The sequence below is a fragment of the Clostridium sp. genome (assembly GCF_050717515.1).
In the GTDB taxonomy this organism is placed as follows: domain Bacteria; phylum Bacillota; class Clostridia; order Clostridiales; family Clostridiaceae; genus Clostridium_AD.
Window position 1 is genome coordinate 1 of record NZ_JBOITL010000003.1, and the last position, 48456, is coordinate 48456.

Annotated in this window: 48 protein-coding genes, 9 tRNA genes and 2 other annotated features; of the genes, 43 read left to right on the plus strand and 14 right to left on the minus strand. The window is 31.0% G+C overall.

Features of this window, described 5'->3' with window-relative positions:
- Nucleotides 1-450: 450 nt before the first annotated feature.
- From gyrA to dnaA, 7 genes are all read right to left on the minus strand, one after another.
- On the minus strand, nucleotides 451-3003 hold the full coding sequence (gene gyrA / locus ACREV6_RS00465) for a DNA gyrase subunit A (protein ID WP_431576084.1): 2553 nt from the start codon (nucleotides 3001-3003) through the stop codon (nucleotides 451-453).
- Nucleotides 3004-3092: 89 nt separating this feature from the next.
- On the minus strand, nucleotides 3093-4997 hold the full coding sequence (gyrB, locus tag ACREV6_RS00470; RefSeq protein WP_431576085.1) for a DNA topoisomerase (ATP-hydrolyzing) subunit B: 1905 nt from the start codon (nucleotides 4995-4997) through the stop codon (nucleotides 3093-3095).
- A 20-nt stretch (nucleotides 4998-5017) separates the two neighbouring features.
- The gene (gene remB, locus ACREV6_RS00475) at nucleotides 5018-5281 is read right to left on the minus strand and encodes an extracellular matrix regulator RemB (protein ID WP_164957322.1); all 264 of its coding nucleotides are present in this window, start codon (nucleotides 5279-5281) and stop codon (nucleotides 5018-5020) included.
- Between the two features lie 40 nt (nucleotides 5282-5321).
- On the minus strand, nucleotides 5322-6413 hold the full coding sequence (recF, locus tag ACREV6_RS00480; protein ID WP_431576086.1) for a DNA replication/repair protein RecF: 1092 nt from the start codon (nucleotides 6411-6413) through the stop codon (nucleotides 5322-5324).
- A 135-nt stretch (nucleotides 6414-6548) separates the two neighbouring features.
- Complete coding sequence (locus tag ACREV6_RS00485) at nucleotides 6549-6755, minus strand: RNA-binding S4 domain-containing protein (protein ID WP_431576087.1); 207 nt, start codon at nucleotides 6753-6755, stop codon at nucleotides 6549-6551.
- 38 nt (nucleotides 6756-6793) lie between these two features.
- Entirely contained in the window at nucleotides 6794-7903 is a 1110-nt protein-coding gene (dnaN, locus tag ACREV6_RS00490; RefSeq protein ID WP_431576088.1) for a DNA polymerase III subunit beta, read from the minus strand.
- 270 nt (nucleotides 7904-8173) lie between these two features.
- Nucleotides 8174-9526 carry a chromosomal replication initiator protein DnaA gene (gene dnaA, locus ACREV6_RS00495; RefSeq protein WP_431576089.1) on the minus strand — a complete coding sequence of 451 codons (1353 nt, stop codon included), beginning with the start codon at nucleotides 9524-9526 and terminating at the stop codon, nucleotides 8174-8176.
- Nucleotides 9527-10070: 544 nt separating this feature from the next.
- Here dnaA and rpmH point away from each other — a divergent pair.
- The 13 genes from rpmH (at nucleotide 10071) to ACREV6_RS00560 (ending at nucleotide 20018) form a co-directional block, all read left to right on the plus strand.
- Nucleotides 10071-10205 carry a 50S ribosomal protein L34 gene (rpmH, locus tag ACREV6_RS00500; RefSeq protein ID WP_216299086.1) on the plus strand — a complete coding sequence of 45 codons (135 nt, stop codon included), beginning with the start codon at nucleotides 10071-10073 and terminating at the stop codon, nucleotides 10203-10205.
- A 52-nt stretch (nucleotides 10206-10257) separates the two neighbouring features.
- Nucleotides 10258-10638 (plus strand): ribonuclease P protein component, encoded by a 381-nt coding sequence (rnpA, locus tag ACREV6_RS00505; RefSeq protein WP_431576090.1) that lies wholly within the window; start codon nucleotides 10258-10260, stop codon nucleotides 10636-10638.
- Nucleotides 10601-10810 carry a membrane protein insertion efficiency factor YidD gene (gene yidD, locus ACREV6_RS00510; RefSeq protein ID WP_431576091.1) on the plus strand — a complete coding sequence of 70 codons (210 nt, stop codon included), beginning with the start codon at nucleotides 10601-10603 and terminating at the stop codon, nucleotides 10808-10810. The genes rnpA and yidD overlap by 38 nt, the downstream gene beginning before the upstream one ends.
- A gap of 20 nt (nucleotides 10811-10830) precedes the next feature.
- On the plus strand, nucleotides 10831-11508 hold the full coding sequence (yidC, locus tag ACREV6_RS00515) for a membrane protein insertase YidC (protein WP_431576092.1): 678 nt from the start codon (nucleotides 10831-10833) through the stop codon (nucleotides 11506-11508).
- 46 nt (nucleotides 11509-11554) lie between these two features.
- Nucleotides 11555-12181, plus strand: a complete 627-nt coding sequence (gene jag / locus ACREV6_RS00520) for an RNA-binding cell elongation regulator Jag/EloR (protein WP_431576093.1) — start codon at nucleotides 11555-11557, stop codon at nucleotides 12179-12181.
- A gap of 264 nt (nucleotides 12182-12445) precedes the next feature.
- On the plus strand, nucleotides 12446-13822 hold the full coding sequence (mnmE, locus tag ACREV6_RS00525; protein WP_431576094.1) for a tRNA uridine-5-carboxymethylaminomethyl(34) synthesis GTPase MnmE: 1377 nt from the start codon (nucleotides 12446-12448) through the stop codon (nucleotides 13820-13822).
- Between the two features lie 8 nt (nucleotides 13823-13830).
- Nucleotides 13831-15720, plus strand: coding sequence for a tRNA uridine-5-carboxymethylaminomethyl(34) synthesis enzyme MnmG (gene mnmG / locus ACREV6_RS00530; RefSeq protein ID WP_431576095.1), 1890 nt, complete (start codon nucleotides 13831-13833; stop codon nucleotides 15718-15720).
- A gap of 14 nt (nucleotides 15721-15734) precedes the next feature.
- Complete coding sequence (gene rsmG / locus ACREV6_RS00535) at nucleotides 15735-16454, plus strand: 16S rRNA (guanine(527)-N(7))-methyltransferase RsmG (RefSeq protein ID WP_431576096.1); 720 nt, start codon at nucleotides 15735-15737, stop codon at nucleotides 16452-16454.
- Between the two features lie 104 nt (nucleotides 16455-16558).
- A complete protein-coding gene (gene noc, locus ACREV6_RS00540; protein ID WP_431576097.1) occupies nucleotides 16559-17338 on the plus strand; it encodes a nucleoid occlusion protein in 780 nt (259 codons plus the stop codon).
- Nucleotides 17339-17507: 169 nt separating this feature from the next.
- Nucleotides 17508-18275 carry a ParA family protein gene (locus tag ACREV6_RS00545; RefSeq protein ID WP_431576098.1) on the plus strand — a complete coding sequence of 256 codons (768 nt, stop codon included), beginning with the start codon at nucleotides 17508-17510 and terminating at the stop codon, nucleotides 18273-18275.
- Nucleotides 18276-18281: 6 nt separating this feature from the next.
- On the plus strand, nucleotides 18282-19136 hold the full coding sequence (locus ACREV6_RS00550; RefSeq protein WP_431576099.1) for a ParB/RepB/Spo0J family partition protein: 855 nt from the start codon (nucleotides 18282-18284) through the stop codon (nucleotides 19134-19136).
- A gap of 39 nt (nucleotides 19137-19175) precedes the next feature.
- On the plus strand, nucleotides 19176-19679 hold the full coding sequence (locus tag ACREV6_RS00555; RefSeq protein WP_431576100.1) for a DUF4446 family protein: 504 nt from the start codon (nucleotides 19176-19178) through the stop codon (nucleotides 19677-19679).
- 81 nt (nucleotides 19680-19760) lie between these two features.
- Complete coding sequence (locus ACREV6_RS00560; protein WP_431576101.1) at nucleotides 19761-20018, plus strand: YkuS family protein; 258 nt, start codon at nucleotides 19761-19763, stop codon at nucleotides 20016-20018.
- 281 nt (nucleotides 20019-20299) lie between these two features.
- Here ACREV6_RS00560 and yyaC read toward each other — a convergent pair whose 3' ends face one another.
- The 3 genes from yyaC to ACREV6_RS00575 are packed head-to-tail and all read right to left on the minus strand — an operon-like array spanning nucleotide 20300 to nucleotide 23166.
- Nucleotides 20300-20902, minus strand: coding sequence for a spore protease YyaC (yyaC, locus tag ACREV6_RS00565; RefSeq protein WP_431576102.1), 603 nt, complete (start codon nucleotides 20900-20902; stop codon nucleotides 20300-20302).
- A 47-nt stretch (nucleotides 20903-20949) separates the two neighbouring features.
- Nucleotides 20950-22002, minus strand: a complete 1053-nt coding sequence (gene ytvI, locus ACREV6_RS00570; RefSeq protein WP_431576103.1) for a sporulation integral membrane protein YtvI — start codon at nucleotides 22000-22002, stop codon at nucleotides 20950-20952.
- A gap of 9 nt (nucleotides 22003-22011) precedes the next feature.
- Nucleotides 22012-23166 (minus strand): aminotransferase class V-fold PLP-dependent enzyme, encoded by a 1155-nt coding sequence (locus ACREV6_RS00575; RefSeq protein ID WP_431576104.1) that lies wholly within the window; start codon nucleotides 23164-23166, stop codon nucleotides 22012-22014.
- Nucleotides 23167-23575: 409 nt separating this feature from the next.
- Here ACREV6_RS00575 and yedF point away from each other — a divergent pair, with 409 nt between their 5' ends.
- The 21 genes from yedF to ACREV6_RS00680 all read left to right on the plus strand — a co-directional run bounded on the left by yedF (nucleotide 23576) and on the right by ACREV6_RS00680 (nucleotide 40925).
- On the plus strand, nucleotides 23576-24160 hold the full coding sequence (gene yedF / locus ACREV6_RS00580) for a sulfurtransferase-like selenium metabolism protein YedF (RefSeq protein WP_431576105.1): 585 nt from the start codon (nucleotides 23576-23578) through the stop codon (nucleotides 24158-24160).
- Between the two features lie 18 nt (nucleotides 24161-24178).
- Nucleotides 24179-24430, plus strand: coding sequence for a putative Se/S carrier protein (locus ACREV6_RS00585; protein ID WP_431576106.1), 252 nt, complete (start codon nucleotides 24179-24181; stop codon nucleotides 24428-24430).
- A 12-nt stretch (nucleotides 24431-24442) separates the two neighbouring features.
- A complete protein-coding gene (locus tag ACREV6_RS00590; protein ID WP_431576124.1) occupies nucleotides 24443-24664 on the plus strand; it encodes a DUF951 domain-containing protein in 222 nt (73 codons plus the stop codon).
- Between the two features lie 96 nt (nucleotides 24665-24760).
- A complete protein-coding gene (gene rpsF, locus ACREV6_RS00595) occupies nucleotides 24761-25048 on the plus strand; it encodes a 30S ribosomal protein S6 (RefSeq protein ID WP_124998809.1) in 288 nt (95 codons plus the stop codon).
- Between the two features lie 11 nt (nucleotides 25049-25059).
- On the plus strand, nucleotides 25060-25500 hold the full coding sequence (locus tag ACREV6_RS00600) for a single-stranded DNA-binding protein (RefSeq protein ID WP_431576107.1): 441 nt from the start codon (nucleotides 25060-25062) through the stop codon (nucleotides 25498-25500).
- A gap of 30 nt (nucleotides 25501-25530) precedes the next feature.
- Nucleotides 25531-25794 (plus strand): 30S ribosomal protein S18, encoded by a 264-nt coding sequence (gene rpsR / locus ACREV6_RS00605; protein WP_372481131.1) that lies wholly within the window; start codon nucleotides 25531-25533, stop codon nucleotides 25792-25794.
- A gap of 311 nt (nucleotides 25795-26105) precedes the next feature.
- Nucleotides 26106-26420 carry a MazG-like family protein gene (locus ACREV6_RS00610; RefSeq protein WP_164957296.1) on the plus strand — a complete coding sequence of 105 codons (315 nt, stop codon included), beginning with the start codon at nucleotides 26106-26108 and terminating at the stop codon, nucleotides 26418-26420.
- A gap of 15 nt (nucleotides 26421-26435) precedes the next feature.
- Nucleotides 26436-27443: a DUF2232 domain-containing protein gene (locus ACREV6_RS00615; RefSeq protein WP_431576108.1), complete on the plus strand. Its 1008-nt coding sequence runs from the start codon at nucleotides 26436-26438 to the stop codon at nucleotides 27441-27443.
- Between the two features lie 13 nt (nucleotides 27444-27456).
- Nucleotides 27457-29448, plus strand: a complete 1992-nt coding sequence (locus ACREV6_RS00620; RefSeq protein ID WP_431576109.1) for a DHH family phosphoesterase — start codon at nucleotides 27457-27459, stop codon at nucleotides 29446-29448.
- A complete protein-coding gene (gene rplI, locus ACREV6_RS00625) occupies nucleotides 29448-29891 on the plus strand; it encodes a 50S ribosomal protein L9 (RefSeq protein ID WP_431576110.1) in 444 nt (147 codons plus the stop codon). The genes ACREV6_RS00620 and rplI overlap by 1 nt, the downstream gene beginning before the upstream one ends.
- 95 nt (nucleotides 29892-29986) lie before the next feature.
- Nucleotides 29987-31861, plus strand: a complete 1875-nt coding sequence (gene lonC / locus ACREV6_RS00630) for a Lon family ATP-dependent protease (protein ID WP_431576125.1) — start codon at nucleotides 29987-29989, stop codon at nucleotides 31859-31861.
- A 115-nt stretch (nucleotides 31862-31976) separates the two neighbouring features.
- Nucleotides 31977-33308 carry a replicative DNA helicase gene (locus ACREV6_RS00635; RefSeq protein ID WP_431576111.1) on the plus strand — a complete coding sequence of 444 codons (1332 nt, stop codon included), beginning with the start codon at nucleotides 31977-31979 and terminating at the stop codon, nucleotides 33306-33308.
- A gap of 316 nt (nucleotides 33309-33624) precedes the next feature.
- Nucleotides 33625-33951, plus strand: coding sequence for a TM2 domain-containing protein (locus tag ACREV6_RS00640; RefSeq protein WP_431576112.1), 327 nt, complete (start codon nucleotides 33625-33627; stop codon nucleotides 33949-33951).
- A gap of 25 nt (nucleotides 33952-33976) precedes the next feature.
- A tRNA-Thr gene (locus ACREV6_RS00645) sits at nucleotides 33977-34052 on the plus strand.
- A 196-nt stretch (nucleotides 34053-34248) separates the two neighbouring features.
- On the plus strand, nucleotides 34249-34920 hold the full coding sequence (locus ACREV6_RS00650) for a phosphatase PAP2 family protein (RefSeq protein ID WP_431576113.1): 672 nt from the start codon (nucleotides 34249-34251) through the stop codon (nucleotides 34918-34920).
- A gap of 180 nt (nucleotides 34921-35100) precedes the next feature.
- A complete protein-coding gene (locus ACREV6_RS00655; RefSeq protein ID WP_431576114.1) occupies nucleotides 35101-36063 on the plus strand; it encodes a 3'-5' exoribonuclease YhaM family protein in 963 nt (320 codons plus the stop codon).
- 26 nt (nucleotides 36064-36089) lie between these two features.
- Entirely contained in the window at nucleotides 36090-36302 is a 213-nt protein-coding gene (locus ACREV6_RS00660; protein ID WP_431576115.1) for a DUF3006 domain-containing protein, read from the plus strand.
- A 204-nt stretch (nucleotides 36303-36506) separates the two neighbouring features.
- Complete coding sequence (locus ACREV6_RS00665; RefSeq protein WP_431576116.1) at nucleotides 36507-37919, plus strand: NAD(P)/FAD-dependent oxidoreductase; 1413 nt, start codon at nucleotides 36507-36509, stop codon at nucleotides 37917-37919.
- A 142-nt stretch (nucleotides 37920-38061) separates the two neighbouring features.
- On the plus strand, nucleotides 38062-39348 hold the full coding sequence (locus ACREV6_RS00670; RefSeq protein WP_431576117.1) for an adenylosuccinate synthase: 1287 nt from the start codon (nucleotides 38062-38064) through the stop codon (nucleotides 39346-39348).
- A gap of 258 nt (nucleotides 39349-39606) precedes the next feature.
- A complete protein-coding gene (locus tag ACREV6_RS00675) occupies nucleotides 39607-39789 on the plus strand; it encodes a DUF1858 domain-containing protein (RefSeq protein WP_124998866.1) in 183 nt (60 codons plus the stop codon).
- A 230-nt stretch (nucleotides 39790-40019) separates the two neighbouring features.
- Nucleotides 40020-40925, plus strand: coding sequence for a pentapeptide repeat-containing protein (locus ACREV6_RS00680; RefSeq protein WP_431576118.1), 906 nt, complete (start codon nucleotides 40020-40022; stop codon nucleotides 40923-40925).
- 91 nt (nucleotides 40926-41016) lie between these two features.
- Here the strand turns inward: ACREV6_RS00680 and ACREV6_RS00685 are convergent, their stop codons facing one another.
- A complete protein-coding gene (locus ACREV6_RS00685) occupies nucleotides 41017-41604 on the minus strand; it encodes an ECF transporter S component (protein WP_431576119.1) in 588 nt (195 codons plus the stop codon).
- Nucleotides 41605-41920: 316 nt separating this feature from the next.
- On the opposite strand from ACREV6_RS00685, the gene ACREV6_RS00690 reads away from it, so the two are divergent.
- On the plus strand, nucleotides 41921-42670 hold the full coding sequence (locus ACREV6_RS00690) for an acyl-[acyl-carrier-protein] thioesterase (RefSeq protein WP_431576120.1): 750 nt from the start codon (nucleotides 41921-41923) through the stop codon (nucleotides 42668-42670).
- Between the two features lie 377 nt (nucleotides 42671-43047).
- On the opposite strand, the gene ACREV6_RS00695 is transcribed toward ACREV6_RS00690, so the two are convergent.
- The 3 genes from ACREV6_RS00695 to ACREV6_RS00705 form a co-directional block, all read right to left on the minus strand.
- A complete protein-coding gene (locus ACREV6_RS00695) occupies nucleotides 43048-43581 on the minus strand; it encodes a 2'-5' RNA ligase family protein (RefSeq protein WP_431576121.1) in 534 nt (177 codons plus the stop codon).
- A 39-nt stretch (nucleotides 43582-43620) separates the two neighbouring features.
- A complete protein-coding gene (thrS, locus tag ACREV6_RS00700; RefSeq protein ID WP_431576122.1) occupies nucleotides 43621-45534 on the minus strand; it encodes a threonine--tRNA ligase in 1914 nt (637 codons plus the stop codon).
- Nucleotides 45535-45591: 57 nt separating this feature from the next.
- Nucleotides 45592-45819 (minus strand) — a binding site (T-box leader).
- A gap of 37 nt (nucleotides 45820-45856) precedes the next feature.
- Nucleotides 45857-46087: a binding site (T-box leader), on the minus strand.
- A 110-nt stretch (nucleotides 46088-46197) separates the two neighbouring features.
- Complete coding sequence (locus ACREV6_RS00705; protein WP_431576123.1) at nucleotides 46198-47427, minus strand: BaiN/RdsA family NAD(P)/FAD-dependent oxidoreductase; 1230 nt, start codon at nucleotides 47425-47427, stop codon at nucleotides 46198-46200.
- A gap of 341 nt (nucleotides 47428-47768) precedes the next feature.
- Between ACREV6_RS00705 and ACREV6_RS00710 the strand changes: the two genes are divergently transcribed.
- The 8 genes from ACREV6_RS00710 (at nucleotide 47769) to ACREV6_RS00745 (ending at nucleotide 48437) form a co-directional block, all read left to right on the plus strand.
- Nucleotides 47769-47843 (plus strand) — tRNA-Glu (locus ACREV6_RS00710).
- 12 nt (nucleotides 47844-47855) lie between these two features.
- Nucleotides 47856-47931 (plus strand) — tRNA-Val (locus ACREV6_RS00715).
- Nucleotides 47932-47936: 5 nt separating this feature from the next.
- Nucleotides 47937-48013, plus strand: a tRNA-Asp gene (locus ACREV6_RS00720).
- Between the two features lie 7 nt (nucleotides 48014-48020).
- Nucleotides 48021-48095 (plus strand) — tRNA-Thr (locus tag ACREV6_RS00725).
- Between the two features lie 14 nt (nucleotides 48096-48109).
- A tRNA-Glu gene (locus tag ACREV6_RS00730) sits at nucleotides 48110-48184 on the plus strand.
- A gap of 13 nt (nucleotides 48185-48197) precedes the next feature.
- Nucleotides 48198-48273: transfer RNA gene (locus tag ACREV6_RS00735), tRNA-Val, on the plus strand.
- Between the two features lie 5 nt (nucleotides 48274-48278).
- Nucleotides 48279-48355: transfer RNA gene (locus ACREV6_RS00740), tRNA-Asp, on the plus strand.
- A gap of 7 nt (nucleotides 48356-48362) precedes the next feature.
- Nucleotides 48363-48437 (plus strand) — tRNA-Thr (locus ACREV6_RS00745).
- Nucleotides 48438-48456: the final 19 nt, after the last annotated feature.

Here is a 48456-nt window from a genome sequence, read left to right on the forward strand (position 1 = left end):
CGACTAAAATTACTTTTTTATCTAAAGTAATTAACTGGTCAAGCGAAATGTTATTTCGCTATTTTACCTATTTCTCTGTTTAATTTTCAAAGACCAACTTACTTTGTCATCATGTGACGACTTCTACAATTCTACTATTTAATTCACAAATTGTCAATATATTTTTCTATTTTTAAAATATTATTTTAATCTTAGAAAATCACTTAACTTTTGAAATTAAACTGATATTACTTATCGTTTGTGACGACAAGGAGTATTGTATCAAATCTATTCCATTGTGTATTTTAAGTAGCTCTATTTCACCCTATATTATCATGATTTCTCTATATATATCTTTATTTTTCTCTAATTTACTGCTTGAGATACACTAGGTTCGTTATATTATAAATTGAAAAAAGTACTTATCCCAAATAATTTGGAATAAGTACTTTAATTTCTTAATATTATGTTTTAATCTTCTGTTTCAGAATTTGTATCATGAGCTATACCATCATTTGTTTCATCATTTATATCTATGTCTTCTTCTGCCTTAAAAGGTGTTTCTTCAATTTCTTCTAGTGAAGGATTCTCCTCTGAATTAATTTCATCACTACAATTTATTTTAGCTATAGCAACGATATTATCTCCTTCGCCATTCTTCATTAAAGTAACTCCCATAGTATTTCTACTTGTAGTTGATATTCCAGATACATTTAATCTTATAACAATACCATTACTATTTATAAGTATCATTTCATCTCCGTCTTTTACTATTCTAGCACCTACAAGTTTTCCTGTTTTCTCTGATACCTTATAAGTTATTACGCCTTTACCACCTCTGTGTTGAAGTGTGTATTGTGAAACTACGGTTCTTTTTCCAAAGCCCTTTTCACTTATAACTAAAAGTTCTTCTTCTGGCTTAACAATATTCATAGCCACTACGATGTCATCCTGTCTTAAAGTTAATGCTTTAACTCCAGTTGCAGTTCTTCCCATACCTCTTACATCTTTTTCACTAAATCTTATAGAATAACCATTTTTTGTAGCAAATAGCATTTCACTATCTCCAGTGGTTATTGCAGCCCCGATTAATTCATCATCTTCTCTTAAATTTATTGCATTTAAGCCATTCTTCCTTATAGAAGAATATTTATCAAGTGATGTTTTCTTAATTAAACCATGCTTTGTTCCCATTATAAGGTAATTATCCTCAGTAAATTCTCTAAGAGATATAACCGCTTGTATCTTATCGTCATTCGCAAGAGGTATAATATTTACCAAGTTTGTTCCCTTAGCTGTTCTTCCACCTTCAGGAATTTCATATGCCTTTAATCTAAATGCTTTCCCTTTGTTTGTGAATAACAAAAGATTATTATGAGTTGAGGTTATAAAAATATGTTCTACAAAGTCATCTTCTTTTGTAGTAACACCTTGTATTCCTCTACCCCCTCTTTTTTGAGCACTATAAGTATCAGCCGGAAGTCTCTTTATATAACCTGCATGAGTTAAAGTTATTACAACATCTGTCTCTTGAATTAAATCTTCCTCATCTATGCTATATGGATTTTTTTCTATTGCTGTTCTTCTAGTATCACCATATTTATTTCTAATCTCTATAAGTTCATCTTTTATTATGTTAAGTAATACCATTTCATCTGCTAATATTCCATTTAAATAATTAATGGTTTTCATTAATTCGTTATACTCATCTTCAATTTTATCTCTTTCAAGCCCTGTAAGTCTTCCAAGTCTCATTTCAACAATTGCAGTGGCTTGTTTTTCTGATAGTTCAAACGCATTTATTAAACTTTCTTTAGCTTCACTAATGCTTTTAGATGCTCTTATTAAACGAATTACTTCATCAATATGGTCTAATGCAATTTTCATACCTTCTAAGATATGAGCTTTAGCTAAGGCTTTATCTAGATCAAATTGAGTTCTTCTTCTTACTACCTCTTTTTGATGGTCTAAATAATAAACTAAACACTGTTTTAAATTTAATGTTTGTGGTTCTCCATTTACAAGAGCTATCATTATAACTCCAAAAGTATCTTGCATCCTAGTATGTTTAAATAGCCTATTTAATACTATATTAGGATTTGCATCTCTTTTTAGTTCTATAACAATTCTCATGCCTTCTCTATCTGATTCATCTCGAAGGTCTGATATTCCATCTATTTTCTTGTCTTTTACTAAATCTGCAATACCTTCTATAAGTCTTGCTTTATTAACTTGATAAGGTAATTCTGTTACTATTATTGTATTTCTACCTTTATGCTCTTCAATGTCTGTTTTAGCCCTTACCAAGATTCTTCCTCTTCCTGTTTCATAAGCACTTTTTATTCCCGCTCTTCCTAAAATAATTCCTGCTGTAGGAAAATCTGGACCTTTTATTTTTGTCATTAAATCACTTATTTCAACTTCTGAATCATCAATAAGCATTAACACTCCATCTATAACCTCTATTAAGTTATGTGGAGGTATATTGGTTGCCATACCAACTGCAATACCTGTTGAACCATTAACTAAAAGATTAGGAAATCTTGAAGGTAACACTGATGGCTCTTTTTCTTCTCCATCAAAGTTAGGAATAAAATCTACTGTCTCTTTATTAATATCGCGAAGCATCTGTGTTGTAATTTTACTCATTTTAGCTTCTGTATATCTCATTGCTGCTGCTCCGTCACCATCTACAGAACCAAAATTTCCATGACCATCAACCAAAATACATCTTTGAGAAAAGTCTTGAGCCATCCTAACTAAAGCGCCATATACTGCAGTATCACCATGTGGGTGATACTTACCTAAAACATCTCCAACAATTCTTGCACACTTTCTATATCCCTTTTCTGGAGTTAACCCTAATTCATGCATAGAGAATAATATTCTTCTATGAACAGGTTTAAGACCATCCCGTACATCTGGAAGCGCACGACTTACTATAACGCTCATAGCGTAATCTATATAGGATTTTTTCATTTCGTACCTTATATCAATAGGTTTAATTTTTCCCTGATTATTCATCTGTTACACCTCTTCAAACAAAATATTTTAACAACACACAGAAAATGATACCGTTATTCTCCATGTGTTACGGTAATTATACTAATCTACTATATATCTAAATTAAGTACTTTCTTAGCATTTTCTTGTATAAACTCACGACGTGGTTCTACTTTATCCCCCATAAGAATAGTAAATATTTCGTCGGCTGCCATTGCATCCTCTACATGGACCTGAAGGAGAGTTCTCTCTTCGGGATTCATTGTTGTATCCCAAAGCTGGTCCGGATTCATTTCCCCAAGACCTTTGTATCTTTGGATATCAGTATTATTGTCTTTTCCCCCTACTTCCAAAAGTACCTTTTCAAGCTCTTTCTCAGTATATACATAGTGCTCTTTCTTACCTTTAGTAACCTTAAATAATGGAGGTTGAGCTACATATACGTGTCCTTCTTCTACTAGCTCTTTCATATATCTATAAAAGAAGGTTAATAATAGTGTTCTAATATGTGCTCCATCTACATCCGCATCTGTCATAATAATAATACGATCGTATCTTATTTTTTTCACATCAAAATCTTTTCCTATACCAGCACCAAATGCTGTTATCATAGCCCTAATTTCGAGTGATGCTAGCATCTTGTCAATTCTTTGCTTTTCAACATTCATTATTTTTCCTTTAAGTGGAAGTATAGCTTGGAATTTTCTGTCTCTCCCTTGCTTCGCAGATCCTCCAGCCGAGTCACCTTCGACCAAGTATATTTCGCATTCCATAGGATCTTTTGAAGCACAATCGGATAATTTACCAGGAAGAGTAGTACTTTCAAGGATTGATTTTCTTCTTGTAAGTTCTCTTGCTTTTTTTGCTGCATCTCGAGCTCTAGCTGCGTTTAATGATTTATCTATTATTTTTTTACCAAGCTCTGGATTTTCCTCTAGAACATTGCTGATAGCCTCACCAACTATTCCATCAACTATGCCTCTTACTTCACTATTTCCAAGTTTAGTTTTTGTTTGACCCTCAAATTGAGGATCCGTAAGCTTTATAGATATTACTGCAGTAAGACCTTCTCGTACGTCCTCGCCAGATAGATTTTTATCATTTTCTTTTAGGAAACCAAATTTTTTAGCATAATCATTTACTATTCTTGTTAAAGCATTCTTAAAACCAACTAGATGTGTTCCGCCCTCTACTGTATCTATATTATTAGCAAAAGAAAATAAATTTTCAGTGTAGGTATCATTGTATTGCAATGCTATTTCAACGATATACTCATCCTTACGTCCTTCAATGTATATAGTATCGTGGATTTTACCTTTATTTCTATTTAGATAATCTACAAAGGATTTTATTCCACCTTCGTATAAAAATTCTTGTTTTTTATCTTCTCTCTCGTCTGTAAGGGTTATTCTTATACCCTTATTTAAAAAAGCGAGTTCGCGAAGTCTTTGAGATACTGTTTCATAATCAAAATCAATTTCCTCAAAAATTTCTGCATCAGGCATAAAGAAAATTTTTGTTCCATGTTCCTCTGTTTTTCCTATATTTACTAGTGTACTAGTAGTTTTTCCCTTTGAGAATGTTTGTTTCCATATGTCCCCATCAACTTTGACTTCAACTTCACAAATTTCAGACAATGCATTAACTACAGATGCTCCAACGCCATGAAGACCACCTGACACTTTGTAGGCCCCACCACCAAATTTTCCACCTGCATGAAGTACAGTCATTATAACTTCTACAGTAGGTATTTTCATTTTATGGTGCATTCCTACAGGCATACCACGACCATCATCTATAACAGTTATAGAATTATCTGGATGTATAAATACATCAATATTTTTACAAAAACCTGCCATTGCCTCATCTATACTATTGTCTACAATTTCATAAACTAGATGATGAAGTCCACGAATACTGGTACTTCCTATGTACATACCAGGTCTTTTTCTTACTGCTTCTAATCCTTCAAGTACTTGTATTTGACTTTCGTCATAAATATTATTAATTTCCATGTATATCCTCCTAATCTAATCTATAGCGCATAATATACAGTCTCTGTTCTTTTGCATAGTGTTTGAGATGATATTGGTGATAGATATATTTTACTTTTTTTATCTACCTCAGCAATAACAAAAGACTTAGCGATGTTCTTTGTTATCCTCTCTACAAAACCATCTTCTTCAGCCATTCTTAAAAATTGAATAGTGTCTGAGCTATACATAGTAGTTTCCATGTCAAATATACCTATAATGTCCTTTATAGGTACTACTACATTTTCTCCTAAATGTAAAAACATATAATATCCTCCTTAATAATCCATTGTTTCTTTTTTTAATCTATGTAATTTCTTTTAATTTACCTGACATAACCTCAAAAATCTTATTTTCAGGCTTTAAATATTTTCTTATATCGTTAATTCCAGTGCAGGTAATTAGTGTTTGAACTTCTTTTATAGAATTTAATATATATTCTTGCCTTTTTATATCTAATTCAGACAAAACATCATCAAGTAATAATACTGGATATTCTCCAGTTAGTTCTTTTATTATTGCTAATGCTCCGAATTTAATAGTTAAAACCGCAGTTCTCTGCTGTCCTTGCGATCCAAATGTTTTAGCATCCATACCGTTAATATCTATGGAAAAATCATCTCTATGTGGTCCAATTGATGTAGTCTTAGTTTCTATATCTCTTTTTCTATTTTTACATAGGAGCATATACAAGTTTTCTTGTATATTATTTACGTCCTTAATAGGTGTTAGATATTTAATTTCAATTACTTCACTTTTAGATGTTATATCACTATGTATTATTTTTCCTTTTTGGTTTAATTTATCTAGATAGTTGATTCTATCTTTTATTATAATTGCACCAAATTCACTAAGTTGTTTATCATATACATCTATAATATCACTGTTTGTGTTCCATTTTTTTATAGTCAAGTTTCTCTCATTTAAAACTTTCTTATACTGGGTTAAGCTATGGTAGTAACGACGGCTTAACTTACATAGCTCTATATCTAAAAATTTTCGCCTATATGATGGCGAATCTTTAACAATATTTAAATCTTCAGGAGAAAACATAATCACATTAAAGCTTCCTATCAGCTCTGACATCTTTTGAACTTTTATAGAGTTTATATTAACGCCTTTTCTACCTTCTTTAAAAATTTTTATTTCTATCTTTTTATCGAGTCTGGTTTTGCATACATAAAGCTTTATATATGCTTCTGTGCCATTCCAGTTTATTAATTCTTTATCTCTATTTGTTCTGTGAGACTTAGCTAAACTACAATAATAAATTGCTTCTAAAATATTTGTTTTCCCTTGGGCATTATCTCCCACAAATACATTAGTTCCTTTATTTAATTCTATAATTAATCCATCAAAATTTCTAAAATTTAGAAGTTGTAAATATTTTATATGCATACAATCACCTAATACAATTATAACATATATATATATAATTATATTATTTAATATGTATAAATATATTTACATAATTTTTTATATTATAGACATAAATTGTGCACCGGATAATTTTTCCGGTGCATTTAAATAATTTTAAACTATTTTATAAAATTCATTATTAAACTCTATTATATCTCCTTTAGTTAACTTTTTACCCCTCTGTGTTTCTATTTCTCCATTTACTTTAATATCTTGGTTTTTGATATAATATTTTGCCTCTGTTCCTAAACAAGCTATTCCAGCCCATTTTAGAAAAGAATCTAATTTTATTATTTCTGTTTCAATTTTTATTTCATTCATTTTAAAACCTTCTTTTCTTAAATATTATTATATATATCTTAATTATTTGTCGCTCTTATTCTTACTGGTAACACCATATAGGTACAATTATTTTTTTCTTTGTTTTTTACTACACAAGGATTAACACCACTAGAAAACTCCATAAGTATTTCGTCCTCTTCCATTATTTTAAGTAGCTCAATTAGATATTTTGAGTTAAATGCAATTTGAAGAGGCTCTCCTTGCAAAATTATATTAATTTCTTCTCTAGACTTTCCCAATTGAGAATTAGAAGTAATTATCATGTTATCTTCTTCTATATTAAATTTAACTAAATTAGTATTTCCCTCTTTTGCCATAAGAGAAGCTCTTTCTATGCAGTTTAATAATTCAGATCTTTTAGCTGTTATTTTTAAATTATATTCTTCTGGTATTATTGAATTGTATTTTATAAATTCACCCTCTAGTAATCTTGATATAACCTTTGTTTTTCCAATATTAAATAGTATATGGTTTGGTGTGAAAGTTATATTAACCAGTTCATCTGTTTCTTCTAATATTTTTGATACTTCACTTAATGTTTTACCTGGAATTACAGCAGTTATATTAGAATCGTTATCTACGCTTTCACTTCTAAATGCAACTCTATAGCCGTCCAGTGCTACAAGATTGAGCTTTTTATCTTTTATTTCAAATAAGACTCCTGTAAGTATTGGTCTAGTTTCATCTTGGGCGACTGCAAAAATAGTACCTCTCATCATATTTTTCAGCACTTTTTGAGAAATTGAAAAAATCATATTTTCGAGTATATTAGGTAAACTAGGATAGTCATCTCCGTTCATATGTATTATGGTTGCATAGGATTTTTCACAAACTATCTTAATAGCATTATTATCTTCTGATGTTATCTCAATAGCGCTATTTGGTAATTTTCTTATGATTTCACCAAATAGTTTTGAATCTAAAACTACACTTCCGTCTTCTATAACATCTGCAGTAATCTTAGCTTCAATGCTTAAGTCAATGTCAGATCCTATAAGTGTTACTTCTTTATTCTTAGCAATTATTAATATACCTTGAAGTATCGGCATAGTTGATTTTCCAGTAATAGCTTTTTGAACATTTGAAATTGCTTCTTGTAATATATTTTTTTCGCATATAAATTTCATAAAAAAAAGACCTCCTTATCCACATGGGAAATTTATTAAAGATAGGTAAGATAATAATCTAAAAATAGTAGTAATAGTAGTAGGGGCTGTTGATATGTTAGAAACATACCTTAGGCGTTACACAGCAACAAAGCTATGTAAAACTAATTGTGGATAAGTATGCAAAAAAAAATCAAAGTTATCCACAGTATCAACAGCTAAGCTTTATGTATTATTTTATACACAACATTATATATAAATAGTATCAACACCTGTTGGTAAAGTAGTATACTATTTTTGACTTATCTTTTTAGTTAGTTCAGCTACGTTATCTTGCAGGTTTTCATCTTCTTTAAGTCCTTTAGATATTTTCTCACAGGCATGGATTACAGTTGTATGATCGCGACCTCCAAATTCCTCACCTATTTTAGGCAGCGACATATCTGTAAGCTTTCTACATAAATACATTGCAATTTGTCTTGGAAAGGTTATATTTCTAGTTCGTCTTGAAGATTTAAAATCCTCAACTTTTAAATTAAAATAGCTAGAAACTATATCTTGTATTAGCTCAATAGTTACTTGCTTTGAATTTCTACTAGAAATAATATCTTTAAGAGCTTCCGACGCCAAATCGATTCCAATCTCTTTATTAGTTAGAGAAGAAAAAGCTACGATTCTAATAAGAGCGCCTTCTAGTTCTCGTATATTAGATTTTATTTTAGTAGCAATATACACCAATACATCATTTGGAATGTTTAAATTCTCTACATCTGCTTTCTTCTTTAAAATGGCAATTCTAGTTTCAAAATCTGGTGGTTGTATATCAGCTATAAGCCCCCATTCAAATCTAGAACGCAGTCTATCTTCTAGAGTTGGTATTTCTTTCGGAGGTCTATCACTAGATAAAATAATTTGTTTATTTGCTTCATGAAGATCGTTAAATGTATGGAAAAATTCTTCTTGTGTACGTTCTTTACCTGCAATGAATTGAATATCATCAATTAGAAGTACATCTACATTCCGGTACTTATTTCTAAATTCTACGTTTTTATCATCTTTAATAGAATTTATAAGTTCATTTGTAAATTTTTCTGAAGAAACGTAAACAACCTTAGATTTTGGGTTGTTTGATAATATATAATGACCAATAGCGTGCATTAAATGCGTTTTTCCAAGACCAACTCCTCCATAAATAAATAGTGGGTTATAAGCCTTAGCAGGAGATTCAGCTACAGCCAGAGATGCAGCATGAGCAAATCTATTACTATTTCCAATTACAAAAGAATCAAATGTATACTTTGGGTTTAGGGTTGCAGACATTTCATCATTAACTATTAGGTTATTTCTTTCGGCTTCTCTTTTCGCTTTCGGTGTTTCAATTTCTGCTACTTCTTCAGATAATATAAAGAATTCTATTTTATATGTTTTAGAAGTAAGTAATTTAACGGCATTCATTATTAAATCCTTATATCTATTTTCAAGAATGTCTTTGGTAAAATTATTAGGAACACCTAATTTAAAAGTATTATTATCTAAGGCCATAGGTTCTATACTTTTAATCCAAGTATTAAAACTAACTTCTGTAAGTTCGCCTTTTATTATATTTAAGGTTTTTTCCCATATATCTTTAATTTGGGTGTTCATGTTCTACCCTCCAGTTCAAATAAAAAAAATATTTTATGTAAAAACAAACAATGTATAAACAGAGTTATAAACAATAAATAAATACATTATGTGTTGTTGATAAATAGCATTAAAAATATTCACATGTTAATAACTATGTTAACATTTTTAATAGCAATTAAGTTATAAACAATTATAAAAAAAAAGTATTAACAGATTAAATAAGGAATAAATCTATTTATATAGCCAAAAATAGTTAAGTAAAAACAAGTTTAGTACAATATTATAGTAGTTATTCACAATTTTGTCCACAAGTTGTGAATAACTTTATTAATATATAGGTTATTCACAGTTCTTTCTTATATAATATCAAAAAATAACAAGGTGTTCAAGAAGTTATCCACAAAAAATCATATAAATATAAAAAATATCAACAATATTAATTAAAATGGTTATCTTGACAATATGAAGTTGTGAATATATAATCTAATAGTAAAACCATAAATATGCGATTGAAATATGATTGTTATAATTTAAAGGTTATAGAGAAGGGGGTGTAGTAGATATGTTCATGACTTACCAACCTAAAAAAAGACAAAGAAAGAAAGAGCACGGATTTAGAAAGAGAATGAAAACCGCTTCTGGTAGAAACGTTCTTCAAAGAAGAAGACAAAAAGGTAGAAAAAGATTGACAGCATAAGGGCCGCTAATGTGGCCTTTTTCTGCAATTTGCGGAAACGAGGGCGGCTAATATGAATTTTAATGTTAAGAAGTACAGAATTAGAAAGAATACTGAATTTAGAACAGTATATAGAAGAGGAAAATCTTTTTCTAACCTACTATTAGTATTATATATATATAGGAATGGCAAAGATATTAATAGATGTGGAATATCTGTAAGCAAAAAGGTAGGAAAAAGTGTAACTAGAAGTAGAGTTAAAAGACTTATAGGAGAAAGCTATAGGCTTAATAATGAAGGATTAAAGACAGGATATGATTTAGTGTTTATTGCGAGGAATCCTTCTAATGGTAAAAATTATAAAGAAATAGAGAGTGCTTTGAAGAATTTGCTTAAGAAAGCAGGTTTGATTAATAATGAAAAAAATACTTATACTGGGTATCAAAAGTTATAGAAAATATATATCACCTCTTAAGAGGCCTTGTTGTATATTTTACCCTACATGTTCTCAGTATACTTTAGAAGCTATTGAAAAGTATGGAGCAGTAAAAGGCTCTATTATGGGAGTAAAGAGAATACTTAGATGTCATCCTTATAATAAGGGCGGCTTTGATCCAGTTAAATAACCACTTGGGAGGTTTTATATTTGAATTTAGATTTTTTAACTCTTCCACTTGAAAAGTTCTTTTACTTTTTACATAGTGGCGTTCATACAGTTATACCAAATAATAATGTATCATTTGGACTCGCAATAATTCTTTTTACAGTTATAATAAGAATATTATTGTTGCCTTTAAGTATTAAACAGACTAAATCAACGGCTAAAATGGGTGCAATTGGTCCAGAAGTGAAGAAAGTTCAAGAAAAATATAAAAAGGATCCACAAAAGTCCCAGCAAGAAGTAATGAAGCTTTATAAAGAAAATGGAGTAAATCCAATGGGTGGATGTTTACCAATGCTTATACAAATGCCTATTCTATTTGCTTTGTTTGCTGTGTTTCAAAAGCTAAATATGCAAGGTGCTGGATTTTTATGGATGTCAGATTTAACAAAGCCCGACCCTAGATGGATATTACCAATATTATCTGCTGTTACAACATACTTTTCATCAAAGCTTATGCAACCACCAGCTGGCGGCGCTCAGTCTAAACAAACTTCAACAATGAATACCGGAATGGCTATAATGATGGGAGTTATGGGTATTAAAATGAAAGGTGCATTAGTATTATATTGGGTAATAAATAACGTATTACAAGTAATCCAAACTTTAGTTATAAATAAAATAGAGCTTGGAAAAACAGATATTGTAAAAAAACAGATTTAACACAATTGCCTAATTTTGATAGTGAGAAAGGCGGGTGTAGTGTGGTATGAAGATTATAGAAATGATGGGGAAGAATGTAGAGGATGCAATTAATAATGCATTGAATGAATTAAAGGTTACGAGAGATAAAGTTAAAGTGGAAACATTAGACGAAGGTAGCAAAGGGTTTTTAAATATTATAGGGGTAAAACCTGCTAAAATTAGAGTTACAGTTAAAAGAGATAGTCTATATGAAGCTAAAAAGTTCCTAACGGAAGTATTGCAATCTATGAGTATGAAAGCAGAAATAGAACTTAAAGATGAAAATAATGAAATTAGAATTGACTTAATTGGACCTAATATGGGACTATTAATAGGATATAGAGGTGAAACACTAGATTCTCTTCAATATCTTGTAAGTTTAGTTGTAAACAAAAGTCATGATGAAGAGTATAAAAGGGTAATATTAGATACTGAGAATTATAGAGCAAAAAGAGAAGAAACACTAAAGAGACTTGCATCAAAAATTGCCTATAAGGTAAGGGTTAGTGGGAGAGTACTAAAACTTGAACCTATGAATCCTTATGAGAGAAGAATAATACACTCTACGCTTCAAAATGATCCATATGTTTATACCTTTAGTGAAGGTGAAGAACCCTATAGAAGAGTTGTAGTTGATTTAAAGAAAGCCTAAGGGCTTTCTTTTTAAATTCACAAAACTAAGTGTAAAATTAATTATATTCTTAAGTTTCAAAGTTGTATTTTAAATATATTTTTGAAGATTAGCATTCTTAATTCCTAAATATTGCACCAGTAGGTGATGATTTAGCATTGAATTTTACGAATATTATTAAAAACACTTATAATAAGGTAATAAAAACCACAGGAGTTGCTTTGATATAATATATTTAAAAAGGATATAATAATAAATATTCATAAAATTAGGAGGTCATATTTAATGAAAGAATTTGATACTATAGCTGCAATAGCAACTAGTATAGGTGAAGGTGGTATATCTATAATTAGAGTATCTGGTGATAAGTCTATAGATATAGTGGACAGTATATTTACAGGTAAAAATAATAGAAAGCTTCATGATTTTAAATCTTATACTATGAGATATGGCCATGTTATTGATAAAAACGGTAGTAGACTTGATGAAGTTATTATTTCCTATATGAAAGGTCCTAAAAGTTTTACCGCAGAAGATACTATAGAGATAAATTGTCATGGTGGAGTGGTTGGAACTAATAGAATTTTACAAGAAATTATTAGAGCGGGAGCAAGAATGGCAGAACCTGGAGAATTTACTAAAAGAGCATTTTTGAATGGTAGAATAGATTTAAGTCAAGCGGAGGCAGTTATAGACATAATAAGAGCCAAAACAGAGCTTAGTATGAAGTCAGCACTTATGCAATCCGAAGGTTCAATTTCCAGGGAAATAAAAACAATAAGAAATAAATTACTTAGTGTAATTGCGAATATAGAGGTAACTGTTGATTATCCAGAAGAGGATATTGAAGAGGTAACCGCAGGAATGGTTACTGGAGAAGTTGCTTTAGTAATAAGCGAGATAGATATATTACTCAGTACGGCCGATGAAGGGAAAATTCTAAGAGAGGGCCTTAGCACTGTAATAGTTGGAAAACCTAATGTAGGTAAATCATCACTTCTTAATGCTCTACTTAAAGAAAAAAGAGCTATTGTTACAGACGTACCAGGCACTACTAGGGATGCAATAGAAGAATATATAAGTATCGAAGGTATACCAGTTAAGATAGTAGATACAGCAGGTATAAGGGAAACAGAAGATATAGTTGAAAAAATAGGAGTACAAACATCAAAAGAAAAAATAGATGAGGCGGATTTAGTTATCTTAATATTAGATTCTAGTATGAAGCTTAGTCATGAAGATAGAGAAATCATTGAATATATTAAAGAAAAAAAATATATTGTACTATTAAATAAAAGTGATTTAGGTGGTAAAATAGATAAGAGTGAATTACAAAGTCTTAAATCAAAATATATAACTAATATTTCAGCAAAAACAGGTGAAGGGTTAAGTCAGGTTAAAGAACATATAAAAGATTTATTCTTTAATGGTGAAATTAAAACTGAAGGAGTTTTTGTTACAAATAATAGACATAAGCAGTCATTAATAAGAGCAAAGGAAAACTTAGAATCATCACTAAATGCATTAGAATATACCTCAGCTATAGATTTGGCATCCATTGATATAAGGAATGCATGGATGAATTTAGGTGAGATTACAGGAGAGGCTTTAGAAGAAGATATTATACATAAGATATTCTCAGAATTTTGTTTAGGAAAGTAGGGATAAATATGAAATATGTTGCAGGAGATTTCGATGTTGTAGTTATTGGAGCGGGTCACGCAGGTTGTGAGGCAGCGCTAGCAGCTGCGAGAATAGGAAGCAAGACTTTAATTTGTGCTATAAACTTAGATAGTGTGGCATTAATGCCATGCAACCCCAATATTGGTGGTACAGCTAAAGGACATTTGGTAAGGGAAATAGATGCTCTTGGGGGAGAAATGGGATTAAATATTGATAATACATATATACAATCAAGAATGTTAAACACATCTAAGGGTCCGGCTGTGTTTTCACTCAGAGCTCAAGCGGATAAAAAAGCATATGGACAAAGAATGAAAAGTGTATTAGAAAAACAAGAAAATTTACAATTAAGACAATTAGAAGTAGTATCTATAGATGTTGAAAATGAAAAAGTTGTGGGTGTTCTTACTAAAAATGGCGCATATTTTAGGGCAAAGGCTGTAATTATAGCTTCTGGAACATATTTAAAATCAAAAGTTATAATTGGAGATTGTACCTATGATGAAGGTCCTAGTGGATTACTGCCAGCTAATGAACTTTCTAAATCTTTAGAGGAAATAGGAATAGTACTCAGAAGATTTAAAACGGGAACACCAGCTAGAATAAATAAAAGGTCCGTGGACTTTTCTAAAATGGAAGAGCAAGCTGGAGATATAGACGTAGTTCCATTTTCATTTATTAGTGGAGATATTAATCGAAACCAGATATGCTGCTATCTAACTTATACAAATGAGAACACTCATAATGTAATTAGAAAAAACATTCATAGATCTCCACTGTATAATGGTTCTATTGTGAGTACAGGTCCTAGATATTGTCCGTCAATTGAGGATAAAGTTATGAGATTTGCAGACAAGGAAAGGCATCAAATATTTATTGAACCTGAGGGAGAGAATACGCAGGAAATGTATGTTCAAGGTATGTCTAGCTCACTTCCAGAGGATGTTCAGGTTGAAGTGTTAAAAACAGTACCGGGACTTGAAAATGTAGAAATTATGAGAACGGCTTATGCAATAGAATATGATTGTATAGATTCTACGGATTTAAAACTTTCATTAGAATTTAAAAATACTCATGGGTTATTTTCAGCAGGACAAATAAATGGTAGCTCTGGATATGAGGAAGCTGCAGCTCAGGGTATTATGGCGGGAATTAATGCAGCTCTTTACATTCAAAAAAAAGATCCGTTAATATTAAAAAGATCTGATGGATATATAGGAGTTTTAATAGATGATTTGGTTACTAAAGGTACTAATGAACCATATAGGATGATGACTTCAAGAGCAGAGTATAGATTGCTACTAAGGCAAGATAACGCGGATTTAAGGTTAACTGAAATAGGATACGCAGTTGGCCTGGTTAACGTCTTTAGATATGAAACATTCAAAAAAAAGAAAATGCAATTAGACGCAGAACTCTACAGAATAAAACATCTGCAAATTACAAATAAAAAAGAAATTGAGGAATTTTTAATTTCTTGTAATTCAACACCACTTAAAAAGCCTATTAGTCTATACGAGCTTATAAAAAGACCGGAGCTTGATTATTATATAGTTGAGAAACTAGATGCAGAGCGTCCGCAGTTAAATAAGTATATACAACAGCAAGTTAATATTGTGTCAAAATATGAGGGTTATATCCAAAAACAATTAGACCAAATTCACCAATTTAAGAAGTTTGAAAACAAAATTATATCAAAAGATATAATTTATGACAATATAAAAGGATTAAGGATAGAGGCTATGCAAAAATTAGGTAAAATTAGACCTGAAAGTATAGGGCAAGCTTCCAGAATATCAGGGGTATCACCTGCAGATATGTCTGTTTTAATGATATATCTTGAACAACAGAATAGAATTAAGAATAAACAAGAATAATTCGGGGGTGAAGAATGAAATACTTTGATATAATGAATCAATCTAGTAATAATGAAGGACTTGAATTTAATGAAAAAAAGTATGAGCAATTTATGAAATATAAAGACCTCATACAAGAGTGGAATGAAAAAGTAAATTTAACTGCTATAAAAGAAGATGAAGAAATAGTAAAAAAACATTTTATTGATTCTATAAAAGTTTTTAAGTTTAAAGAGCTAAAAAGTGCAAAAAACGTCATAGATATAGGAACTGGAGGAGGATTTCCAGGTATACCTATGAAAATAATAAAACCAGAAATAAATATAGTTTTATTAGATTCACTAAACAAGAGAATTAATTTTTTAAATGAGGTGATTAAGGAACTTCAATTAAAAAATATTAAAGCTATTCACGGCAGAGCAGAAGATTTTGCACAAGAAAAGCAGTATAGAGAAAAATTTGATGTAGCAGTTTCAAGAGCTGTTGCTAATTTAACAGTACTTAGTGAATTTTGTATACCTTATGTAAAGGTGGGGGGATACTTTGTTGCAATGAAGGGACCTGCAGTTGAAGAGGAAATTAAGTGCTCCAAAAATGCAATTAGAATGCTAGGTGGACATATAGAACATATAGAAAAGGTGCAAATTGAAGATAGTGATTTCAACCACAATTTAGTAATAATACGTAAAATTGCAGAAACTCATAAGAAGTATCCTAGAAAAGCTGGTATGGTTACTAAAAATCCACTGTTATAGTGTTATAAATTGTCGTACGAAAAATCAAAAAAAAAGAAGGAAATAAAGAAAAAATAGAGAATTGTTAATAAAAGGAAAACGGAAAAACTTAAGGATGGTATATTATGCAAAATGATGTAAAATATGTATCTATAGAATTAATCTCTCCAAATGTCTATCAACCGCGAAAGCATTTTAATGAAGAAACTATTGGGGAACTTTCTCAGTCAATAAAAGCTTACGGAATAATCCAACCTTTAACAGTTAGAAAAAGTGGGGATAGCCGATATGAACTAGTAGCAGGGGAAAGAAGGCTAAGAGCAGCAAAAAAAATAGGGCTTCAGCAAGTTCCGGTAATTATTATAGATATTACAGATAAAGATTCTGCTGCAATTGCGCTACTGGAAAATTTACAAAGAGAAGATTTGAATTTTTTAGAAGAAGCATCGGCTTACTTTAATCTTATTCAAGATCATTCTTATACACAAGAGCAATTAGCACAGATAATAGGAAAGAAACAGTCAACAATAGCTAATAAATTAAGGTTATTAAAGTTGGATAAGGAAATAGCAAATAGTTTGATAGAAAATAAGCTTACTGAGAGACATGCTAGAGCCTTGTTAAAATTAGCTGATATAAATATTCAAAAGAAAGTACTTAAAATAGTTGTTGATAAATCACTTAATGTTAAAAATACAGAGGCACTTATTGAAAAAGAATTATTAAAGCTATGTAGAGATGAAGTAGCTACTGATGGAAAGAAAAAAATCAAGGGTATATTTGCACCTAGAGTTTATATAAATACAATTAAACAAGTTTTTGATAAGTATGGCATAAATGCAGAGTATAAATCTAGAGAATTAGAAGATAGTATAGAAGTAACAATAAGAATACCTAAAAAATAGATTGTAAAAAACAGAATGTTTCACGTGAAACATTCTGTTTTTTTTTATTTTTTTTAAAATATTTAAAATAATACTATTAATATACTTAACATAAATATATAATAAATTATATAGTAAAATTAACCTAGGCATATGCAAGTAAATAATATTATGAAGGGCAGGTGTAGTCATGGAAACCATATGTATTTTCAATCAAAAGGGGGGAGTAGGTAAAACTACTACTAATATAAATTTATGTTCTTATTTGGCCCTGCAAGGGAAAAAGATTTTAACAATAGATATCGATCCTCAGGGAAATACCACAAGCGGACTCGGATTTGACAAGAAAAAAATAAATTTATCAATGTATGATTTGTTAACATCAGATATTTCCATAAGAGATACGATAAAAGAATGTGAGCTAATAAATAATTTATACTTAGTACCATCAAAAATGGAACTTGCAGGTGCAGAAGTAGAATTGATAAATAGAAGTAATCGTGAAAATATATTAAAAGAAAAACTTAAAGAAATAGAAGGCGAATTTGATTATATTTTTATAGACTGTCCACCGTCACTGGGAATTTTAACTATAAATGCACTTACAGCTGCTACTAGCGTTCTCACACCTATTCAATGTGAATTTTATGCTTTAGAGGGTGTTGGACAATTAGTAAATACAATCCAATTAGTTAAAAAATCTCTAAATAAGAAACTGGAAATTCAAGGTGTAATCCTAAGCATGTATGATAATAGAACCAAACTATGTAATGAAGTTGTATCCGAAGTGAAGAAATATTTTAATGGTAAAGTTTATAAAACCACAATACCTAGAAATATAAGACTCGCTGAAGCACCAAGTTTTGGACTTCCAATTATGTTGTATGATGATAAATGCAAGGGGGCAGAAGCTTACGAACAATTAGCAAATGAATTTTTAGAAAGGCAAAGGAGATGATATATATTGAACAAAAAATTTGGATTAGGTAAGGGACTGGGGGCTTTGATACCAGAAGAAGAAATTATAGAAGATGGTTCCACAGTGCTTAAAATATCTATGAATTTAATTAAAGCTAATAAAGATCAACCGAGAAAAAGCTTTGACCCTGAAAAAATATCAGAACTCGCACAATCCATAAAAGAACATGGAGTTATACAGCCTATTATATTAAATAGAGAAGATGATACATATACAGTTATAGCAGGTGAAAGAAGGTTCAGAGCTGCTAAAAGCATTGGACTTGTGGAAATACCTGCAATTATTATGAACATAGAAAATAGAGAAGTGTTAGAAATATCATTAATAGAAAATATTCAAAGAGAGGATCTAAATCCTATAGAAGAAGCCCTAGCTTATAAAAGACTATTGGTGGATTTTAGTCTTACTCAAGAAGAAATAAGTAAAAAGGTATGTAAATCAAGAACAGCTATAACAAACTGTATGAGATTATTAAATTTAGATGAAAGAGTTCAAGATTACATAATAGATGGAGTTATTTCTGAAGGACATGGAAGAGCAATACTGGGGCTCGCTGATAAGGAAATTCAATATGGAATTGCTCAAATGGTTATAGACGATAGTCTTTCAGTTAGAGAAACAGAACGGTTAGTAAAAAATTATGAAAATGAAAATGAAAAAAAAGAAAAAGTAGTAAGAAATGAGAATAATATTTATTATAAAGACATAATGAATAAATTAGAGAATAGATTTGGTACTAAAGTTTTTATAAATTCTAAAAACAAGAACAAGGGTAAAATAGAAATTGAATATTACTCGGAAGAGGATTTTGAAAGAATTTTAGAAGTTTTTAATATATAATGTTTCACGTGAAACATAACGGAGAGGATGTAATTCATAATGCAAAGTATATTCAATTTTATAAATAGTGCACATATATATATAACATTAGTACTTATGATTTTTGTACTTATATTAATCATAATAATTATAACAACCTATGTATCTTTAAATAAATTAGAAAATAAATATAGGAAATTAATGCGGGGTGTAAATAATAAAAATTTAGAAGATATGATTATATCATATTTGGATAAAATTGATGGGGTTAAAGAAGAAAATGTGGTTATGAAACAAATGTATGAAGAAATAAGTGGAGAATTAAAAACTTGTGTTCAAAAGACCTCAACAATAAGATATAGAGCTTTTGATGATGTTGGGAGTGATTTAAGTTTCTCTATAGCACTCCTAGATGGAAACAATAATGGTGTTATATTGACAAGTATTTATGGTAGGAATGAGAGTACAACTTATGCTAAGCCTATAGATAAAGGAATATCTAGGTATGATTTATCTGAGGAAGAAAATAAGGTATTAAAAGATGCTATTAGTTCAAAAAAATAAATAAAAAAATATAGTGTTTTTATTTAAGATTTAATAATAAAAAATGTTTTTTGTGGAATACTAAAAACAAAGGGGTTTTTTATGGTAGTATGCATTTCACAAGAACTTGAATATTTACAGGATGAACTAATTAAAAGGGGATATACTGTGATAAATAATAGAGATAATAATACCTGTTGTGATGCAATAATATGCAAGCTTAAAGATGGGGGACTTATAAATCTAAATATGCAAAATAATATACGAAGAGAAGGAACTTTAATTATAGATAGTGGAAGTAAAACTATTGATGAAATAGAATATATATTGTGTAATAGAGTATATAGTTCAATATTTTAAAAAAACCACTCTTTAATATATTTTTAGCTTGTATAAAAATATGTACAAACCTTATTAAAAATCATTTTTAGGCAATGAAAATACACTGTAATGTTGAATTTTTATTTAATTTTATGTGAAATAAATAAAAAACAAATATAATATCTTAAGATGTTGTGAAAACATGTTTTAGATTTTATATTTGTTTTTTTATTTAAAAAATAAAGTAGCTACAATAATAAATGTAAGGCATACAATAACAGAAGTGCATCTTTGTCCTTCAGTATTTATTTATGCATAAATTAACCTTCAACATCTTTTATGCTGAAATCATCATATATGGAATTGAATTTTCTTCCTCCCACAGTTTTGAGTATTGAATGATATAAACCATTTGCAATAGCATCAGCAAGCATCATTACTGTATATAATCTTGTGTTTTGAAGAACCATAAATTCAAAGGCACCAGATATATTTACAACACCAGTTATGCTTAAATCGCCGACTTTGGGTAAATCTTTATTCATAGCGGCACCAGGGCACAATGGTTTTTCCTCAACAATTATTTTTCCTACATTTTGTAAACTTCCAAGGCAGGCATCAATTGCGATAATGTAAGGGTTAGTATAGGTATAGCTAATTTCATCAATTGTTTGACATAAATTTTTTGCGTGCACCGGGCACTCAAGACTGCCGTAAATGTGAATTTTATTTCTAACTAAAAATTTAAGTTTGTTTCCAACCAGCGGTCCTAAACTATCGCCAGTAGATCTGTCGGTTCCAATACATAAAACAACAATAGGACGTGAGCATTTTGCTATAGGAAAAATATATTGACTTATAATATCTCTTAGCTTAAAGGTACAATCTCTGGACATAGAATCTAATATAACTTTATCTACCATAAAAAAACCTCCTATTTGGATTTTATCCATGTAGGAGGTTTTTTATTCTATAAAACTTCAACTTTTTTCAATATATTGTAAAACACTACTAAAAACATACAGAAGAACATGCCAATAAGACCATTCGCCCTTAATCCTATAAATATAGCAGCAAGAACTGCAACAGGATTGATACCTAGTGATGATGACACTATTTTAGGTTCTATAATTTGTCTTACTATGGTGATGATTATATAAGATATTAGAAGACCTAAACCAGCTACATAATTACCAGATATAAAAAATATTATTATTAAAGGAATATATATAGCTCCTATACCGAAAATGGGAAGCAAATCAAAAATTCCACATAATATACTTAGAGTTACGGCATAATTAACTTTAAAAACTAAAAAAACAACTAATGTTTCTAAAAATGTTATGGTGATTATAAGTAAATAAGATAGTAAATAGTTTTTAAACATTTTTTTTGATTCATCAAATATATAATGTGCTCTATCTCCATTTTTACTAGGAATTAAATCAAATATTTTTTTGCTGGAAGATGACAAATCCTTTGTGAAAAAATAGGTGGTAAGTAAAGTAAATAATAAAACCATTAAAGTATAAGGGATAGTAGACATAAAACCTAGGGTTAAGGAAATTATTTTTGTTGACGCATCCATACTAATATTTATAGTTTTGGTTATGTAGTTAGAAATATTTGACTCAATATTACTAAGGATGCTGGGGTCTAAATTTTTATAATAATTTTGTAAATTACTAAAAAAATTTAGTATATCATTCTTGTTATTAGAGAAATAAGATTGGAGGTTTTTGCCAAGTTGTATTGTTTCTGAAGTTATAGTGGTTACAATTAAAGATAATAATATAACAATTATTGTGAAAAATATAGTAGTAGTAAATAGCGAAGCTATAGTGTTTTTAATTTTAAATTTTCTCATCAAAAATTTTGTTGGTATCTTAAGTAGTGATGCTAAAATAAGAGCTAATACAAAAGGGAGTGTATATCCTATAGTTCCAAAAAAAATAACAAAAACAAAGGTATATAAAACAAAGAACACAGTTAACTTATCAATTTTTTTTAGAATATTATCCATGTAGATGAATCACACCTTTCTAATAATAGAATTGAGGGAGTTAAGGGTATAATTAATGTCTTTTATATCGTTAAAAGGGCCAATGCCAAATCTTAGGGTGCCAGTTGGATATGTGCCAATGGTTTCATGAGCGAGCGGGGCACAATGAAGGCCAGTTCTTGTTGTAATTCCATATTCAGTATCTAGGATAAATCCTAATTCTGAATTGTCGATTTTTGTAGAATTTATAGAGATTGCAGCTGTTCTCTTAGAAATATCAGTGCAACCATAAATTTCAATGGAATTTATATTTAATAACCCATTTATAAAATTTTCACATAAATATTCTTCATGCTGACGAATGGAGTCTAAGCCACGGGTATTAATAAAATTAATACCTTCTAAAAGGCCAGCTACACCGGGGCCATTTAAGGTACCGCTTTCAAATTTATCAGGTAAAAAATCTGGCTGAATAATACTAGATGAAAGACTGCCAGTGCCACCTTCTATAAATGTAGTACACTGCTTATTTAAATTATCGTCAATTAAGAAGCCACCTATACCTTGAGGCCCTAATAAACTTTTATGGCCTGTAAAGGCTAGAGCATTACAATTTAATTTATAGAAATCTAAGGGTAACACTCCGGCAGTTTGAGCTGCATCTATAACAAAAAAAATACCTTTATCCTTGCATATTTTACCTATAGCTTCTAGTGGCTGAATTGTTCCAATAATGTTAGACGAATGAGAGAGAACTACTAGTTTTGTATTAGGTTTAAGTGAATTTATAAAATCCTCTATATTTAAGAGACCTTCTTTTGAACAAGGAATAATGTCGAGTTCTATAATGCCTTTTTGACAAAGCGCGTTTAGCGGTCTTAATGTTGCATTATGATCCATTGAGGAGGTTATTACATGCCAGCCTTGCTTGACAACGGATTTTATAAGAGTATTCAAGGAAGTCGTAATATTTGGTGTAAAAATTACATTTTCAACCTTATCAAAATGAAAAAAGTCCATTAATGCATATCTGCAATTTAAAATGACTTTATTTCCTACAAGGGAAGCGGTAGATGCACCTCTTCCTGGGTTTGTGCCTATGTTTGTTATATAATTCATCATTGAAGTATAAACTTCCGGTGGTTTAGGGAATGTAGTGGCTGCGTTATCTAAATATATTTTCATGGTTTCCTCCAATTTTACAAAATAAATTAATAGTATTACTACATTCTATAGAAGCTGTAGTATCTATTAATATTATCAATAGCAAGTTAAATTTTGTTTTGATATAATTAAAAGTATAAATAGTTTATACTAGTATTAGCTTAAGAACAAAATATAAACATTTTATAATATAAAAACTAGTGATTATTACATTAGAAGTACTTATTTGAAAATTAACATATAATACAATATTATAATCCAAAGTTCTGTAAATGTATATGGAATCAATAGTTTTAACGACATTTCTGAAGTAGTTAATATTTTAGCATCACAGGTGATGAAGAGATTCGAAAATAATGAGTTAAAAAAGAAAGGGGTGTGACAGTTATAGGTTAGTTTTCTAAGGGAATCAACTTATAACGGAAATAATATGAATAATATAATAGATTGTAAGGGGTTAAAATGTCCAATTCCAGTGGTTAAGACAAAAAAATATTTTGATTCAATTGAAAGTGGAGAAAGTACAATCATTGTAGATAATTTAGTTGCTAAAAACAATATAGTAAAACTAGCGGGCGGTAGTGGGTATAAGAGTACTGTAGAAGAAAAAGAAGAATTATATTTTATAAAAATAACTAAAGACAAATGTGAAGTAGTAAATGTGAAAGCAAATGAAAATAAGAAATTCACATTGTTAGTATCTACTGATAAATTAGGCCTAGGGGATGATGAACTGGGAGCTATACTAATGAAAAGCTACATATTTGCATTATCAGAGGCGGATGTAATACCTAATGATTTAATTTTTGTTAATGCAGGGGTAAAACTTACCGTAGAGGATTCTCCTATATTAGATAGCTTAAACAAATTAATTAACAGGGGAACCAATATATTAGTTTGTGGAGTTTGTCTTGATTTTTATAATATAAAGGATAAGCTTTCTGTAGGAGAAATATCTAACATGTACACTATTGTACAATTAATGAATAATGCAGACAATACTATCAAACTTTAAAGAATAGGGTGAAAAACATTGAATAAATATTATATAGTAACATTTCAAAATACACATGAAGCTATGAAAGCAGAAAGAGAAACTATAAATAGAAAAATAAAGGTAGTGGTTATTCCTACGCCTACCTATATAACCAAAAGTTGTGGGATTAGTTTAAAAATAGAAGAAGAAAACATTCAAAGTATAATTAAACTTATAAATTCAGAGAATATAAAAGTAAAAGAAATTTTTGCTCGGGATGGCGAAAGTGTAAAAGTTATGACAATGTAGAAGGTGGGATGCATAGTGAAGGTATTTAATTTAGGGGATATTGTTGAAATGAAAAAAACACACCCTTGTGGCAGCAAAAATTGGGAAATTGTAAGGTTAGGTGCAGATATAAAAATAAAATGTTTAGGTTGTGGGAGGCTAGTGATGCTTCCAAGAATTAAATTTGATTCTGGAGTAAAGAAAATTATAAAAGAAAATCTAATAGATAAAGAAAATGTAAATGAAAAAAAATAATTACTTGATATTTGTATAATTAAGTGATATAATTTATTCTTGTAATCCCTGCTGTGCAATGCGCAGCCGTTAGTCCGAGGGGAGGAGGTGAAATTAATGAGAAAGTATGAAACTATATTCATATTACATCCATCATTAGACGAAGAAGCTGTTAAAGCTAACGTTGAAAAATTTAAAGGTGTAATAGAAAATAATGGTGGAGTGATTGAAAATATTGATGCATGGGGTAAGAGAAAGTTAGCTTACGAGATACAAAAAGTTGGTGAAGGCCACTATACATTAATCAATTTCAATTCAAATCCTGAATTACCGAAAGAATTAGATAGAGTATTTAGAATTACTGACAGTGTTATAAGACATATCATAATAAATCCAGAAAAATAGGTGGTGCTTTTATGAATAAAGTTGTTTTAGTTGGTAGATTAACAAAAGATCCTGAGCTTAAATTTGCTCAAGGAACAGGAACAGCTGTAGCCACTTTTACTGTAGCCGTTAATAGAAGATTTAAGCGAGAAGGTCAACCAGAAGCAGATTTTGTACCGGTAGTTGTATTTGGCAAGACAGCGGAAGCTACTGCTAACTATATGAGTAAAGGTAAACTTATAAGCATTTCTGGAAACATTCAAACTAGAAATTATGAAGCTAAAGACGGTACTAGAAGATATGTTACTGAAGTGATTGCTGATGAAGTTGATTTCCTCGAATGGGGAGGCAATAAAGCATCAGAAACGAATACTAATCAAGGTGGCTATAATGGCGAATCAAATGCTAAATCTAACGATTTTGGCAGTGCTAGCGATATAACACCAATTGATGATGGAGACATCCCATTCTAATATTAGGTAAGGAGGAAAAAAATAATGGCTATGAACGAGCGTAAAAGAAGCAGTGGCGGAAGTGCTGCTGGTGGAAACAGAAAGAGAATGAAAAGAAAAGTTTGTGCTTTCTGTATGGATAAAGCAACTGCAATTGATTATAAAGATATAAACAAATTGCGAAAATATGTTACAGAAAGAGGAAAGATTCTTCCTAGAAGAATTTCTGGAAACTGTGCAAAACATCAAAGAATGCTTACTGTATCTATAAAAAGAGCAAGAAATATAGCATTACTACCATTTACTACTGAATAGTAAACTTTTACTAATAAATAGTAAATGACTGAAAGCAGCGCCTTACGGTAGCTGCTTTTATTTTTTTAAATAAAAACAAAGATTTAAGTGAATAATGGAAATATAAATTGTAAAATATATATGCTTGAGTGTGATTTGTAGTATACTTGTAGTTACAACCTATAAAATGTAAACACTGAAAACTATTAAATATTAGAGTACCTGTTGCAGATTACATATTCTTATATAAAAATAAACTTTAGTTGCATAATTTGAGAAAAATAACTAAAATAGAGTTATAAGCATAAGCCTACAGGAGGAGATGATATACTATGAAAAAAGATGATTTCAATATAATGTCTAATGTTAAGCTAATTGAAAGTTTGAAGGCTGAGCTACTATGTATAATAGGTGATTTCTTCAAATTACTAAGTAAAGGAAGCAATGTTGCTCAGGATGCCATACTAGATTGTATTTCAGGGGCAATAATACTTTTATATATATTAGGTGAAAGGCTAGGATATTCCAATGTAGCTGTAGATGAAAGTATGAAAAAGAAACTAAAGGTGGGAATAGTTGAAGGAGATAACATAGAAAAAGATGGAAAAGATCTAAGTAGGCTATATATACACATAAAAGGAAGATAAATGATGGAGGAAAAAATGAAGAATAGCGATTATAGTACAAAGGCAATGGTAGAGGCTTCACTTATATCTGTTATAATTTCACTAATAATGATTATAATCGGATACTTGCCATTTGTAGCATTTATAGGAACAGTAATATTACCAATTCCTGTAGCAATACTTTATATAAGGCATAACAGCAAAATAACATTCACTGCTATATTTTTAAGTATAATTTTGGCATCCTTAGTCTATAATCCAATAATAGCAGTACGTTCAGCCATAACTTGTGGTATTGTTGGTATTGCACTTGGTTATTGCATTAAGAAAAACAAAAAATCATCTGTAACATTAGTATTTTTAGGTATTGCTTCTGCAATATCTAATGTATTGACCGTAGCTTTTTCTTTGTTGTTTATAGAAAAAGTAGGGTTTATGAATTTTATTACAAATAAATTAGAGTTTATGAAACAATCGATGAAGGTTTCCTTGGAGCAATTAAAGACAATTTATCTACAAGCAGGAATAACTCCTAAACAGTTAAAGCTTTTAGATGAAAATTTTGAAATGATAAAAAAAATGGATGTTATGATGATTTTGGTAGTAATACCGGCATTTATTTTTATTTTCTCATTTATATCTGCTTATTTGAATTATATAGTGTCTAGAGCAATATTAAACAAGCTAAACTATAAAATGCAGGAAGTATTACCTTTTAGCAGAGTTTATGTGTCTAATATAGTAGGAGCGGTGCTTATAGGCATAGTATGTATAGGTATAATACTTTCATCAAAAAAGATAACAGGTGGGGATTATATACTAAATGCTTCTCAGCTTGTGGTGCAGTATGTATTTATTATTAATGGCCTGGCTGCAAGTATATATTTTCTAAGAGTTAAAAGAAATTTATCGAAGCTTGTAGTAGTAATAATTATAGGGTTAACAACACTTTCGTCTCTGGGTAATATTTACTTTTCAATAGGACTCATGGAAATGGCTTTTGATTTTAGAAGGCTTGATCCATATAGAATTAAAAGAAAATAATTGGGGGCGAATTATGGATAATAAATATAACTACTTCAATGTTAATAATAAAATATATATGGTGACCATGGCTCTATTTATATGTATAATATTTTATTATGGACATTTTGAAGTAGGGATACTTACACTAGGATTATACGCCATACTAGTAGTATACAATATTTACAACACAAAGATAAAAAAAAGTGAGTGGAAAAAATTTATTGAAAATTTTTCATCCAAACTGGATATAGCAACTACCAGTACTTTAGTAAAGCTTCCATTTCCTCTAATAATTATAGGGTATATGGGAAACATTTTGTGGTACAATCAAAGTGTAATCACAATGCTTGAAGGGGAAGATCTTTTTAATAAAAATATTAGAGATATAATTAAGGAACTGCCTTTAAAACAAGTTTTAGAGGGTAAGAAAAACATATTTCCAAATATTAAAATAAAAGATAATTTTTATGAAATTTACACTAATACTGTAGATACAAATGAAAATAAAAATGTTAAAGATAAGATTATGCTTTTATATTTTTATGATATAACGGAAAAAAATAATTTGATAAAAGGTATTAACGGTAATAGAGAAAGTGTTATGCTAGTAGAGGTTGATAATCTTGATGATGTTATTAAAACTACAGAAGAAGATAAGGCACCACTACTTGTAGCTGATATTGAGCGAACAATAAATAGCTATGGACAGAGTGTAAATGCTGTGGTAAAAAAATATACATCTAATAAATATGTTATTATAGTTCAAGATAAGTATATTGAAAAAGAAATAGAAAAGAAATTTGATATACTAGACAGTGTTCGCGAAATAAGTAATGGTAACAAACTAGCAGTTACTTTAAGTGTAGGCGTAGGAAGGGGAGAAGATACACCCCTAAAAAACTATGAATTTGCGGCTTCTGCCAAGGAACTTGCCTTAGGTCGTGGTGGTGATCAGGCAGTAGTAAAAAAAGGTGATAAATTATCCTTCTTTGGAGGAAAAACAAAAGAAGTTGAGAAAAGAACTAAGGTTCGTGCAAGAGTTATTGCTCACGCATTAATGGATTTAGTAAATGAGAGTGATGCAATTTTCATTATGGGACACAAAAACCCTGATGCTGATTGTTTAGGCGCGGCAATTGGTCTATATAGTATTATTAAAAGCACAAATAAGGAATGCTATATTATTCTCGAAGGAATAAGTACCGGTATAAAAAGTATGATGGATATATTAATGGTGGATGAGGAATATAAAAACACCTTTATAACAGTTGAAAAATATAAAAGTGTTAAAAAATCTAATAATTTGCTCATAATAGTAGATGTTCACAATGAAAGTTATGTGCTGAATTTGGAAATAGTTAAAGAAGTAGAAAAAGTAGTTATAATTGATCATCATAGAAAATCTCAAGATTTCATACAAGGGGCAGTGCTTAGCTATATGGAAACTTATGCATCATCTACTGCTGAACTAGTTACTGAGATGATTCAATACATGGTAGATAAGCCAAAGCTTAAACACATAGAAGCAGTGTGTCTTTTGGCGGGAATATGTATAGATACAAAAAATTTCTATTTTAAAACAGGAGTTAGGACATTTGAGGCCGCTGCGTTTTTAAGGCGCCATGGTGCAGATACTATGGACGTTAAAAAAATGTTTTCTGATGATTTAAATGTTTATTTAAAAAGAGCTGATATTATAAGATCAGCAAAAGTTGAGAATGAAATTGCCATAGCTGTTTGTTCTCAGGCAATAGAAGATACAGTCCTGGCTGCTCAAGCAGCGGATGAGCTTCTAAATATTACTGGCATTGAGGCATCATTTGTTATTATTAAAATAGGAGATGAAGTATTTGTTAGCGGAAGGTCTCTTGGAAAAATAAATGTACAGTTAATACTTGAGACATTAGGCGGGGGCGGACACATGACCATGGCTGGTACAAAATTTACTTCGCTTAAACTTGAAGAAGTAGTAGTGAAATTAAAAGAAGCTATAGATGAATACTTAAGGGAGGGTGAAAAATAATGAAAATTATATTATTAAAAGATATTAAAAGTGTAGGTAAAAAGGGAGATGTGATAAACGCCGCAGATGGATATGCAAGGAATTTTTTATTTCCTAGGAAATTGGCGGAGGAAGCTTCTGACTCAAATATGCACATGTTAAATAAAAAGAATGAAACTGAAAGAAAAAAGAAAACTGCTGAAATAGAGGAAGCACAGAAAACAGCTAATGAACTTAAAGATAAAGTTGTAAAAATAATTGGTAAAGCAGGAGAAAACGGAAAACTTTTTGGAGCAATTACAAATAAAGATATAGCAACAGCATTAAATAAACAATATAATTTAGATGTTGATAAAAAGAAAATAGTAACAGATACAATAAAATTATTAGGAACTTATGAAGTAGAGGTTAAAGTATACCCAGAAATATCTACTAAGATAAAAGTTCTTGTTTGTGAGGAATAATTATATAAAAGAAGGGAGGAAACGCTTTAGTAAATAAATTGATAGTGTTATCTATTTAAAGCGGATTGAGCTTGAAGACATTACTTGTTAATAAGATGGGAGAACCCATTGTAAAAGATACCTTACCACTAGATACACAAATTGACGTTTTATATGAAATAATGAGAAACGTAATAGATGAGAGTAGTATAAAGGCTAAAACTATAAAATTCAAACTCCAAAAGTATATAAAAAGCGAAGATATATATAAAAGATTGTATGCATTAAATAAAATTATCAGCAATGGTAAGGGCATAGATATAGTACCCAACCAGAAAAATATTCACGAGGTGTTAGACAACACTAATGACTTTCTTACTGAAGAAATAGCTAAAAGATATGTGCAAAATAAGATTGAAGCTGAAGTAGAGAAAAATCTAATGGAAAAACAGGACAAATATATTGATGAGGTAAGACTTAGCATAATTAAAAAACAAAAAGGTCCTGAAAATGCTAAAACCCTTAAAAAATACGCAGATTTAGAATTACTTGATAGCAGAAAACTCACGAAAAATATACAAGCTATGTTAAGACCGGATAGTTTTAGTGAGATAGTTGGTCAAGAAAGAGCTATAAAATCACTGCTATCTAAAATGGCATCACCATATCCTCAACATATTATCCTTTATGGACCTCCTGGAGTGGGTAAGACCACTGCAGCAAGGCTTGCTCTTGAAGAAGCTAAAAAGCTAAGTTACACTATTTATGATAAAGAGGCTAAATTTATAGAGGTCGATGGAACAACACTAAGATGGGATCCACGAGAAATAACAAATCCTCTACTCGGATCTGTTCACGACCCAATATATCAGGGAAGTAAAAGAGATCTAGCTGAAGTTGGCATTCCAGAACCCAAAACAGGTCTTGTTACGGAGGCTCATGGAGGAATATTATTTATCGATGAAATAGGAGAACTTGATAATATACTTCAAAACAAACTTCTTAAAGTGTTAGAAGATAAAAGAGTTGAGTTTTCATCATCTTATTATGATCCTGAAGATGAAAACACACCTAAATATATAAAATATTTATTTGATAAAGGTGCTCCAGCAGATTTTGTTTTAATAGGAGCTACAACCCGCGAACCATCAGAAATAAACCCGGCGCTAAGGTCCAGATGTACTGAAGTTTATTTTGAACCATTAACTGCGAAAGATATTGAAACTATAGTAGTAAATGCTGCCCATAAATTAAAAGTTGAAGTTGCAGATGGGGTTGCAGAGACTATTAGTAGATACACTATTGAGGGAAGAAAAGCTGTAAATATTTTAGCCGATGCTTATGGATATGTATTGCATAATAGAGAATCGGTAAAGACTTCTAAAATTAAAATTGAGCTTAAGGATCTTTTAGATGTTATATCTATAAGTAGATTAACACCTTATGAGGAATTAGATACTGAGGTTAAATTTGAAGTTGGCCATATATATGGACTTGGAGTATCAGGGTACATAGGGTCAACTATAGAAATAGAAACATCTGTATTTGAAGCTAAAGAAAAAGGTAAAGGTCAAGTAAGGTTTAATGATACTGCGGGAAGTATGGCTAAGGACTCAGTGTTTAATGCTGCGTCAGTAATAAGAAAGACCACCAATAAAGATATTAAGGATTATGACATACATGTAAATATAGTAGGCGGAGGTAAAATAGATGGACCATCGGCCGGAGCCGCTATAACTGTATGTATAATTAGTTCACTTTTAGATAAACCTTTAAGGCAGGATATTGCTGTAACTGGGGAGATATCCCTTCGTGGTATTATAAAACCAGTAGGTGGTATATTTGAAAAAATTTATGGTGCAAGAAGAAAAGGGATTAAGTTAGTTATGATTCCCAGTGATAATGAAAAAGAAGTACCTATTGATCTTGTGGATATTGAAACAAAGGCTGTATCAACTATTGAGGAACTAATGAAAATAGTCTTCGCATAAAAATACAATTAACTATAATTAATGGCCCTGTTAAATAAGCACTATGGAAGATGCTTACCATCTTCCATAGTGAAATTTTAGCAGGGCATAAACATTACTTTAGGAGAGATGAAAAATGGATACACCTCTTAGAAGTTTGCCTTATAACTTAGAAGCAGAACAATCAGTAATTGGATCAATGCTTATAGATAAAACCGCCATATCAAGGGTAGTGGAGATTTTAAATGGTGATGATTTTTACAGAGATTCTCATAAGGTTATATTCAACGCTATTTTTGATTTATATCAAAAGGATACACCTATTGATATGATTACATTACTTGAGCATTTACGTTCTTCTGAAAAGTTAGAATCTTCAGGGGGAATTACTTATATTACAGAGATAAGTAACTCAATACCCTCTACCGCTAATTTAAGTTCTTACATAAAAATAGTAGATGACAAATCTATTTTAAGGAAACTTATTAGAGCTTCTACGGAAATCATGGAAAATTGTTATAACAAACAAGATGATGTGGAAGCAGTAATGGACCTTGCAGAACAAAAAGTCTTTAATATAGCAGAGAGAAAAAATTCAAGTGATTTTGAACCAATGAATACGGTGCTTGAGAGAGGCTTTTTAGAAATAGAAAGAATCTTTAACAATAAAGGGGAAACAACAGGAATATCTAGTGGGTTCCCAGAACTCGATGAGAAAACCGCTGGATTTCAAAAGGGAGATATGATTCTTATTGCTGCGAGACCTTCTATGGGTAAAACTACCTTTGCACTAAACTTAGCTGAGTATGCAGCCCTTAGGGGAGGAAAAAGCGTAGCCATATTTTCACTGGAAATGTCAAAGGAACAGCTTTCATATAAATTACTTTGTTCAGAAGCGAATGTTGACATGTCAAAGCTTAGACATGGTAGTTTAGAAGATAGGGATTGGGAAAACATAGCGAAAGCCTCCGGTCCCCTAGCTGCGGCTAAAATATTTATTGATGATACAGCTGGAACATCTGTTATGGATATGCGTTCAAAATGTAGAAAACTAAAAATGGAGCACGGTATAGACATGATAGTTATAGATTATCTTCAACTTATGTCTGGTAGCAATACAGAAAGTAGACAACAAGAAGTATCAGAAATATCAAGATCTATTAAAGCACTTGCAAAAGAGATGGAGTGTCCAGTTATTGCACTATCACAGCTGTCACGTGCCCCAGAGCAGAGAGCTGACCATAGGCCTATGCTATCTGACCTTAGAGAATCAGGATCTATTGAGCAGGATGCTGACGTTGTTATGTTCTTATATAGAGATGAGTATTATGATGCTGAAACGGAAGATAAAAATATAGCAGAGTGTATAATAGCAAAACAAAGGAATGGTCCTGTAGGTACAGTAAGACTTGCATGGATAGGTCAATTCAGTAAATTTGCGAGGCTTGATGTAATTCATAGAGATTAAGCAATAATCTTATGTAAATTGAAAATTTTTCTTAGAGGATGCTATAACTAAAAGTATATGTCACTAGAGCTTGCTCAAACGCATTTTACGCAACATATACTTTTGTTCGCATCCTCTAAGAAAAAAAGTTCATTTGGAAAATTAATATTATTTTTTTTATGATATAAAAAAAGATATATATTGCTAGAAATGCATCGGTGGCGATAGGTAATTCAAAATTATTGGTAAATAGATAAATGTTATACATATAGTAAAATGTTGTAACATATGATAAAATGTCAATATGATATTAAAATAATGTGAAAAGGGTGATTTTATGTTCTGTCATAATTGTGGAGCTCAAAATGATGATGGATCTAATTTTTGTAAAACCTGTGGTATCAATTTATTAATTCAACAAAGTAAGACTGAAGTAAGGACTATTAGTGACAAAAACTGGTTAGTTGCATTATTGCTGTGTTTTTTTCTTGGAGCAATTGGTATGCATAGATTTTATGTAGGGAAAACCGGTACCGGAATTTTAATGATTTTAACTTGTGGTGGTTTTGGAATATGGATATTAGTTGATCTAATTTCAATTGCTACTAATTCATTTACTGATATGAATGGGTTACATTTAAATAAAAATATGTATAACTACTAAAGGGGTTTAAATCCTCTTTAGATATGCTGAAATAGCTCAGTTGGTAGAGTAACGCACTCGTAACGCGTAGGTCGAGGGTTCGATCCCCTTTTTCAGCTCCAAATTTTTAGAATAGAAAAAAAGCTATTTATATATGAATATTTCATATATAAATAGCTTTTTTTATGTGAAATTAAAAAAACATGAATATTAATACTTATACTGCAGAAAATGTATCTATACTAAAATTTAAATTCGAGTTAAAAGTTTAAGAACATTTTGTGATGTTGGCTAAGGTTAAAGTAGAAAGGAGACTTTATGAAAAAGTTTAAGGAAAACTTAATTGCATTGTGCTTTATGATATCTATTGTGGTTTGTATTGTTTTTTACAAACTCTTAAATAATGGAGAGGGAAATATAAATAGTTTAGTAACAAATGTAGATGCGACAATACCATTTCTTAAAATATTTATACTGCCCTATATAACGTGGTATGGTTATATAGCTATAGGCTTAATATATTTATGTATGAAAAATCGTAAAAACTATTATATTTCTCTCATTAGTTTAAATATTGGCATCGCGGTATGCTACATTATCTATGCTGTTTTTCAAACTACAGTACCTAGACCAATAGTTACTGATTTAGATATATTATCTAAATTAGTAACTATGATATATAAATATGATAATCCATTTAACTGTTTTCCAAGTATGCATGTAACAACAACTTATATTCTAATGAAAGGCATTAATAATACTGAAAACAATATAATTATAAGTTTTATTTTTAATGTAATAGGGATACTTATAATTATATCTACCCAATTTGTTAAGCAACATGTGGTACTAGATTTGGTATTTGCTATGCTATTAAGTGAAGTAATATTTAGAGTTATAAATAATGTTAAAAAAGAATACATTGCTACAATGAAAAGCAGACTATCTTCAATTTGGATTATAAAAAGAAAATTAAAAAATCCTTCTTAAGTGAAGGATTTTTTAATTTATAGGAAAGTATAATAATATTGGATGAAAAACAATATTGATGTATAATTAAAGGGTACATTTAAGTTGCGTAATTTATTTAATAGATATAGAAATATTAAGCACTTGTATCAGCATAATGTATTATATATAATAAGTTCAATACAATATAAGGAGATAAATATGGAAATTAAAAAGATAAGTGAAATAAAAAAAGGTGATCGAGTTGAAGGTTTTTTTGTTATAAAATCTGTAGATAGCAAAGTTTCAAATAATAGTAATACAAATAAATATTTGGATTTTAATTTAGGTGATGCTACAGGGGATATAAATGCAAAGTTATGGGAATGTAATGAAGAATTAGAAAATACATTCAAACAAAATATTTTAGTAAAAATAAAAGGTACTGTAAATGAGTGGAGGGGAAAACTTCAGTTAAAAATAGAAATGATAAGGCTGGCAGAGGATAGAGATGAAGTTAAAATTGGTGATTATGTTGCAGTGGCACCATATCCACCAGAAAAAATGTATGATGATATTTTAAATTATCTATCTAAAATTAAAAATACAGATATTCAAAATATAGTTACAAATATTTTAAGTGATAATGAAGAAAAGATAATGCATTATCCGGCAGCTAAGTCTAATCATCATGCTATAAGAGCGGGACTTTTATATCATACAACCACTATGCTTAAGGCAGGGGAAAAATTAAGTGAGATTTATACTTTTCTAAATACGGATTTACTATATGCAGGTATAATACTTCATGATATTGGTAAAATATATGAAATGAATGCTAGTGAGCTTGGGATTGTATCTGAGTATACAATAGAAGGCCAACTTATAGGACATATAGTTCAAGGAATTAAAATGATAGAAACAGCAAGTATCCAGGTTAAAGCAGACAAAGAGGTATCTATGTTATTACAACATATGGTGCTAGCTCATCATTATGAAGCGGAATATGGAAGTCCTAAAAAACCTATGATACCGGAAGCTGAGATGTTACATCATTTAGATATAATGGATGCAAGAATGTATGATATGAATAAGGCATTAACTGATACAGAGCAAGGTAAATTTTCAGAAAGAATATGGTCCTTAGATAATATAAGTATTTATAAGAGCTTTATAAATAAATAAGAAATGTTTAGGTAAAGGTGATAAAAATGAAGGGAATAATAGATAGATTTGAGGGCGACTATGCAGTAGTAGAGCTGCAGGGCGGAAAAACAATTAATATAGATAAAAGAAAATTGCCAATAGAAGTCCAGGAAGGTACGGTTATAGAGATATCAGAAAGTATAACTATTGATAATGAAGAAACTATGAGAAGAAAAAAAGAAATAGAAAAATTAACAGAGGGTTTATGGGAAGAGTAACATAGATTTGCCTTGAAATATACGAACTATTATTAAAAATAAATTATTAATATTCGCATTTTATATTGACTAGGACATCTGGCTCTGATACTATTAAGTGGGTAAAGAAACACTTATAATTGTTATTTGCCCGAAATTAATACAGTAGAGATAACAATTAATAGTTGTTATCTGCCCACAGAAACATGCAAGGGGGTATGTGAAATGAAAAAAAATTACGATGTAGTTATTGTAGGAGCCGGGCCCGCGGGAATATTTACGGCACTAGAAATTACAAATAAAAAACCTGAACTTAGTGTACTTATAGTTGATAAGGGAAGAAGCATAGAGAAAAGAAAATGTCCGGCGAGAGAAAATGGCAAATGCGTTAAATGTAATCCTTGTGGGATAACATTTGGATGGTCAGGTGCTGGAGCATTTTCAGATGGTAAGCTTTCTTTAAGCCCAGAGGTGGGTGGAAGACTTCTTGAATATTATTCTGAAGATGAATCAAAAAAATTAATAAAATATTGTGATGATATTTATATAAAATTTGGAGCAAATGAAAAGGTATATGGACTCAATAGTGATAAGGTTGATGAAATTAAATACGAAGCAAGTAAACATAATATTCGTCTTGTTGAATGTCCAGTAAGGCATTTAGGAACAGAACTTGCCTATGAAGTTTTGAAATCTATGTACCATCATTTAATGGATAATACAAATACAGAATTTATAGAACTTAGTGAAGTGGAAGAAATATTAATAGAAGATAATAAAGCCACTGGGATATTATTAAAGAATAAAGACGGTGTGGTTAAGGTTGATGCAAAATATGTTGTAGCAGCACCAGGTAGAGGTGGGGCGGAATGGATCTCAAATGAAGCCAAAAAACATAACATTATGGTTACTAATAATGCAGTAGATATTGGACTTCGAGTAGAGGTACCTAATTCTGTTATGGATCATTTAACTAAGGATTTATATGAAGCAAAATTAGTATATTATTCTGATACATTTGACAGTAAGGTTAGAACCTTTTGTATGAACCCAGGTGGAGTAGTGTCGGCAGAATATTATGATGATAATAAGATTGCAGTTGTAAATGGTCATAGCTATTCAGACCAAAAGCTAAGAACAACTAATACAAATTTTGCAATGCTTGTATCTACTACTTTTACTGAGCCTTTTGATCAACCTATTGATTATGGGAAATATATAGCTCAGCTAGGTAATATGTTAACTGGTGGAGGCATAATGGTTCAAAGACTGGGAGATTTACTAAAAGGAAGAAGAACCGATTATGACAGATTGGCTAAATCAACTACTGTGCCTACTTTAAAATCAGCAGTACCAGGAGATTTAAGTTTTGTATTGCCACAAAGGCACTTAACTTCTATAGTAGAAGCATTAAAGGCTTTTGATAAGATAGCACCAGGTTTATATAGTAAAAATACACTACTTTATGGAGTAGAAGTAAAGTTTTACTCAAGTAAGATTAGTACAAATGATAAATTTGAAACATCTATTAGCAATTTGTACACCATAGGTGATGGAGCAGGAATAACTAGGGGACTAATGCAAGCATCTACAACCGGTGTAGTTGTAGCTAGAGACATATCTAAAAAGGAAGACTAATAGTATTTAAACTAAATAATTGGTTATATCAATATTAAAAGTGTATAATTTAAAGGGTATGTAAACATATGAGACAATAGAATTTCTTAAATACATTAATTGTGAAATTTTATTGCGAAATGAAAGAAAGCGAGGAATTTATATGTCAGCATTTATTATTTTAGGGGCCCAATGGGGAGACGAAGGTAAAGGTAAGATGACGGATTATCTTGCTGAGGGAGCTGACGTAGTTGTCAGATTCCAAGGCGGAAATAATGCAGGTCACACTGTAGTCGTAGGAGAAAAAGAATATAAGCTTCACTTAATACCATCAGGGATATTATATAAAGATAAATTGAATGTAATAGGTAATGGCGTGGTTGTAGACCCAGAAGCCCTATTTATAGAAATGGACTATTTAGAAGCGCTAGGCGAGAACATAACTCCAGAAAGATTAATGATTAGTGATAGATCACAGGTTATAATGCCATACCATAAAGAGCTAGATAATCTATATGAAATAGCTAGAGGTAAAAATGATATAGGAACTACAAAAAAAGGTATAGGCCCTTGTTACACTGACAAGTTTGAAAGAAGTGGAATTAGAGTTTGTGACTTAATGAAAAAAGATGTTTTCAAAGAAAAACTTAAAACTAGTTTATCAATGAAGAATGACATAATAACAAAAGTTTTGGGTGGAAAAGCGCTAGATTTTGATACAATATACACACAATACTTAGAGTATGCAGAAAGAATGAGACCTTTTGTAAAAGATATATCAGTAAAAGTTTTTGATGCAATAAAATCAGGTAAAAATGTTTTATTTGAAGGAGCACAAGGAACTCTACTTGATATAGATTATGGTTCATATCCTTTTGTAACTTCTTCTAACACTATTGCAGGAGGAGTTTGCGTCGGAGCTGGAATAGGACCTACTATGATAACAAATGCTGTAGGAATAGCGAAAGCTTATACTACAAGAGTAGGAAAAGGACCATTTCCAACAGAGCTTGAGAATGAAGTGGGAGAATGGATTCGTGAAAAAGGATTTGAATTTGGTGTAACAACAGGTAGAGCAAGAAGATGTGGATGGCTTGACCTAGTTATACTAAAAACTGCAGCAAGAATTTCAGGACTTACTAGCTTTGCTGTAACTAAAATAGATACTTTAGCAGGACTTGAAAAAATTAAAATTTGTGTAGGTTATGAATTCGAAGGAAGCGTTATAGATTACTTCCCAGCAAGTCTTGAGGATTTAGCTAAATGCGTTCCAGTATATGAAGAGTTTGAGGGTTGGGACGAAAGTATAGCGGATGCAAGAAGTTATGATGAACTTCCAGAAAATGCGAAAATATATATAAAGAGAATTGAAGAATTTACAGGAGTTAAAGTTTCAATAGTATCAGTGGGACCAAAAAGAGATCAAACAATGGTATTAACTGAAATATAGAACATAGACATACCTATTGTAAAGATTATCTTTGCAATAGGTATGTCTTATATATTATAGGGAATTATAAGTATTGTGGAGATAGTTTTAAGGTATACAAGTATATACTAAAGATTAAAAAAGTGCGTACTTGTAAAATAGAAGCATATATAATAAAATGAGAATGATAATTAAAGTTAAATAAATATTTTTATTTATTTGCTAGTTAAACTCTGATATAATTGTTTAAAATTAAAAAAAAGCGAGGTAGATACTATGATAATAACTAAGGATATGACAATAGGTGAAGTTGTAAGACAAAAACCAGAATCAGTTGAAGTACTAATGGGATTTGGAATGGGTTGCGTAGGATGTCCTTCAGCACAAGCTGAAACAATAGAAGAAGCAGCAATGGTTCATGGTCTTGATTTAGAAGCATTAATGGCTAAATTAAACGCATAAAAAAATTAAGACACTTAGCAAAACGCTAAGTGTCTTTTTTTCTTAGATTATGCTTTAACGAAAAGTATATGTTGCTAGCATAATCTAAGAAAAAATACATAAGTTTTAAATGATTATTATTTTCTGGTTATTTTGACATGAAAATTCTTTATAAGTTGAATAATATGGTGCCTATGGTATAATTTAAATATAAAAATTATTTGTATTTTTCGAATATGAGGTGAGTAAATATGATATATCCAAGTGGAAATAAGAGTGATAAAGAATTATCTGAAACTCATAAAGCGTCAGTGTGTTTCCTCGACAGGAGTATTCACAATTTGAGAGTTGACTGTGGAAAATGTTTCGGGTTATGCTGTGTTGCATTGTACTTTTCTGCTTCGGAAGGATTCCCAACCAACAAAGAAGCAGGTAAACCTTGCCTAAATCTACAATTAGACTTCAGTTGCTCTGCTCACAAAAATCTAAGGAAGCAGGGGCTTAAAGGTTGCACTGCTTATGACTGCTTCGGTGCAGGGCAAAAGGTCGCTCAAGTTACCTACGGTGGACACGATTGGCGACAAGTCCCAGAATCTGCGAAGCAAATGTTTGAGGTGTTCTTGATTATGAGACAACTTCATGAAATGCTATGGTATCTAACAGAAGCACTTACACTACAACCAAGCGGTTCCATTCAAAATGAGCTGAGTTCCATACTTAACGAGACGGAAAGACTTACACATCTTAGCGCAGATGTCCTCATAGAACTGGATGTGACAGCACACAGATCCAGTGTTAATGCGTTACTTCTACATATCAGCGAACTAGTACGAATTAAAGCCCGTGGTGGCCAGAAGACTACTTCAAGGCGTAAGAATGCTAATGCTGGAGGACTAGATTTTATTGGAAAAGACCTTAGAAAAACTAATCTTAGAGGTGCAGACTTGAGAGGCGCATGCCTTATTGCGGCAGACCTTAGAGGAGTGGACTTGAGTGGGGCAGACCTCATTGGGGCTGATATGCGAGATACTGATATTAGTGGAACTAACTTAATGAATAGTATCTTTATTACACAATCCCAGATTAACACGGCTAAGGGCGATTCGAATACAAAATTACCGACGGCACTAGTCCGGCCAGTGTATTGGTCAAAATAATTAACTGTCTAACAAAAATAAAGAAATATATATTTAATCAATATTTAGAACAAACTAAGACACTTAGCAAATGCTAAGTGTCTTAGTTTGTTTATTTTTTTATCTTTTTAATTGATAGTATGACTGGTATGGTAATTATAGTAGCTATTATAGCTTCTGGAACACCATTTATGATTCCTATACCATAAATAGTATTGGCAGCTATAGAGGGGTCTATGCCTTTAGAAACAGCAAATTTAGCTGCATATAAAATATATATCATAGTAAGAACACCAAAGGTGTTAGTTAAAGAACCAATAACAGTAGCTAGACCAATTTTTAGGCTATCTTTTTTAATAAAATTTAGGTTATAAACGTAGTAAGAAGTAAGACCAATAAGAACTCGTGGTAATACTGATACTAACGGATTTATAAAAGCAAAAGATAGTATATTGGGAGCCATAATGTTTTGCATAATGCTAAAAATTCCAAATATTAATCCAATAGTCATTCCAACTATAGGTCCACCTATTATGGAACCTATAATAACAGGGATATGCATAATAGTAGCTTTTGCACCAGGCAGTGGAATAAAACCATATCCAGTTAATCCAAGTACGATGCAAATAGCTGACAGCATACCGATAGTTGTAAGTTGATTTGTTTTTATCCTTCTCTTTTGAATAGAATTATTAATCATGTTTTACCTCCGCTCTTATACCATAAGGATATAAGTCGATTAATGGATAATCCTTATATATAGTTCAGTTTCATAATGAATACCGACAACAGTATTTTATCACTTTTTTTATAAAAATTACATAGATAATAAAAATTTATAATAACATATCTCGTTACCATTTTAGTTTTAAAATTTCCTAACTTTGTAGTAGAATAGGAGGTATGTGATTAAACTAATAAATGTTTATTAGTTTGACATTATTTTAACACAAACAAACTTGAAATACATAAAAACAACGATTATTCCGTGAAATTAAGAAAATGGGAGGTACAGTATGAGCAGAATTCCAGTGGTTTCAGATAGAAATTATAACATTCATTATTATGAAGTAGATATTCATAAAAGAGCTTTAATTACAAGTATTATAGATTATCTTGGTGATATGGCGATGTACCAAAGTGAAATTTTAGGTGTGGGTATAGAGCATCTTAAAGAGAATCATATGGCGTGGGTTTTATATAAATGGGATATAACAATGGAGTCATATCCACTGTTAAACGAAACTATTAAGGTAAAAACTTTTGCATATTCTTTTAGAAAATTTTATGCCTATAGAAAGCACGAAATTATTAATGCAGAAGGGGATACAATAGGATATGCCAGTTCTGTGTGGATTTTAATAAATACAGATAGAAGGCGGCCAATAAGAATTACAGAAGATATGTATGGGGCCTATGGTATAGATGATAGCAACAATGCCTCTATAGAAATTGAGGATATAAAATTAATAAATACAGTGGATAGCGAGAAAAGTTTCCAAGTGAGGTATAGTGATATTGATACAAATATGCATGTGAACAATGTTAATTATGTTGCGTGGGCTTTAGAAACTGTGCCTAAGGACGTAGTATTAAATTGTGAATTAAAGAATATTAAGGTAACTTACGAAAAGGAAACAACCTATGGAGAAATCATAAAGGTAAGTACAGAAGTTATAAGAGAAGAAGGTAAAACAATATGTAGACATAAAATCATAAATGAAGAGGGTACTGAGCTCACACTATTAGAAAGTACTTGGATTTAGAGGGTTTTTTCTTAGATTATGCTATAACGAAAAGTATATGTTGCTAGGAATGCTTTCACTTCGCCAAGTAATTCTAAAATTTATTTTATTTATAGCTGCTAAAAATCACAAACTCGCTATCGCTCAAACATGTGATTTTCTTTACGCATCTATAAATAAAATAAATTAAGAATTACTAAGGCTTGTTGCAATTCATTCTACGCAACATATACTTTTGTTAGCATAATCTAAGAAAAAATAAAAAAATTATAAGTCATTATTTTTTCCTAAGGGAATAAATTTATTTTGAGTTAATAAAAAAATATATGTGAGTTATATCAAAAACATTTCTTCCATAGGGGTAATCCACCTTGATAATGTAAGGATATTTAGATTTATTAATATATTCTAATACTACTTACACATTTACCATCTTTAAAATCTATTTTAACCAATCCGACATCATCTAAGGTAACCATTAAAGGCTTAAACCTATCCAATGAAAAATTATATACACTTTTAAGCTTTTTAGTGCTTAGTCCTATGGCTAGTGTACAATGAGGGTTCCAATATCCTGGTAAATAATAGGGATTAGATTTTTCATTGAAAGCTTTAAATTGCTCATGAAATTTACTATGGATATTTAATAATTCTTCAGTTACAGTAGGCTTTAAGAAGCAAGTACCAGTTAAAGGAAATGATCCAAGAATATTAAAACAAGTATCAATAGGTTTAAAGTTAGATTTAAAGATTACAAATTCTTCAATAAAATCTTTTATGTTTATATCCTCATATACTGCCAATGCTATATGGGGACATAGTTCTTTAATGTCTTTTAGACTTGAATCTATATTATCATGACTTAGCTCATCCCAAATACTTCTTACATATAAATCTGATTGCTCATTTAGAAATAACTCTACCGCATACATAAAATAACCTCCCCGAATTTTATATTTTGTTAGTTATTATTAAACCTCTAGAATTTTATTGTCTATTTCATATTTAATTCTTGAAATAAACTCACTTAAAGAAGCTACTCCCTCATCTCCATCTTTCCTACTTCTTATAGATATATTACCTTCTTGCTGCTCTTTTTCTCCTACAACTAAAATATATGGTACTCTCTCATTTCTTGCTTCGCGAATTTTATAACCAATCTTTTCTACCCTACCATCAAATTCCACTCTGATGTTATTTTCATTAAGGATGGTTGCCACATTTTTTGCATAAGCAGCGAATTTTTCTGAAATAGGTAATACTTTTACTTGCACAGGTGCAATCCAAGTTGGGAACTTACCTGCAAAATGCTCGATTAATACTCCAATAAATCGCTCCAAACTTCCAAAGATTACTCTGTGTATTACTATGGGTCTATGCTTTTCACCATCACTGCCAATATAATTCAAATCAAATCTTTGAGGAAGTTGAAAATCTAATTGTATAGTTCCACACTGCCAACTTCTACCAATGCTATCTTCTAAGTGAAAATCAATTTTTGGGCCATAAAACGCTCCATCACCTTGGTTTATCTTATATTGTATATTCATCTCATTTAATGCGGAAGCAAGGGAGCTTTCTGCTATTTGCCAGTCCTCATCGCTTCCCATAGAATTTTCTGGTCTTGTTGAAAGTTCAATATTATATTTAAATCCAAACCTTGAGTACACTTCATCTATAAGTCTGATTACACCTTTTATTTCTTCTTTTATTTGCTGCGGAAGCATGAATATATGAGCATCATCCTGAGTGAAGGCTCTTGCTCTCATAAGTCCCTGTATAGCTCCAGACAACTCATGCCTGTGTACTTTACCAAGTTCTCCTATTCTTATAGGTAAATCTCTATATGAATGAGGTTCTGACTTATAAACAAGCATACCTCCCGGGCAATTCATTGGCTTAATTGCAAACTCTTCTTTATCAATATTAACTGTGTACATATTTTCTTTATAGTGTTGCCAATGTCCCGAAGTTTCCCAAAGTTTTCTGTTTAAGATTATGGGAGTTTCAATCTCTACGTATCCAAATTTTTTATGAAGACCTCTCCAATATTCAATTAAATTATTCTTTAAAACAACACCATTCGGTAGAAAGAATGGAAAGCCTGGCCCTTCCTCCATAAATGTAAATAATTTAAGTTCTCTACCTAGCTTTTTATGATCTCTCTTTTTTGCTTCTTCAAGCATATTAATATAAGCCTCTAATTCACTTTTTTTAGTAAAGACTGTCCCATATATCCTTTGAAGCATCTTATTATTTTCATCCCCTCTAAAGTAAGCGCCTGCAACAGATAAAAGCTTAAATGCCTTTATATATGAAGTGGATGGAACATGTGAACCTGCACAAAGATCAACAAACTCGCCTTGCTTATAGAAGGATATAATTTCTCCCTCTGGTAAATTTTCAATTAATTGAGTTTTATAGGGTTCTTCTTTTTCTATCATAAGCTTTATAGCGTCTTCCCTTGAAAGTACAAACCTTTCAAGCTTTAAATTTTCTTTTACTATCTTCGCCATTTCATTTTCTATCTTTTCTAGAATTTCTGGAGTAAATGTTTCTTCTGAGTCAAAATCATAGTAAAACCCATTGTCAATTGCAGGACCAATAGCAAGCTTAACATTTGGATATAACCTTTTTACGGCTTGAGAAAGCACGTGAGCTGCAGTATGTCTTAATGCTAATTTTCCTTCCGCATCTTCAAATGTTAAGATTTCTAGGGCGCAATCACAATTTATTTCAGCCATAAGTTCTGTAGCTTTACCATTGATTCTTGCAATCAAAGCTTTTTTAGCTAGTGCTGGACTAATTTTCATAGCAACATCATAAACCCTTGCACCTTGTTCAATTTGAATAACATTTCCATTTTTTAATATAATATTTAACATAAATATTTCCTCCTCTTATATAAATAAATTATTAAAAACAAAAAAACTCGTCCCTAAAAAAGGGACGAGTATACTCGCGATTCCACCCAAATTATAGCAATTCACAAAATGTGTAGTACTATCACTCGATACCTTTAACGCTGGTTTGCGGAGATACTTACTTAAGTTCAGTATTCAACTCAGAGGCGGTTTTCAATAATACTTGCCTTAGAAACCTTTCAGCCGATGGGTTTCTATCTCTGTTAAAACAGTAAATTATTTACTCGTCCTCTTCAATGCTTTGTGATATAAAAGTAATAAAAACAAAAAAACTCGTCCCTAAAAAAGGGACGAGTATACTCGCGATTCCACCCAAATTGCAGCAATGCACAAAAAAATGTGTAACGCTATCACTCGATACCTTTAACGCTGGTTTGCGGAGATACTTACTAAAATTCAGTACTCAACTCAGAGGTGGTTTTCCATAATACTTGCCTTAGAAACTTTTCAGCCGATGGGTTTCTATCTCTGTTAAAACAGTAAATTATTTACTTATCCTCTTCATAGTCTTTACTTTGTTGCTATTATATACCTATTGTATTTTAATGTCAATATCTATTATAATATACTTTTAGTTATAGCATAATCTAAGAAAAAACTCTTAACTATGAATAGGATGATTCCCTATTTAGATGCATTAATACCTGCAATGGCACCAGAACTCCATGCCCATTGAAGATTGAAACCACCACAATCCCCATCTACATCTAATACTTCACCTGCGAAGAATAGATTGGGAATAATATTTGATTCTAGAGTTTGTGGATTAATTTCTTTTGTATTAATACCTCCTGCAGTGACTTGAGCATTGGAAAAAGAATTGGTTCCTGAAACTTCAAATTGCCATTGCTTTAACAGTGAATATATAGCGTTTTTTTCTTCTAATTTAAGGTCAGAGCAAGGTTTATGAAAATCTTCTATGTTAGCTTGTTTTAAAATTATTGGAATTATTTTTTTGTGAATTATTCCAATAAATGAGTCAAGAAGGCTACGACTTCCAAATACTGACCAATGATTTTCTAAAAAAACCTTTAGATTTTCAGAAGAAATAGTTGGCAACATATCAATTTTTAAAGAAACCTTGTTATTTTCTGATAAACCATAAGATACAGTCCTGCTAAGCTGAAGAATTGGAGGTCCCGAAATACCGTAGTCAGTGAAAAGTATTTCTCCAAATTCCTTTTGAACAGATTCACCATTTACAAATATTTCTGCATAACCGTCGAATTTCACTCCGGATAAAGCCTTTAATCTATTATAGTTTAATTTAAGCTGTACAAGGGCTGGCATTGGCGATATGATACTGTGCCCTAATTGTTTAGCTAGTATGTAGCCGGAACCGTCAGACCCTGTCTTAGGGGCAGATTTACCGCCAGTGGCAATAATTAACTTTTCACATTCATATGTAACATTGTCTGTGGTAAAAATTTTAAAGCTATTGTTCTTTTTAATAATCTCTTTAGCTTTTGTGTTTGTATATATAGGAATATGTTTTTCTTCTATTGCAAAGCGTAGTATATCAATGACTGATGATGCTTGCATTGACATAGGAAACATTTTACCACCTTCTAAAGTTACTAGTGGTATACCTAAACAGGAAAAAAAATTTATGGTATCCACTAGGTTAAAAGAATCTAGTGTGTAACCTGCGAAATGTGGATTTTCACTATGATAGCAATTGCTATTTATGTTCGCATTACTGATATTACATCTTCCATTACCAGTTGTTAATATTTTTTTACCTATTCGATCGGTTCCTTCGATTATTGCTACATCTACGCCAGAATCTTTTGCTATTAGTGCAGAGGTTAAACCAGCGGCACCTCCGCCAACTATTATAAGAGAATGTTTCAAGAAAATCTCTCCCTTCGAGAAAAAATATATTTGTAATATAAAGTGTGTTATCTATGATTTTAACCTAAAACTGCCCCATTTAATATTAATTTTTATTTTATGTTATAAGAAATCATAGTATATATTTAGAATTACTTAGTAAGAGGGTAAAAATTCGTCGTCATGGACTATTTTTTATTTATATGGTAAACCGCTGAGTTTAATGGGTTTGTGGAATATATGAAAAAAATAAATAAATAAAAACAAGAAAATATGTTGACACTTGAAGAAAAATTATGTATTATAGTTTATGTTGGGTTGCGAGACGGAAGCACATGATAAATAAAGTGACAATTTAGTATGGCTCCTTGGTCAAGCGGTTAAGACACCACCCTTTCACGGTGGTAACAGGGGTTCAATTCCCCTAGGAGTCACCAATAAACATATATGGGAGCATAGCTCAGCTGGGAGAGCATCTGCCTTACAAGCAGAGGGTCACAGGTTCGAACCCTGTTGTTCCCACCATATATGGCCCAGTAGCTCAGTTGGTTAGAGTGCCGCCCTGTCACGGCGGAGGTCGAGGGTCCGAGTCCCTTCTGGGTCGCCATATTTTTGCTGGCATGGCTCAACGGTAGAGCAGCTGACTTGTAATCAGCAGGTTGTAGGTTCAATTCCTATTGCCAGCTCCATTAAAAAATAACAAGGCTCCTTGGTCAAGCGGTTAAGACACCACCCTTTCACGGTGGTAACAGGGGTTCAATTCCCCTAGGAGTCACCAATAAAACATATATGGGAGCATAGCTCAGCTGGGAGAGCATCTGCCTTACAAGCAGAGGGTCACAGGTTCGAACCCTGTTGTTCCCACCATATATGGCCCAGTAGCTCAGTTGGTTAGAGTGCCGCCCTGTCACGGCGGAGGTCGAGGGTCCGAGTCCCTTCTGGGTCGCCATATTTTTGCTGGCATGGCTCAACGGTAGAGCAGCTGACTTGTAATCAGCAGGTTGTAGGTTCAATTCCTATTGCCAGCTCCAAAAAAGTACTAAACATTTG

Excerpts from the sequence above, each read along its gene's own strand:
- gyrA (WP_431576084.1), bottom strand. The coding sequence starts at position 3,003 with ATGAATAATCAGGGAAAAATTAAACCTATTGATATAAGGTACGAAATG.
- gyrB (WP_431576085.1), bottom strand. The coding sequence starts at position 4,997 with ATGGAAATTAATAATATTTATGACGAAAGTCAAATACAAGTACTTGAA.
- remB (WP_164957322.1), bottom strand. The coding sequence starts at position 5,281 with ATGTTTTTACATTTAGGAGAAAATGTAGTAGTACCTATAAAGGACATT.
- recF (WP_431576086.1), bottom strand. The coding sequence starts at position 6,413 with ATGCATATAAAATATTTACAACTTCTAAATTTTAGAAATTTTGATGGA.
- ACREV6_RS00485 (WP_431576087.1), bottom strand. The coding sequence starts at position 6,755 with ATGAATGAAATAAAAATTGAAACAGAAATAATAAAATTAGATTCTTTT.
- dnaN (WP_431576088.1), bottom strand. The coding sequence starts at position 7,903 with ATGAAATTTATATGCGAAAAAAATATATTACAAGAAGCAATTTCAAAT.
- dnaA (WP_431576089.1), bottom strand. The coding sequence starts at position 9,526 with ATGAACACCCAAATTAAAGATATATGGGAAAAAACCTTAAATATAATA.
- rpmH (WP_216299086.1), top strand. The coding sequence starts at position 10,071 with ATGTTCATGACTTACCAACCTAAAAAAAGACAAAGAAAGAAAGAGCAC.
- rnpA (WP_431576090.1), top strand. The coding sequence starts at position 10,258 with ATGAATTTTAATGTTAAGAAGTACAGAATTAGAAAGAATACTGAATTT.
- yidD (WP_431576091.1), top strand. The coding sequence starts at position 10,601 with ATGAAAAAAATACTTATACTGGGTATCAAAAGTTATAGAAAATATATA.
- jag (WP_431576093.1), top strand. The coding sequence starts at position 11,555 with ATGAAGATTATAGAAATGATGGGGAAGAATGTAGAGGATGCAATTAAT.
- mnmE (WP_431576094.1), top strand. The coding sequence starts at position 12,446 with ATGAAAGAATTTGATACTATAGCTGCAATAGCAACTAGTATAGGTGAA.
- mnmG (WP_431576095.1), top strand. The coding sequence starts at position 13,831 with ATGAAATATGTTGCAGGAGATTTCGATGTTGTAGTTATTGGAGCGGGT.
- rsmG (WP_431576096.1), top strand. The coding sequence starts at position 15,735 with ATGAAATACTTTGATATAATGAATCAATCTAGTAATAATGAAGGACTT.
- noc (WP_431576097.1), top strand. The coding sequence starts at position 16,559 with ATGCAAAATGATGTAAAATATGTATCTATAGAATTAATCTCTCCAAAT.
- ACREV6_RS00545 (WP_431576098.1), top strand. The coding sequence starts at position 17,508 with ATGGAAACCATATGTATTTTCAATCAAAAGGGGGGAGTAGGTAAAACT.
- ACREV6_RS00555 (WP_431576100.1), top strand. The coding sequence starts at position 19,176 with ATGCAAAGTATATTCAATTTTATAAATAGTGCACATATATATATAACA.
- ACREV6_RS00560 (WP_431576101.1), top strand. The coding sequence starts at position 19,761 with ATGGTAGTATGCATTTCACAAGAACTTGAATATTTACAGGATGAACTA.
- yyaC (WP_431576102.1), bottom strand. The coding sequence starts at position 20,902 with ATGGTAGATAAAGTTATATTAGATTCTATGTCCAGAGATTGTACCTTT.
- ytvI (WP_431576103.1), bottom strand. The coding sequence starts at position 22,002 with ATGGATAATATTCTAAAAAAAATTGATAAGTTAACTGTGTTCTTTGTT.
- ACREV6_RS00575 (WP_431576104.1), bottom strand. The coding sequence starts at position 23,166 with ATGAAAATATATTTAGATAACGCAGCCACTACATTCCCTAAACCACCG.
- yedF (WP_431576105.1), top strand. The coding sequence starts at position 23,576 with ATGAATAATATAATAGATTGTAAGGGGTTAAAATGTCCAATTCCAGTG.
- rpsF (WP_124998809.1), top strand. The coding sequence starts at position 24,761 with ATGAGAAAGTATGAAACTATATTCATATTACATCCATCATTAGACGAA.
- ACREV6_RS00600 (WP_431576107.1), top strand. The coding sequence starts at position 25,060 with ATGAATAAAGTTGTTTTAGTTGGTAGATTAACAAAAGATCCTGAGCTT.
- rpsR (WP_372481131.1), top strand. The coding sequence starts at position 25,531 with ATGAACGAGCGTAAAAGAAGCAGTGGCGGAAGTGCTGCTGGTGGAAAC.
- ACREV6_RS00610 (WP_164957296.1), top strand. The coding sequence starts at position 26,106 with ATGAAAAAAGATGATTTCAATATAATGTCTAATGTTAAGCTAATTGAA.
- ACREV6_RS00615 (WP_431576108.1), top strand. The coding sequence starts at position 26,436 with ATGAAGAATAGCGATTATAGTACAAAGGCAATGGTAGAGGCTTCACTT.
- ACREV6_RS00620 (WP_431576109.1), top strand. The coding sequence starts at position 27,457 with ATGGATAATAAATATAACTACTTCAATGTTAATAATAAAATATATATG.
- rplI (WP_431576110.1), top strand. The coding sequence starts at position 29,448 with ATGAAAATTATATTATTAAAAGATATTAAAAGTGTAGGTAAAAAGGGA.
- lonC (WP_431576125.1), top strand. The coding sequence starts at position 29,987 with ATGGGAGAACCCATTGTAAAAGATACCTTACCACTAGATACACAAATT.
- ACREV6_RS00635 (WP_431576111.1), top strand. The coding sequence starts at position 31,977 with ATGGATACACCTCTTAGAAGTTTGCCTTATAACTTAGAAGCAGAACAA.
- ACREV6_RS00640 (WP_431576112.1), top strand. The coding sequence starts at position 33,625 with ATGTTCTGTCATAATTGTGGAGCTCAAAATGATGATGGATCTAATTTT.
- ACREV6_RS00650 (WP_431576113.1), top strand. The coding sequence starts at position 34,249 with ATGAAAAAGTTTAAGGAAAACTTAATTGCATTGTGCTTTATGATATCT.
- ACREV6_RS00655 (WP_431576114.1), top strand. The coding sequence starts at position 35,101 with ATGGAAATTAAAAAGATAAGTGAAATAAAAAAAGGTGATCGAGTTGAA.
- ACREV6_RS00660 (WP_431576115.1), top strand. The coding sequence starts at position 36,090 with ATGAAGGGAATAATAGATAGATTTGAGGGCGACTATGCAGTAGTAGAG.
- ACREV6_RS00665 (WP_431576116.1), top strand. The coding sequence starts at position 36,507 with ATGAAAAAAAATTACGATGTAGTTATTGTAGGAGCCGGGCCCGCGGGA.
- ACREV6_RS00670 (WP_431576117.1), top strand. The coding sequence starts at position 38,062 with ATGTCAGCATTTATTATTTTAGGGGCCCAATGGGGAGACGAAGGTAAA.
- ACREV6_RS00680 (WP_431576118.1), top strand. The coding sequence starts at position 40,020 with ATGATATATCCAAGTGGAAATAAGAGTGATAAAGAATTATCTGAAACT.
- ACREV6_RS00685 (WP_431576119.1), bottom strand. The coding sequence starts at position 41,604 with ATGATTAATAATTCTATTCAAAAGAGAAGGATAAAAACAAATCAACTT.
- ACREV6_RS00690 (WP_431576120.1), top strand. The coding sequence starts at position 41,921 with ATGAGCAGAATTCCAGTGGTTTCAGATAGAAATTATAACATTCATTAT.
- ACREV6_RS00695 (WP_431576121.1), bottom strand. The coding sequence starts at position 43,581 with ATGTATGCGGTAGAGTTATTTCTAAATGAGCAATCAGATTTATATGTA.
- thrS (WP_431576122.1), bottom strand. The coding sequence starts at position 45,534 with ATGTTAAATATTATATTAAAAAATGGAAATGTTATTCAAATTGAACAA.